The sequence below is a fragment of the Brevibacterium gallinarum genome, assembly GCF_014836885.1.
GTDB classification, from domain to species: Bacteria; Actinomycetota; Actinomycetes; order Actinomycetales; family Brevibacteriaceae; genus Brevibacterium; species Brevibacterium gallinarum.
Map to the genome: position 1 here is coordinate 1 of NZ_JACSPY010000008.1, position 55,860 is coordinate 55,860.

54 protein-coding genes, 1 tRNA gene and 1 pseudogene (1 of these 56 only partly in view) are annotated in these 55,860 nt (G+C 68.1%); 32 read left to right on the forward strand and 24 right to left on the reverse strand.

The window, feature by feature from the left end; genetic code table 11:
* A pseudogene (locus H9634_RS09065) lies at positions 1-129 on the forward strand (acetyl-CoA C-acyltransferase); the annotation flags it as partial.
* Here the strand turns inward: H9634_RS09065 and H9634_RS09070 are convergent.
* Both H9634_RS09070 and H9634_RS09075 read right to left on the reverse strand, forming a co-directional pair.
* Entirely contained in the window at positions 109-930 is an 822-nt protein-coding gene (locus tag H9634_RS09070) for an ABC transporter substrate-binding protein (RefSeq protein ID WP_191726361.1), read from the reverse strand. The pseudogene H9634_RS09065 and the gene H9634_RS09070 overlap by 21 nt on opposite strands.
* A gap of 231 nt (positions 931-1,161) precedes the next feature.
* Positions 1,162-1,806, reverse strand: coding sequence for a TetR/AcrR family transcriptional regulator (locus H9634_RS09075; protein WP_191726362.1), 645 nt, complete (start codon positions 1,804-1,806; stop codon positions 1,162-1,164).
* An 89-nt stretch (positions 1,807-1,895) separates the two neighbouring features.
* Between H9634_RS09075 and H9634_RS09080 the strand changes: the two genes are divergently transcribed.
* From H9634_RS09080 to H9634_RS09090, 3 genes are all read left to right on the forward strand, one after another.
* Positions 1,896-3,215: a DUF418 domain-containing protein gene (locus H9634_RS09080; RefSeq protein WP_191726363.1), complete on the forward strand. Its 1,320-nt coding sequence runs from the start codon at positions 1,896-1,898 to the stop codon at positions 3,213-3,215.
* Positions 3,216-3,369: 154 nt separating this feature from the next.
* Positions 3,370-4,674, forward strand: a complete 1,305-nt coding sequence (locus H9634_RS09085; RefSeq protein ID WP_191726364.1) for an NRAMP family divalent metal transporter — start codon at positions 3,370-3,372, stop codon at positions 4,672-4,674.
* Between the two features lie 2 nt (positions 4,675-4,676).
* The gene (locus H9634_RS09090; RefSeq protein WP_191726365.1) at positions 4,677-5,507 is read left to right on the forward strand and encodes a putative hydro-lyase; all 831 of its coding nucleotides are present in this window, start codon (positions 4,677-4,679) and stop codon (positions 5,505-5,507) included.
* A gap of 79 nt (positions 5,508-5,586) precedes the next feature.
* On the opposite strand, the gene H9634_RS09095 is transcribed toward H9634_RS09090, so the two are convergent.
* From H9634_RS09095 to H9634_RS09125, 7 genes are all read right to left on the reverse strand, one after another.
* Positions 5,587-6,834, reverse strand: coding sequence for a hypothetical protein (locus H9634_RS09095; protein WP_191726366.1), 1,248 nt, complete (start codon positions 6,832-6,834; stop codon positions 5,587-5,589).
* A gap of 125 nt (positions 6,835-6,959) precedes the next feature.
* Positions 6,960-7,601 carry a GntR family transcriptional regulator gene (locus H9634_RS09100; protein WP_191726367.1) on the reverse strand — a complete coding sequence of 214 codons (642 nt, stop codon included), beginning with the start codon at positions 7,599-7,601 and terminating at the stop codon, positions 6,960-6,962.
* A 22-nt stretch (positions 7,602-7,623) separates the two neighbouring features.
* Positions 7,624-9,468, reverse strand: a complete 1,845-nt coding sequence (locus tag H9634_RS09105; RefSeq protein WP_191726368.1) for an ATP-binding protein — start codon at positions 9,466-9,468, stop codon at positions 7,624-7,626.
* Complete coding sequence (locus H9634_RS09110; protein ID WP_225210781.1) at positions 9,465-11,069, reverse strand: 5-oxoprolinase subunit B/C family protein; 1,605 nt, start codon at positions 11,067-11,069, stop codon at positions 9,465-9,467. Before H9634_RS09110 ends, H9634_RS09105 begins: the two co-directional genes overlap by 4 nt.
* Complete coding sequence (locus H9634_RS09115) at positions 11,066-11,824, reverse strand: LamB/YcsF family protein (RefSeq protein WP_191726369.1); 759 nt, start codon at positions 11,822-11,824, stop codon at positions 11,066-11,068. Before H9634_RS09115 ends, H9634_RS09110 begins: the two co-directional genes overlap by 4 nt.
* A gap of 148 nt (positions 11,825-11,972) precedes the next feature.
* A complete protein-coding gene (locus H9634_RS09120; RefSeq protein ID WP_175293804.1) occupies positions 11,973-12,212 on the reverse strand; it encodes a TM2 domain-containing protein in 240 nt (79 codons plus the stop codon).
* 157 nt (positions 12,213-12,369) lie between these two features.
* On the reverse strand, positions 12,370-12,855 hold the full coding sequence (locus H9634_RS09125; protein WP_191726370.1) for a hypothetical protein: 486 nt from the start codon (positions 12,853-12,855) through the stop codon (positions 12,370-12,372).
* 140 nt (positions 12,856-12,995) lie between these two features.
* Between H9634_RS09125 and H9634_RS09130 the strand changes: the two genes are divergently transcribed.
* A complete protein-coding gene (locus tag H9634_RS09130; RefSeq protein WP_191726371.1) occupies positions 12,996-13,586 on the forward strand; it encodes a TetR/AcrR family transcriptional regulator in 591 nt (196 codons plus the stop codon).
* A gap of 146 nt (positions 13,587-13,732) precedes the next feature.
* On the opposite strand, the gene H9634_RS09135 is transcribed toward H9634_RS09130, so the two are convergent.
* A complete protein-coding gene (locus H9634_RS09135; RefSeq protein ID WP_191726372.1) occupies positions 13,733-15,331 on the reverse strand; it encodes an acetolactate synthase large subunit in 1,599 nt (532 codons plus the stop codon).
* Between the two features lie 683 nt (positions 15,332-16,014).
* Here H9634_RS09135 and H9634_RS09140 point away from each other — a divergent pair.
* The 7 genes from H9634_RS09140 (at position 16,015) to H9634_RS09170 (ending at position 21,333) form a co-directional block, all read left to right on the forward strand.
* A complete protein-coding gene (locus tag H9634_RS09140; protein WP_191726373.1) occupies positions 16,015-17,112 on the forward strand; it encodes an aromatic ring-hydroxylating dioxygenase subunit alpha in 1,098 nt (365 codons plus the stop codon).
* 2 nt (positions 17,113-17,114) lie between these two features.
* Entirely contained in the window at positions 17,115-17,594 is a 480-nt protein-coding gene (locus H9634_RS09145) for a hypothetical protein (RefSeq protein ID WP_191726374.1), read from the forward strand.
* 24 nt (positions 17,595-17,618) lie between these two features.
* Positions 17,619-18,572 (forward strand): PDR/VanB family oxidoreductase, encoded by a 954-nt coding sequence (locus H9634_RS09150; RefSeq protein ID WP_191726375.1) that lies wholly within the window; start codon positions 17,619-17,621, stop codon positions 18,570-18,572.
* An 86-nt stretch (positions 18,573-18,658) separates the two neighbouring features.
* Complete coding sequence (locus tag H9634_RS09155; RefSeq protein WP_191726376.1) at positions 18,659-19,261, forward strand: GntR family transcriptional regulator; 603 nt, start codon at positions 18,659-18,661, stop codon at positions 19,259-19,261.
* A gap of 224 nt (positions 19,262-19,485) precedes the next feature.
* Positions 19,486-19,770, forward strand: coding sequence for a hypothetical protein (locus H9634_RS09160; RefSeq protein WP_191726377.1), 285 nt, complete (start codon positions 19,486-19,488; stop codon positions 19,768-19,770).
* A 47-nt stretch (positions 19,771-19,817) separates the two neighbouring features.
* Complete coding sequence (locus H9634_RS09165; protein ID WP_191726378.1) at positions 19,818-20,093, forward strand: DUF7218 family protein; 276 nt, start codon at positions 19,818-19,820, stop codon at positions 20,091-20,093.
* A 64-nt stretch (positions 20,094-20,157) separates the two neighbouring features.
* On the forward strand, positions 20,158-21,333 hold the full coding sequence (locus H9634_RS09170; protein WP_191726379.1) for a DUF418 domain-containing protein: 1,176 nt from the start codon (positions 20,158-20,160) through the stop codon (positions 21,331-21,333).
* A 158-nt stretch (positions 21,334-21,491) separates the two neighbouring features.
* Here H9634_RS09170 and H9634_RS09175 read toward each other — a convergent pair whose 3' ends face one another.
* Positions 21,492-22,730, reverse strand: a complete 1,239-nt coding sequence (locus tag H9634_RS09175; protein ID WP_191726380.1) for a globin domain-containing protein — start codon at positions 22,728-22,730, stop codon at positions 21,492-21,494.
* Between the two features lie 225 nt (positions 22,731-22,955).
* On the opposite strand from H9634_RS09175, the gene H9634_RS09180 reads away from it, so the two are divergent.
* The 3 genes from H9634_RS09180 to H9634_RS09190 all read left to right on the forward strand — a co-directional run bounded on the left by H9634_RS09180 (position 22,956) and on the right by H9634_RS09190 (position 26,829).
* Positions 22,956-24,500: a L,D-transpeptidase family protein gene (locus H9634_RS09180; RefSeq protein WP_225210794.1), complete on the forward strand. Its 1,545-nt coding sequence runs from the start codon at positions 22,956-22,958 to the stop codon at positions 24,498-24,500.
* Between the two features lie 176 nt (positions 24,501-24,676).
* Positions 24,677-26,275 (forward strand): outer membrane protein assembly factor BamB family protein, encoded by a 1,599-nt coding sequence (locus tag H9634_RS09185; protein WP_191726382.1) that lies wholly within the window; start codon positions 24,677-24,679, stop codon positions 26,273-26,275.
* 122 nt (positions 26,276-26,397) lie between these two features.
* Complete coding sequence (locus tag H9634_RS09190; RefSeq protein ID WP_191726383.1) at positions 26,398-26,829, forward strand: hypothetical protein; 432 nt, start codon at positions 26,398-26,400, stop codon at positions 26,827-26,829.
* A 23-nt stretch (positions 26,830-26,852) separates the two neighbouring features.
* Here H9634_RS09190 and H9634_RS09195 read toward each other — a convergent pair whose 3' ends face one another.
* Both H9634_RS09195 and H9634_RS09200 read right to left on the reverse strand, forming a co-directional pair.
* Positions 26,853-27,485, reverse strand: a complete 633-nt coding sequence (locus H9634_RS09195) for a DUF1707 SHOCT-like domain-containing protein (RefSeq protein WP_191726384.1) — start codon at positions 27,483-27,485, stop codon at positions 26,853-26,855.
* A 91-nt stretch (positions 27,486-27,576) separates the two neighbouring features.
* Positions 27,577-28,641 (reverse strand): NAD(P)/FAD-dependent oxidoreductase, encoded by a 1,065-nt coding sequence (locus H9634_RS09200; RefSeq protein ID WP_191726385.1) that lies wholly within the window; start codon positions 28,639-28,641, stop codon positions 27,577-27,579.
* An 88-nt stretch (positions 28,642-28,729) separates the two neighbouring features.
* Between H9634_RS09200 and H9634_RS09205 the strand changes: the two genes are divergently transcribed.
* The 3 genes from H9634_RS09205 (at position 28,730) to H9634_RS09215 (ending at position 30,924) form a co-directional block, all read left to right on the forward strand.
* Positions 28,730-29,320, forward strand: coding sequence for a helix-turn-helix domain-containing protein (locus tag H9634_RS09205; RefSeq protein ID WP_191726386.1), 591 nt, complete (start codon positions 28,730-28,732; stop codon positions 29,318-29,320).
* Positions 29,321-29,396: 76 nt separating this feature from the next.
* Positions 29,397-29,777 (forward strand): DoxX family protein, encoded by a 381-nt coding sequence (locus H9634_RS09210; protein WP_225210783.1) that lies wholly within the window; start codon positions 29,397-29,399, stop codon positions 29,775-29,777.
* Positions 29,778-29,793: 16 nt separating this feature from the next.
* Positions 29,794-30,924, forward strand: coding sequence for an MFS transporter (locus tag H9634_RS09215; RefSeq protein ID WP_191726388.1), 1,131 nt, complete (start codon positions 29,794-29,796; stop codon positions 30,922-30,924).
* 7 nt (positions 30,925-30,931) lie between these two features.
* Here H9634_RS09215 and H9634_RS09220 read toward each other — a convergent pair whose 3' ends face one another.
* The 3 genes from H9634_RS09220 to H9634_RS09230 form a co-directional block, all read right to left on the reverse strand.
* Positions 30,932-32,026, reverse strand: coding sequence for a GmrSD restriction endonuclease domain-containing protein (locus H9634_RS09220; RefSeq protein WP_318245058.1), 1,095 nt, complete (start codon positions 32,024-32,026; stop codon positions 30,932-30,934).
* A gap of 475 nt (positions 32,027-32,501) precedes the next feature.
* Positions 32,502-32,577 (reverse strand) — tRNA-Lys (locus H9634_RS09225).
* Between the two features lie 59 nt (positions 32,578-32,636).
* The gene (locus H9634_RS09230) at positions 32,637-33,677 is read right to left on the reverse strand and encodes a hypothetical protein (RefSeq protein WP_191726389.1); all 1,041 of its coding nucleotides are present in this window, start codon (positions 33,675-33,677) and stop codon (positions 32,637-32,639) included.
* An 83-nt stretch (positions 33,678-33,760) separates the two neighbouring features.
* Between H9634_RS09230 and H9634_RS09235 the strand changes: the two genes are divergently transcribed.
* From H9634_RS09235 to H9634_RS09255, 5 genes are all read left to right on the forward strand, one after another.
* Positions 33,761-34,366 (forward strand): hypothetical protein, encoded by a 606-nt coding sequence (locus H9634_RS09235; RefSeq protein ID WP_318245059.1) that lies wholly within the window; start codon positions 33,761-33,763, stop codon positions 34,364-34,366.
* Positions 34,367-34,877: 511 nt separating this feature from the next.
* Positions 34,878-35,234 carry a hypothetical protein gene (locus H9634_RS09240; protein WP_191726390.1) on the forward strand — a complete coding sequence of 119 codons (357 nt, stop codon included), beginning with the start codon at positions 34,878-34,880 and terminating at the stop codon, positions 35,232-35,234.
* Positions 35,231-35,461, forward strand: a complete 231-nt coding sequence (locus H9634_RS09245) for a hypothetical protein (protein WP_191726391.1) — start codon at positions 35,231-35,233, stop codon at positions 35,459-35,461. The genes H9634_RS09240 and H9634_RS09245 overlap by 4 nt, the downstream gene beginning before the upstream one ends.
* A 634-nt stretch (positions 35,462-36,095) precedes the next feature.
* Positions 36,096-36,716 (forward strand): DUF47 family protein, encoded by a 621-nt coding sequence (locus H9634_RS09250; RefSeq protein WP_175293817.1) that lies wholly within the window; start codon positions 36,096-36,098, stop codon positions 36,714-36,716.
* Between the two features lie 7 nt (positions 36,717-36,723).
* Positions 36,724-37,749 carry an inorganic phosphate transporter gene (locus tag H9634_RS09255; protein ID WP_191726392.1) on the forward strand — a complete coding sequence of 342 codons (1,026 nt, stop codon included), beginning with the start codon at positions 36,724-36,726 and terminating at the stop codon, positions 37,747-37,749.
* A gap of 167 nt (positions 37,750-37,916) precedes the next feature.
* Here H9634_RS09255 and pstB read toward each other — a convergent pair whose 3' ends face one another.
* The 4 genes from pstB to pstS form a co-directional block, all read right to left on the reverse strand.
* Positions 37,917-38,696, reverse strand: coding sequence for a phosphate ABC transporter ATP-binding protein PstB (gene pstB / locus H9634_RS09260; protein ID WP_175293819.1), 780 nt, complete (start codon positions 38,694-38,696; stop codon positions 37,917-37,919).
* A gap of 38 nt (positions 38,697-38,734) precedes the next feature.
* A complete protein-coding gene (gene pstA, locus H9634_RS09265) occupies positions 38,735-39,934 on the reverse strand; it encodes a phosphate ABC transporter permease PstA (RefSeq protein WP_191726393.1) in 1,200 nt (399 codons plus the stop codon).
* A gap of 1 nt (position 39,935) precedes the next feature.
* Positions 39,936-40,895 (reverse strand): phosphate ABC transporter permease subunit PstC, encoded by a 960-nt coding sequence (pstC, locus tag H9634_RS09270; RefSeq protein ID WP_225210784.1) that lies wholly within the window; start codon positions 40,893-40,895, stop codon positions 39,936-39,938.
* 140 nt (positions 40,896-41,035) lie between these two features.
* Positions 41,036-42,145, reverse strand: a complete 1,110-nt coding sequence (gene pstS / locus H9634_RS09275) for a phosphate ABC transporter substrate-binding protein PstS (protein WP_191726394.1) — start codon at positions 42,143-42,145, stop codon at positions 41,036-41,038.
* A 328-nt stretch (positions 42,146-42,473) separates the two neighbouring features.
* Between pstS and H9634_RS09280 the strand changes: the two genes are divergently transcribed.
* Complete coding sequence (locus tag H9634_RS09280; protein WP_191726395.1) at positions 42,474-42,773, forward strand: hypothetical protein; 300 nt, start codon at positions 42,474-42,476, stop codon at positions 42,771-42,773.
* Positions 42,774-42,844: 71 nt separating this feature from the next.
* Here H9634_RS09280 and H9634_RS09285 read toward each other — a convergent pair whose 3' ends face one another.
* From H9634_RS09285 to mshD, 3 genes are read right to left on the reverse strand one after another with little or no spacing between them, the layout of a single operon-like run.
* Positions 42,845-43,819 carry an NUDIX hydrolase gene (locus H9634_RS09285; RefSeq protein ID WP_191726396.1) on the reverse strand — a complete coding sequence of 325 codons (975 nt, stop codon included), beginning with the start codon at positions 43,817-43,819 and terminating at the stop codon, positions 42,845-42,847.
* Between the two features lie 24 nt (positions 43,820-43,843).
* A complete protein-coding gene (locus H9634_RS09290) occupies positions 43,844-45,979 on the reverse strand; it encodes an RNA degradosome polyphosphate kinase (protein WP_191726397.1) in 2,136 nt (711 codons plus the stop codon).
* A 1-nt stretch (position 45,980) separates the two neighbouring features.
* Positions 45,981-46,898, reverse strand: a complete 918-nt coding sequence (mshD, locus tag H9634_RS09295; protein ID WP_191726398.1) for a mycothiol synthase — start codon at positions 46,896-46,898, stop codon at positions 45,981-45,983.
* A 171-nt stretch (positions 46,899-47,069) separates the two neighbouring features.
* On the opposite strand from mshD, the gene H9634_RS09300 reads away from it, so the two are divergent.
* From H9634_RS09300 to H9634_RS09325, 6 genes are all read left to right on the forward strand, one after another.
* Entirely contained in the window at positions 47,070-47,858 is a 789-nt protein-coding gene (locus H9634_RS09300) for an ammonia permease (protein ID WP_225210785.1), read from the forward strand.
* A gap of 169 nt (positions 47,859-48,027) precedes the next feature.
* Positions 48,028-48,630: a nitrobindin family protein gene (locus H9634_RS09305; RefSeq protein ID WP_175293827.1), complete on the forward strand. Its 603-nt coding sequence runs from the start codon at positions 48,028-48,030 to the stop codon at positions 48,628-48,630.
* A gap of 6 nt (positions 48,631-48,636) precedes the next feature.
* Positions 48,637-49,419 carry a hypothetical protein gene (locus H9634_RS09310; protein ID WP_191726400.1) on the forward strand — a complete coding sequence of 261 codons (783 nt, stop codon included), beginning with the start codon at positions 48,637-48,639 and terminating at the stop codon, positions 49,417-49,419.
* Between the two features lie 86 nt (positions 49,420-49,505).
* Positions 49,506-50,693 carry a CAF17-like 4Fe-4S cluster assembly/insertion protein YgfZ gene (gene ygfZ / locus H9634_RS09315; RefSeq protein ID WP_191726401.1) on the forward strand — a complete coding sequence of 396 codons (1,188 nt, stop codon included), beginning with the start codon at positions 49,506-49,508 and terminating at the stop codon, positions 50,691-50,693.
* 117 nt (positions 50,694-50,810) lie between these two features.
* Positions 50,811-52,175 carry a 4-aminobutyrate--2-oxoglutarate transaminase gene (gabT, locus tag H9634_RS09320; RefSeq protein ID WP_191726402.1) on the forward strand — a complete coding sequence of 455 codons (1,365 nt, stop codon included), beginning with the start codon at positions 50,811-50,813 and terminating at the stop codon, positions 52,173-52,175.
* Between the two features lie 186 nt (positions 52,176-52,361).
* Positions 52,362-52,865: a hypothetical protein gene (locus tag H9634_RS09325; protein WP_191726403.1), complete on the forward strand. Its 504-nt coding sequence runs from the start codon at positions 52,362-52,364 to the stop codon at positions 52,863-52,865.
* A gap of 63 nt (positions 52,866-52,928) precedes the next feature.
* Here the strand turns inward: H9634_RS09325 and H9634_RS09330 are convergent, their stop codons facing one another.
* Entirely contained in the window at positions 52,929-53,918 is a 990-nt protein-coding gene (locus H9634_RS09330) for a bile acid:sodium symporter family protein (RefSeq protein WP_191726404.1), read from the reverse strand.
* A gap of 93 nt (positions 53,919-54,011) precedes the next feature.
* Between H9634_RS09330 and H9634_RS09335 the strand changes: the two genes are divergently transcribed.
* Entirely contained in the window at positions 54,012-55,082 is a 1,071-nt protein-coding gene (locus tag H9634_RS09335; protein WP_191726405.1) for an LLM class flavin-dependent oxidoreductase, read from the forward strand.
* 702 nt (positions 55,083-55,784) lie between these two features.
* Positions 55,785-55,860: the 5' end (the start) of a hypothetical protein gene (locus H9634_RS09340; RefSeq protein WP_191726406.1), read on the forward strand. It continues 161 nt past the right edge of the window; the window shows 76 of its 237 coding nt (coding positions 1-76); its start codon is at positions 55,785-55,787; its stop codon lies beyond the right edge, outside the window.

The window sequence follows — 55,860 nt, forward strand, 5'->3', positions numbered from 1 at the left end:
CCGATCGGCGCCTCCGGCGCACGCGTGGCCCTGACGCTCGCACTCGAACTCAAGCGCCGCGGCGGCGGCACCGGGGTGGCCCCCCGGGGGGGGGGGGGGGCAGCAGGATCAGGATCCGCGCTGGTCCTCCGGGACCTTCGCGGCATCGGCGACCTCGCCGAACCACTCTTCGACGAGCTTGTCGTACGAGCCGTCTTCGAACATCTCGCCGAGCATCGTGTTGAACTCATCGGCGAGTTCGGTGTTGCCCTTCTTGAACCCGGCGCCGAGTGCCTCGTCGGTGTCGTAGTCCTCGGCGAGCTCGAGCTTGTCGCTGGCCTGGGTGGCGGCGTAGATCGTCGAGAGGTTCGCGACCGCCGCGTCGATCTGACCCGAGGTGATCGCCTGGGTCAGCAGGCCGGAGTCCTCGAACTGCACGACCTTGGCACCGGCGTCCTTGGCATAGGACTCACCGGTGGTCGCCTGCTGGGCGCCGACCTCCTTGTCCTTGAGCTCGTCGAGGGACTTGATGCCGGAGTCCTTGGTGACCATGAGGCCGAGGTTGTCGAGCAGGTACTTGTGGGAGAAGTCGAACTTCGTCGCCCGCTCCTCGGTGATCGACATGCCCGACAGCGCCAGGTCGCACTGCGCGGTGTCAAGCGCCGAACCGGACTCGATGGCCTCGAAGCCGGTGGTGACGACGTCGAGTTCGAGGTCGAGGCGCTCGGAGAGCTTCTTGGCCAGGTCGATGTCGAAGCCGACGGTCTCGTTGTTCTCGTCGGTGAACTCGAACGGCTCATATGGGATGTCGGAGCACAGGGTCAGCTTGCCGCCGGAGACGGGCTGGAAGCCTTCGGCGCCATTGCCGTCGCCTCCGCCGCTGCCGCCGCAGGCGGACAGGACTAGGACTGATGCCGCCGTCAGGGCAGCAATGCTTAAGGATCGCTTCACGGAATTCCTCCTGGTTGCGGTGCGGTGAGGGTGTCACCGGGTGGTACGAACCCGGCGCCGGTGCTCCGGCGCCCACCGAAAGTGCGGTGTGCGGTTGAGCTTATCGTGAAGCATGTCACAAGTCATAGGCGGTTGTGCGGCACTGGTGATTGTGTCCAAATCGTGTCCGCTCATCCCCGCGCCCGAGGCGGTGGCTCACTCGGTGCCAATCACCGGTCCCAAGGCGGTGGTTCAGTCGGTGCCTGTCTCCGCTCTCGAGGCGGTGGTTCCGGTGGTCTCGGCTGCCTCTGCGGCGATCGCCGCGAGCGTCCGCTCAGCCAGGGCTGCCGCGCGGGTGCCGGTCATGAACTGCGGTTCGGTCACCCGGGCCACGGCGATGCCGTCGAAGGTCGCCAGCGCCCAGCCGGCGGCCGCCTCGGGAGCAGGGTGGCCGGGGTGGGCTCCCGTGATGAGCTGGCTCATGCGCTCACGCAGCTGGGCCCATGTGCGGGCGTGGATCTCAGCAAGCTCGGGGGTGACGCGGGAGAGGGCGACGAAGTCGAGCCAGATGCCGGCAGGAATGAGATCCTCGTCGCGGATCGAGCACAGCATGAACGCGAGGTGGCGCAGCATGCGGGCGGTCTGCCCGGCCTCCTCGGCAGGTGTGCCGGCGGGTTCGAAGGTGCCGATATAGGCCTCGATGTCAGCGGTGACAGCAGCCGAGATCGCCTCCATCGCTGCGGTCAGCATCGCGGCCTTGGTGGGGAAGTGGTGCTGGACGGCGCCGATCGACACCCCGGCCTCGCCTGCGACCGTGCGGACGGTGGCCTTGTCGATGCCGCCTCCGGCGATGGCGGCGACGATCGCGTCGATGATGTGGTCTCTGCTGGTGCTCATAGATCCTTCGCTGCTGGCGGGCGCGGTGCTTCCACGTCGGCAATACAAGTGTATTGCACGCGCGACCATACGACTGTATTGTTTTGGTTATGGAGACCTCCCCGACCCGCAGCGCCGCCGGCCCCGCCGCTTATCACGAGCGCTCAGGTGGCCCCGGCGGTCCAGCAGCTTCCGGTGGCACGGCTGCACGTGACGCCACTGCCGCTGCCCCTGCCCGCCGGCGCATCGCCGGACTCGACATCGCCCGCGGTGCCGCCGTGCTCGGCACGCTCGGCACCAACATCTGGCTCTTCACCCACCCCGCGGGACTGCTGGGCTACATCCTCGACCCAGCCGCAGGACTCGCCGAAGGAGGCCAGACGCTGGCCTTCCAGGTGCTCAGCTCCCTGAGCAACGGCAAGTTCCTCTCCCTGCTCATGATGATGTTCGGCATCGGCGTGTTCCTGCAGTTCACCGCCTGGCACAAACGCAGCGCGCGCCGCGGCTGGCTGCGCACCTACGCCCCGCGCGCCGGGCTCCTGTTCCTCGACGGGCTCATCAACTTCATCCTCATCGCCGAATTCGACGTGCTCATGGGCTATGCCGTCACCGGCTTCATCGTCGCCGGCATCATCGCCACCTCCCAGCGCAGCGCGCGCATCTGGGCCTGGGTGACCGGGGTCGTCCATGTGTTCGGTATCGGTCTGCTCAGCCTCCTGCTGCTCACCCAACCGGAAGGCAGCGGCGATGCCGGGTCTGAGCTCACCGGCCCGGCCGCCGGCTGGCCGCTGTGGCACGGCATCAACCCCTACCGCGAGGCCAGCTTCACCGAACTCGCTCTCTTCCGCCTCGACAACAGCCTCATCTTCCGCGCCGAACCGATCTTCACCCTCGCCATGGGCATCTGCCTCTTCCTCATCGGCGCCCGCCTGTTCGCCGGCGGCATCTTCACCCCAGACGGCGCCCGGCTGCGCCGCCGCTGCCTGCTCATCGGTGCCACCGCCGCACCTGTCGACCTGATGCTGGGCATTATCGGCTCCCCGGCGGCGATCTTCGCCCAGCGCTACCTCACCGCCAGCCTCGTCGCCATCGGCCTGCTCGCCCTCATCGCGCATGCCAGCCTGCACCGCTGGATCCCCCGAGCCATCGAGACCGCGTGCGCGGCCGCCGGGCGGATGTCGCTGAGCGTCTACGTCGGCCAGAACCTGCTCGCCGGCGCCCTGTTCCTCGGCTGGGGCCTCGACCTCACCGGCCGGTTCCCCGAGGCCCGCCTGGCACTGACCATCATCGGCTTCGTCATCGTGCTCGCCGCAGTCATCGCCTTCGCACTGGCCTGGCAGGCGATCGCCGCCCGCCGCGGCGTGCGCGGACCGGCCGCCCGCGGCCCACTCGAATGGCTCACCCACCTCGCACTGCAGAAGCTGACGTAACCAACCCAGCCACCGCCTCGGCGCCGGCGCGAACCGAACCGTCGTCCACACCCCCTCCCCTCGCGGCCTTTGTTGAACAATTGCTAGAGTGTGTCGCGTCACAGGGCAGCCACCGCACCGGTGCCGCCCGCGCCCACCCGAGCGAGGAAGCACGATGAGCAGCCACACCCCGGACCCCACGCCCGATCACACCGGCGCCCACACAGCCCAGCCAGGCGACACCGCCCCGGCAAACGGCACACAGGCCGATGCGAAGAAGGCCGTCACGATCGGGGCGACCGGCCGCACCGCGATCTTCGGGGCCATGTTCCTCATGGCCACCTCCTCGATCGGCCCGGGCTTCATCACCCAGACCTCGGTGTTCACCGTCCAGCTCGGCGTGGCCTTCGCCTTCGCGATCCTGGTCTCCGTGCTCGTCGACATCGCCATCCAGCTCAACGTCTGGCGGGTGCTCGGCGTCACCGGGCTGCGTGCCAACGAACTGGGCAACCGGGTGCTGCCGGGCATCGGCTGGGTGATGGCCGCCTTCGTCTTCGTCGGCGGGCTCATCTTCAACATCGGCAACATCGGCGGTGCCGGCCTGGGCACCAACGCGATGCTCGGCATCGACGCGAAGATCGGCGGCGCGGTCTCAGCGCTCATCGCGATCTTCATCTTCCTGTCCAAGCGCGCCGGCGTCGCACTCGACCGCATCGTCGTGGCGCTCGGCGCGATCATGATCCTGCTCATGCTCTACGTCGCGATCGTCTCCCAGCCGCCGGTCGGCGAGGCGCTGAAGAACACCGTGCTGCCCGAGGAGGTTGACTTCCTCGTCATCACCACCCTCATCGGCGGCACCGTCGGCGGCTACATCACCTTCGCCGGTGCTCACCGCCTCATCGACTCGAAGATCACCGGACGTGAGAACATCGGCCACATCACGCAGGTCTCGGTGCTCTCGATCATCATCACCGGTGTCATGCGCGTGCTGCTCTTCCTCGCCGTCCTCGGCGTCGTCGCAGGCGGTGTGACGCTGTCGCAGGACAACACCGCCGCCGACGCCTTCCTCGCCGCCGCCGGTGAGGTCGGCCTGCGCGTCTTCGGCGTCGTGCTGTGGGCCGCCGGCCTGACCTCGGTCATCGGCGCCTCGTACACCTCGATCAGCTTCGTCACCACCCAGCGCACCAGCCCACGGACCCGCAACCTGCTCACCATCGCGTTCATCGCCGTGTGCGCGACCGCCTTCCTCATCCTCGATCAGGCCCCGCAGACGCTGCTCATCTTCGCCGGCGCCTTCAACGGCCTCATCCTGCCGATCGGCTTCGCCGTCGTGCTGTGGGTCGCCTGGGCCCGCCGCGACCTGCTGCACGGCTACCGCTACCCGACGTGGCTCGCCGCCCTCGGCACGCTCACCTGGCTGCTGACGATCTGGCTGGGCTGGAACTCACTCACCGGCATCGCCGCCCTGTGGCAGGGATGACGATGGATTCCGTGCCCGAGGTCCCGGCTGGCACCGTGCCCGAGGCGCCTGCGGGCGGCGCATTCGCCTCGCCTGCCGCAGCGCGGGCGGCGTTCCGGGCCGGGCTCGTGCGTCCCACCTCGGGCCTGTGCCCGGGATACACGCAGGTCAACCTGCTCGCGGTGCCGCAGGAGTACGCCTTCGACTTCCTGCTCTTCGCCCAGCGCAACCCCAAGCCGATGCCCATCATCGGCGTGCTCGAGGCCGGGCAGACGAGTTCTGAGCTGCTGGCCGGAGGCGACATCCGCACCGATGTGCCCAGCTACCGCGTCTACCGCGACGGCGAACTGGCAGACACCTGCAGCGAGGCCACCGAGCTGTGGCGTGAGGACATGGTCGCCTTCCTCATCGGCTGCTCATTCACCTTCGAGTCTGCGCTGCTGGCAGCCGGGATCGAGATCGCCCACATCAGCCAGGGTGTCAACGTGCCGATGTACCGCACCTCGATTCCCACGGTCCCGGCCGGCATCTTCTCCGGCCCGCTCGTCGTGTCGATGCGCCCGCTGCCGGCCAGTCAGGTCGCTGAGGCGGTGCGGATCACCTCGCGCTATCCTGCTGTGCACGGAGCGCCCGTGCACATCGGCAACCCGGATGAGATCGGCATCTCCGACCTCGCCTCCCCGGACTACGGCGACGCGGTCGAGATCCCGGAGGGCCACATCCCGGTGTTCTGGGCCTGCGGTGTCACCCCGCAGGCGGCGCTGCTGGCAGCCCGGCCGAGCCTGGCGATCGCCCACGCCCCGGGACAGATGCTCATCACCGATGCCGCCGACAGCCGGTTCCAGGTGCCCTGAGGTGCCCTGCCGCCGGAGTCCTCAGCCGCCGGCTGGGCCCTCGACGGTTTCGCCATCGACTCCGGTGGAGGACACATGCTCACCGGTGGGAGTCTCGACGCGGGTGTGGGAGCGTGCCCCCGGAGGCGTAGACGTTGACGCGGATGAGGATCTGCTCGGGGCCGACCACATTTCGCGCAACCTGCGCTGTGCCCTTGTCAGGGTTGATGTCCTCGGCGGTGAAGCCCGCCTCATCGACCGCACGCCCATAGGCAGCGGAGATGACCGCCGCATCGACCTCGGCGAGTGCGATGAGCTCGTGGTCGCAGTCCGCTGATTCGCTCCAGATCCGGTCGCTGTTGAGCTTGACGATGTAGTCATCCTGCCCCGGCGCACCATCGGGCTTCGGCGCCTGCAACGACACATACTCATCAGAGACGAGCAGACGGCAGACGCCGGTGACGCCGGTGCGCTGGCTGAAGCGGGACAGCGCCGCCTCAAGGGCTTCGCCGTCTGTCAGCAGGTCAGCTCCGCCGAACCGGCCGGCTTGCACATCCTCGATCCCCGCGGACAGCCGCTGATAGAAGGGAGCCAACGAGAGCGCCAGGCCGAGGACGAACGCCACAACGGGCAGCAGCGGGCTGCGCCGCGGGCGCGCGCGGAACTCCGCGAGCCGAGGCAGGATCGGCCTGCGCGTCTGGGTGAGGCGCTCATCGTCGTAGCCCGTCGTCCAGAACGGCACCGCATCGAGGTTTCGCCTTGAGCTGTACGCGCCGGCTGAGCTGTAGGCGCCAGTCGAGCTGTAGGCGTCCGGCGCACTCGAGTAGCGCTCTGACCGGTCGGCGCCTGCCCAGCCGGGGTCAACCGTCGAATCGAGGCCGCCAGTACGGTCAGTGTCAGCGAGGCTGCCGTGCCGGTTGAACGCCACCCCGGGACGCCCTGGGGTGATCTGCACGATCGGGATGCGGGCGCCGACGGGGCGTGAGCCCAGCACCGGGTCGATGGCCTCGCTCATGATCGTGCGGTAGGGGCTGCCCTGGCCGGGTTCGACGTAGAGCACCTGCCGGTAGACGGGAAGATCCCCGATGCTCAGATCGGTGCGCTCGATCTCACGCACCTCGGCAGTGCCGGTCACTCCGCGGCGGAGTGCGAAGTCCAGCTGCCCGTCCGTCAGCGGTGCATCCTCACCGTTCCGGGCGAAGGTTGAGAGCACGGACAGCAGGATCGCGCCGATACTGGAGATGATCACCGGTGCGGTCGCCCATTCGCTGTCGAAGACGATGAGGGCGCACAGCCACCCGGCGGCGGCCCCGAAACCCAGCCCGGCCAGGAACCTCATGACGTTCATGCATCCACTCTCGCCCCGTCATCTAACCGCACGTGAACAGCCGGCGAATTCCCGGGGCAGGACGATCGCGCAGAACAGAGCGCGCCCCCATTGCGGTCAGCGACGCTGGCTGACCGGCTGGCGGCTCAGGCTCGGGCGAGCAGCTCGCGCACATCGGCGCGAGCACGCTGAAGATAGGCGCGCATCTCCGCAGCCGCCTCCACCCGCCGGCCCTCTACAGCCAGCTGTGCGATCGCGGCATTGAGTTCGACGTAGGGGAAGTGGAAGTTGTGCCGCTCAGCCGAACCGCGGATGAACACGAGCCGCATGAGCGCAAGCACTCGCACCATGACGGCATCGGCGTACACGGAGTTCGCCGAGGCGATGATCGCGGAGTGGAACCGCTGATTGGCATCACCGGTGCCGTGTGGATCGCCGGCTGCCATCGCCGCCCGGCCCTCCTCAACACAGCGCGTGAGAAGTGCCGCATCGAGGCGCTCCGACCACTGCAGTGCGGCCGGTTCGAGCAGTGAGCGGAACTGGTAGATCTCATCGACATCGCGGGTTTCGGGAAGCGTGACGCACACGCCGCGGTGCGGCCGGCGCGCCACCACCCCGAACTCCTGCAAGGAGATGAACGCCTCGCGCAGGGTGTTGCGGGATACATCGAGTCGGGCGGCGAGTTCCATTTCGTTGAGCTTCTCACCGGGCTGCAGCATGCCGGTCGAGATCTCATCGAGCAGCGTGTGCATCACGCGCTGCGGTGCGGACACATAGTTCTCGGTCACGGCACCATCGTAGAATACTCGTTCAGGATATCCGGGCGAGGGTCTGACCTGCGGACACTTCGTCGCCAGCAGCCAGTGATCGGCAGACGATCGTCCCGCCTGCCGGGGCTGTGATGTTGGATTCCATCTTCATCGCCTCGATCACCGCGACTGTCTGGCCCTCCTCGACCGTGTCGCCGTCTGCCACCTTCCACGTGACGAAGCTGCCGGCATACGGGCTTGTGACCTCCGCTCCCGAGGCGCCGGTCGCCTGGGAGCCGTCAGCCGCCTGGGAGCTGCGGGCCGCGTCGTCCCACCCGCCCGAACCCTGAGCGGACGGGCTCTCACCTGCAGACGCCTCGGTGCTGGCAGCGGAGAGCCGGTTGAGCAGCTCGGCCGGCAAGCCGATCTCGACCCGGCGGCCGTCGAGCTCGATGCCGAAACGGGTGAGGGGCCGCCCTGCCTGGTGATCGGCGAAGGCGGCAGTGCGTTCGAACTGCTCGGCGAAGTCGCTTTCGATCCACGTCGTGTGCACGGCGAAGGACTCGGCGAAATCGGGATGGTCCAGCACCGCCTGATGGAACGGCACAACGGTGGCGACTCCCTCGATGACGAGTTCGCGCAGCGCCTGCCGGGCACGCGTGATCGCCTGGTCGCGGTCGGCGCCGAAGACGATGAGCTTGGCCATCATCGAGTCATAGGCACCCGGGATCGTCGACCCGCTCGTGACCCCGGTGTCGACGCGGATGCCCGGGCCGGTCGGGGCCTCGAATCGGGTGATGGTGCCCGGGCAGGGGACATAGCCGTTGGCGACGTCTTCGGCGTTGAGCCGGTACTCGATCGCATGCCCGAGCTGCGGCACAGTGATCTCGCTGTCCCCACCTGCGGCATTGCCGTCAGAAGCATCGCCGTCGGCGAAGGATAGTGGCAGGCCGGCGGCGATCCGGAACTGCTCGCCGACAAGATCGACGCCGGTCGTCATCTCGGTCACCGGATGCTCGACTTGCAGGCGCGTATTGACCTCCAGGAAGCTGATGGTGCCGTCTTCGGCGATGAGGAACTCGACCGTACCGGCGCCGACGTACCCGGCAGCCTGGCAGATCTTGACCGCGCCCTCACGGATCGTCGCCTCCTGTTCGGAGGTGAGGAACGGTGCCGGTGCCTCCTCGACGAGCTTCTGGTTGCGCCGCTGCAGCGAGCAGTCCCGTAGCCCGATCACGACCGTGTTCCCGTGCGTGTCCGCCAGGATCTGCGCCTCGACGTGCCGGGGGCGGACGAGGAATTTCTCGACAAAGCACTCACCGCGGCCGAACGCGGCCACCGCCTCGCGCCCGGCGGCCGCGAAAGCATCCTCGACGTCATCGAGCTCATGGACGACTTTGAGGCCGCGTCCGCCGCCACCGTAGGCAGCCTTGATCGCAATCGGCAGCCCGTGCTCCTCAGCGAAGGCGTGCGCCTCCTCCCAGTCCTCGACCGGGCCATCGGAACCGGGCGCGAGCGGGGCGTCGACGGAGAGTGCGATCTCGCGGGCGGTGACCTTGTTGCCCAGCTTCTCGATCACCTCAGGTGACGGGCCGATCCACGTCAGTCCCGCCTCGGCGACGGCGGCGGCGAACTCAGCGTTCTCGGCGAGGAACCCGTAGCCGGGGTGGACGGCCTCGACACCGGCGCGCAGCGCGGTTTCGATGAGGGCCGGGATGTTCATGTACGTCTCGGCCGGGGCGGTGCCCGGCAGCCGGTAGGCCTCGTCGGCGATGCGGGTGTGCAGGGCCTCGGCGTCGGCATCGGAGTACACGGCCACTGAGCGCAGCCCGTGGTCGGCTGCCGCGCGGGCGATGCGCACGGCGATCTCCCCGCGGTTGGCGATGAGCACGGAAGCAAGCGTCATGACGGTTCTCCTGGCAGGTCGGCGGCGTGGATGGTGAAGCGCACCTCGGCACCCGGCGGCAGCTGGGCGGCGAGGTCGAGGTCTTCGGCGATGACGGTGGCGATGACCGGATACCCGCCGGTCACCGGATGGTCGACGAGGAACAGCACCGGCTGGCCCTCCGGCGGCACCTGGATCGCGCCGGAGACCATGCCCTCACTCGCAAGCTCCCCGGTGTCCTCGGCCCGGCGCAGCGGCCGGCCGTCCGCGCCGGCATGCAGGCGCATGGCGATGCGGTTGGACTCCTGGCTGACCGTCCACACCTGGCCGGTCAGCGTCTCCATTTCACCAGGAGCGCACCAGTCCTCGCGCGGCCCGGGCACCACCCGCAGCGTCGCGGACATGAGGTGACTGTCCGGTAGAGTCGCAGGCTCCGGTCCGCCGACGGCGCCGACATCGGGGGTGACGGGAACCTTGAGCTGCTGGCCGGCACTGATCGGCTCGGGGCCGAGCCGGGAGAGCGTGTCGGTCGCCGTCGAGCCGAGCACCTCGCTGGTGACGAACCCGCCGCGGACCGCAAGATAGCTGCGGATCCCGTGCGTCGGCGCACCGATCTCGACACTCTCACCGGCCGGGACGACGAGCGGGGTGCGCAGCGGGGCGGGCTGCCCGCCGACGGTGACCGGCGCCTCGGCTCCGGTGACGGCCAGGGTGAGGTCGGTCTCGGCACGCAGCCCGAACCCGCCGAAGAGGCATTCGATGACGGTGGCGTCGCCGCGGTTGCCGACGATCCGGTTGGCCTGCCGGGCTGAGGCGCGGTCGAGCACCCCGGAGGTCGGCACGCCGGTGTCGCCGTGGCCGGTGCGCCCGCGGTCCTGGAACAGCGCCTGCAGGCCCACGGCGGTGACGGTCGCGGCCGGGCGGGCAGGCTGGCTCGCCGGCGCCGAGGCGGTGGCCGGGGAGAGCGTGATCTCCTCGCTGACGGCCCGGTAGCGGATCTCATCACCCGGGCTGATGCGGTTGGGCGGGTCCGCGCCGAGGTCCCACACCGGGGTGGGGGAGGAGCCGAGCAGCTGCCAGCCGCCGGGTGAGTCGATCGGGTAGACGGCGGAGAACGGCCCGGCCAGGGCGACGGAGCCGCGCGGCACCTTGGTGCGCGGGGAGGCCCGGCGCGGGGTGTCCCAGCCGCTGCCGGCGGCGGTGCAGTAGGCGAAGCCGGGGGAGAACCCGCCGAAGGCGGCCAGCCAGTCCTCGCTCGTGTGCCGGTCGATGAGTGCTTCAGTCGAGATGCCGTAGTGCTCGGCGACTGCCTGGAGGTCCTCACCGTTGTAGACGACGTCGATGTCGATGCGTTTGTGCGCACCGGCGGCCGCGTCATCGGGGGTCAGTGCGCGCAGGGCGGTCAGGGCTGTGTCGAGGCCGCGGCGGGTGGCGGCTTTGAACAGCAGCGTGCGGGCGGCGGCGATGACCTCGATCTGCGCGTCGAGCGGGTGGGCGCTCAGATGCGCGTGCCAGGCCATGACGGTGGCGGTGTCGGGCAGTTCGATGAGCACCGAGCGGGTGCCCATGAGCCGGAACTCCGGGGTGCTGGTTACTGCGCCGGGCTGGTCGGCCGGGCTCATGCGAAGCTCGTGACCGACACGCCGGCTTCGTCGAGGGCCTCGCGGATGGCTTTGGCCATCTCGACGGCGCCCGGCGAGTCGCCGTGCACGCAGATCGACTGGGCGTCGACGCGCAGGGTCGAGCCGTCGCGGGCGGTGACCGTGCCCGAGGTGGCCATCTCGATGACCCGGGAGCGGACAGCATCGATATCGGTGACGACCGCATCGTCCTCGGAGCGGGAGACGAGCGTGCCGTCGGGGTTGTAATTGCGGTCGGCGAAGGCCTCGGTGATGACCTGCAGGCCGGCCTTGACGGCCATCTCCGCGGCGATCGAACCGGGCAGCAGGAGGAGCGGGACGCTGCGGGAGAAGGCGCGCAGGCCGTCGATGACCGCCTGAGCGTGCTCGGCATTGCGCACGAGCGCGTTGTACAGCGCGCCGTGGGGTTTGACGTAGCGGACCTCGGAGCCGTGCGAGCGGGCGATCGCGTCGAGGGCGCCGATCTGGTAGAGCACCTCGTCGGCCAGCTGCTTGGGGTCGTAGTCGATGAATCGGCGGCCGAATCCCGACGGGTCGTTGTAGGCCGGGTGCGCCCCGATCGTCACGCCGCGGGCGGCGGCCTGGCTGACGGTGGCCGAGATGCCGTGGGGGCTGCCGGCGTGGAAGCCGCAGGCGACATTGGCCGAGGAGACGACGTCGAGGATCGCCTCGTCATCGCCGACGGGGATGCCGGCGACCGATTCGCCCAGGTCGGAGTTGACGTCGATGCTGCTCATAGCTTCTCCTCCAGTTCGCCTCGGCGGGCCGCACTCCCCTGATCGTTGTTGAACAATTCTACGGGATGCGGGCCGGTGTGGGGCCGGGAGGGGCTGGGGAAAACGGCCGGCACCGCAGGCGGTGGCTCAGCCGATGGGGTGCCGGGTCTCAGTAGCCGGCGGCGCGGCGGGCCCGGCGCGCGTTCACCCGGCGGGTCTCTCCGCGGATGGTGAAGCAGGAGATGACGGTGCCGACGAAGAAGAATCCGCCGGTGAAGAGGAACAGCAGACCCATGACGATCTTGCCGATGTAGAAGTACTGCAGGCCTGCGATGAGGACGAAGCCGAGGAGGGTGAGGACGAGGGCGAGGCCGGGATCCTTGGCCGGTTCGGTGGCGTAGGGCGACATGTGAGCTCCTTTCGCGAACAGGTGCGCGTGGTGGTGCTCTTCCAAGTCTGCCCTATCGTCATCCGAACCGGCTGGAAGCGACGCGTCCTGGACGGAGCTGCTGGCCGGTCGGCAGTGCCGAGGCGGCTGGGTCTGCTGTGCCGGCTGGCCGGGTGCCTCAGCCGAGCAGCCGCACGCCGGCCAGCGCAAGCCCGCCGAAGAGCACGCCCCAGGCGATGATCGACACGATCTGCCAGACCGCCACCGCATTGCGGGAGGCGCCGAAGGAGACCATCGCCATCGAGGTGATCTGGCTGGGCAGCACGGTCTGGCCGAGCAGGCTGACGCCTGGCACGCCCCACCGGTCGAAGGCGCGCCGGAGCCTGGCCCGCTTCGGAGACTCGGCCCGCTTCCGGGCATCAGCCGGCTTCCGCGCCGTCACCCAGGCGCGGAGTGTGTGAGCACCGTAGACGAGGGCGAGCATCGACAGCACATTGCCGACGATCGCGGCCGGAATCGCGACGACGGGATGGACGCCGGCGACGATGCCGATGACCGAGCCGAAGTACGACTCGACGAACGGCAGTGCGGAGATGAGGATGATGCCGGCCCAGCGGGCCCACATCGGCAGCGAGGTGGTGAATTCCTGGAGTGCTTCGAACATGGGTCTCTCTTTCGTGAGGGGCTGCACTCGTCTAGTACAGCGTGCTAGTTCAGTGTACTAGTACGGTGTGCTAAATTGTCAAGTGTCGATCGAAAGTCGTGAACGAAGCGCTGGAAGAGGCGCGTGGCGGGAGGAGTCCGATGGCTGACAGGCGGGAGCAGATCGTCGAGGCTGCCCTTGAGCTCGTCGAGTCCGGTGGGCCGGGAGCTGCGAGCGTGCGCGCTGTCGCCGAGCGCGCCGGCATCGGCGCGAGCACGCTGCGGTACTACTTCCCGACCCAGAGTGCGCTCATGCGCGCAGTGGCTGAGCGGGCCTATTCGCGTGAGGTGCCCGATCTCGACATCGCGAACTCCTCACGGGATCCAGCCGAGCGGCTGACCGAGTGCATGCTGCAGTTCCTGCCGCATGATGATGAATCGACGCGCTCGCTGCTCGGCATCTGGGTCACCCAGATGTCCAATGCCTTCGGCCCGGAGGCTGATGACTCCAGTACGCGGATGCTCTCACGGCTCTACGAGATCGGGCTGGCCAGGATCGAGTCATGGCTGCACGTCCTCGCCGCCGAAGGGCATCTTGCCGAAGTGGACATCCCCGACCGCGCCTCGCTGCTGAGCGCGGCCTGCGATGGACTCATGCCGCAGTTCGGCGCCACCGACCTGGAGCTGACGCTCGATGCCGCCCGCCGGCGACTGCGCTGGCTGTGCGGGGCCGTGCTCGACCGCACGCCCTGAACCCGGCGCGCGTGCCACGCAGCGCCCGGGGGAAGGGCACCCGAGAAGAGAAGAACCCCGGTTCGCGCGATCGCGCGCAAACCGGGGTCTGGAGGCCTCAGCTCAGAGGGCTCAGGGGCCCAGACGGTTCAGCGGCCTCAGCGGGCTCAGACCATCACTTCGATCAGCCGCGGTCCCGGCTCAGCCAGCGCCTCGGAGAACGCGGCGTCGAGCTGCTCGACCGTTTCAACGCGGCGAGCCGGCACACCCATCCCCTCGGACACGGCCGACCAGTTCGGCACCGGAGCGCTGAGGTCGAGCAGTGCGCTTGCCTTCGGGCCGAAGTCCGGCACCCCGACATTGGCCATCTCATTGCGCAGGATCTGGTACTTGGCATTGTTGAAGATGAGCGTGACGACGTTGAGGCCCTCGCGCGCCTGCGTCCACAGCGCCTGCGGCTGGTACAGGCCCGAGCCATCGCTTTCGAGCGTGATGACCGGCCGGTCCGGGCAGGCGATCGCGGCTCCTGCGGCCACCGGCATCGCATAGCCGATCGACCCGCCGGTGCCGGAGAACCAGTCGTGCGGACGCGCCGTGACGGTCTGCGCCCAGAAGCTCGCGCCGGTCGTGATCGACTCATCGACGACGATCGCGCCCTCAGGGATCGCATTGCCGAGGAACGCGCCGATCTTCTCCGGGGTGATCGTCCCGCTCGGCATGCCCGGCAGAGACAGCTCAGCAGTCTGACCGCGGCCCTCAGCGGTGCCGGCGCCGGAGGCGATCCCATCACCGGTGACATCCGCATCGGTGGCGCCGACCGCCTCGGCGAGGGCCTCCAAGGCGGCGAGCGTATCGCCTTCGCGCGGGCAGATCTCGAAGAAGGTCGTGCCGGCGGCAGTGAGCACGCTCGACTTGTCCGGGTAGGCGAAGAACGCCACCGGCGCCTTCGAGTCGATGAGGATGACCGCATCGAAGTTGGCGAGCAGCTCCTGGGACGGCTCGACCGGGTACGGCACCTTCGTCGTCGTCACCCGCCCGGCGCCGCGCTCGGTGCGCGGGGTGAAGGTGTCAGACAGCAGGTGCGCGCCGGTGGCGGCAGCGATCCGCCCGGCCACGGCGAGCTGCTCGGCCCGGACGGCACGCCCGCCCATGAGGATCGCCGTGCGCGCACCGGAGGCGCGCAGGCGCTCGGCGGCGGCATCGATGACGCGCTCGTCGAGGACCGGACGCGGCAGGGCGGCGGCAGTCGGCACGGCCGGGTCACCGGTGACCGGATTCCAGGCCGTATCAGCCGGCAGGATGAGTGAGGCGACGCGACCGGCCTCGGCCTGGCTGATGGCATCGGCGGTGTCGGCTGCGATGGTGTCCGGCGACGGAGAGCTGCGCACCCAGTGGCTGAAGGGGCGCGCGGTGCCTTCGATGTCGGACGTCAGCGGCGCATCGAGATCGCGGTGGTAGGTGGCGTGGTCGCCGATGACATTGACGATCCCTGCCCGGGCGCGCAGCGCGTTGTGCATGTTCGACAGGCCGTTGGCCAGGCCGGGCCCGAGGTGGAGGAGGGTCGCGGCCGGGCGATCGGTCATGCGCGAGTAGCCATCAGCCGCGCCGGTGACCGTGCCCTCGAACAGCCCGAGCACACCGCGGATCTTCGTCGCCTTGTCCAAGGCGGCCACGAAGTGCATCTCCGAGGTGCCGGGATTGGCGAAGCACACCTCGATGTCGTTGTGCTCAAGGGTGGCCAGGAGTCTGTCGGCGCCGTTGGTCATCGGTCCTCTGCTTTCTCTCATCAGCTGGCGCTGCGTGTCTCAGCTGAAGCTGCGTTGTCACTGCTGCGGGTCGGCTGCGCCGGCGGTCGGCGGGGCTTCGGATCGACCGGCCGGGACCCGCATGTCAAGGGCCGGCGGCGCGGCGGTGGGCTGCCGTGCGGCTGACAGCTCTCATCTCATCACTGCGTTGCTGTCCCCGCAAGACGCCAGGCGGAGTGAGCTCTCGACTCGATCCGACGCCCAATGCGCTCATCAGCAATCATGCTTTACCGGCATGGAATCAATCATGCTCTACTGGCATGGAATATACCTAAAAGCGGCGTTTGGTGTGCATCACCGCAGGCCACTGCGGTCGGGAGCCGTGGCATGTGTTGTTTGTTGGCCGAGCTCCGGCTTCACCTGCGAATCCGCCGCCGCATCCGCGACGTCGTCGTCCTCAGCTCCCTGGCTGTCGCGTCATAGGTGACGAACTCCTGCGTGTCCGTGTCGACGGTCCCTGCGGCTGCAACTTCGTGCGAGCGTCTCGCCTGCGGCCCCCCGCTGGAGATCCCTGTCCGGTCAGTCGGATCGTCCCCGTTGGCTCTTGTGCCGAGCCGCTCCCGCCTCTACAGTGAATACACTGTATACAAAATATGGGCTGGGCAGCGCGGCCCGCCGCCTCACTCACGCTCAAAGGAGTAGTCGTGTACGTCTATAACACCTGGTACGTTGCCGCCTGGAGCTACGAAGTCACCGACAAGCCCACCGCTCGCACCATCTGCGAGCTGCCGCTCGTGCTCTTCCGCACCCAGGACGGCGAAGCACACGCGCTCGTCGACCGGTGCGCTCACCGCGGCTTCCCGCTCTCGGAGGGCCGGGTCGTCAACGACTCGGTCGAGTGCGCCTATCACGGCTTCACCTACGGCCGCGACGGCCGCTGCACGCGTGTGCCTGGTCAGACCGCGCTGCCCGACCGGGCTCGCGTCGGCACCTATCCGGTCCACGAGAAGGACGGTTGGATCTGGGTCTACACCGGCGATCCGGAACGTGCTGACATCAGCGACATTCCCGACACCCACTGGAACAACGACCCTGAATGGGCACCGGTGTTCCACTCCCTGGGCATCAACTGCCGGGCCGAACTCGTCCACGACAACCTCCTCGACCTCACCCACGAATCGTGGATCCACCAGACGACCGTCGGCGACGACTACATCTACGAATACGGCGTCACCGTCGAAGTCGAGGGCAACACCGTCAGCGTCGACCGATTCATGCCCAGCGTCGAGGCCCCGCCGCTGTACAAGGACACGATGGGCATCTCCGGGCCCTACGACCGGTTCCACTGCACCGAATTCCATGTGCCCAACCACCACACCCTGCACTCGGGCATCACAGCCGAGGGCCAGCCGCGCGAAGACGGCTACCTCATCAAGGTCACCAACGCGATCACCCCGATCGACGCCGACCACTGCTGGTACTACTACTGCTTCGCCCGCAACTTCGCTGTTGATGACGAGCAGGCGACCAAGGACCTCGAAGTCGGCCTGGCCACCGTCCTCAAGGAGGACGCCTGGGCGCTCGAGCACCAGGAGCGCGGGCTCAAGACCCGCCCGGCTGACGAGTTCGACGTGCTCATCGCCCAGGACGGCGGCGTCGCCAAGGCCCGCCGCATCATGAACGCCCTCATCCGCGCCGAACAGCGCGAGGCCGCTGAGAAGAAGAACGCAGCCACCGCCTCGGGCACGGCGAACACCAGCCCCGCGAACAGCGCCGCCCAGCCGACTGGTCAGGAGGTGTGATCATGTGGATGCTTTCGCGCGGCAGCGCACTCGACGCCTCCGGTGAGGCCGCCACCATCGGCGCCGACTACACCGCCCGGACCGGCAACGGGCGGGTGCTCGCCTCGTGCCCGGACTCCCCAGAGCGCGGAGACCGCTGGAAGTGGACGATCCGGCTGACCGGGGCCGAACCCCACGCCGGCGTGGACATCGACCACGACCCTGCCCAGGTGACCATCACCCGCACCACCGTCGAAGGCCCTGGCGAGAAGGACCTGGACCGGGCCGCCGGCCGCCAGTTCGTCATTGTCCCAGTCGCCGGCGCCTGCCAGATCAGCATCGCCGGCGGCCCCTGGGCCCGCGACATCACCCCCGGCGACGTCTACATCGCCGAAGGGGAGGAGACCGAGACCCTGCGCATCTCCGCCGCTGAGGCCCGCACCCGCGTCGAGGCGATCGAGATCGCCGCCGCCGACGGCAGCCCGCTGCGCTGGGTGCCCTGAGCAGCCAGCTCGGAAGGAGGAATCATGCCCGAACTCATCGACATGAAGGTCATCGGCACCCAGGCGGTGTGCGAGGACGTCATGGCCGTCGAACTCGAACGCGCCGACGGCGGCCCGCTGCCCACCTGGAGCCCCGGCTCCCACATCGACATCGAACTGGCCGCAGGGCTGGTGCGCCAGTACTCGCTGTGCTCGGACCCGCGCGTCCCGCGCACCTGGCAGATCGCGGTGCGCCGCGAACCCCGCTCCCGAGGCGGCTCGGACTTCGTACACGATCAGCTCGCCCCCGGCGCGGTGCTGCGGGCCACCGTGCCGATCAACCGGTTCGCCTTCGAAGACGCTGACGCCTACGTCTTCATCGCCGGCGGCATCGGCATCACCCCGCTGCTGCCGATGCTCAGGCAGGCCTGGTGGCGGAAGAAACCGGCACGTGTGTACTACCTGGGCCGCAGCCGCGGCCGGCTGCCGTTCATCGACATCGTCGAAGAGCTCTGCGACGACGTCACCGTCCACGAATCCGCAACCGCCGGCCGGCGCGACATCGCCGCTGATCTTGCCGGACTGCCCGCCGGCACGCGCGTCTACGCCTGCGGGCCCGATGCGCTGCTCGACGGGCTGGCCATCATCGCCGAACAGCAGGGCTTCGCTGACCGGCTGCACACCGAGCGGTTCGTCAACGAGACCGGCGCGGGCGTCACCGTCATGGCCGATGACCGGGAGTTCCTCGTCGAGACGAACACCGGCACCGAGGTGAGAGTCCCGGTGGGCTGCAGTGTGCTCGAAGCCCTCGAAGGGGCCGGCTACCGGCCGTTCAACTCCTGCCGGGAGGGCATCTGCGGATCATGTGAGACCGATGTGCTCGCAGGAGCAATCGATCACCGCGACTCCCTGCTGTCCGAGGCCGAGCGGCAAGCCGGGGATACCATGATGATCTGCGTCTCCCGCTGCACCGGCGACCGGCTCGTCCTCGACATCTGAGTGCAGGGACAGCTGAGCGCAGGGGCAGCTGACTGCAGCGACATGAGAACGGTGACAGCGCAGACACCGCAGGAGAGGAGGCGCCGATGGCGAACCTGACCGCTGAGGTCAAGGGCAAGATCACTGCCGCGGTGGCCAGTGGCGAGCTGGCCCCGGGCACGGTGCTGCGCCAGGAGCACATCGCTGAGCGCTTCGGCGTCTCGCGCACACCGGCCCGCGAGGCGCTCGTGCAGCTGGCTGCCGCCGGGGTGGTGAGCCAGCGCAGCGGCCGCGGCTTCGAAGTCTGCCCACTCAACGACACCACCGTCGCCGATGTCCAGCAGGTCCGCTTCAGCCTCGAGGCACTCGCCCTGCGCTCGCTGACCGGCCAGCTCACACCTCGGGTGCGGCTGGAGCTGTCCCACCGGCTCGACCAGGCTGAACTCGCCCTTGACGACCTGGCGGAGTTCTTCGAACTCTCCCGCCGCTTCCACATCGAACTCGTCGACGCGTGCGCGAACGCGTATCTGCGCTCAGTGCTCACCAGCGTGTGGGACCATCCGGTCCAGCAGCGCATCGGCGCCCGGGCCGGAGCCGACCGCGCCCAGCGGCAGGCGACCCTGGCCACCCACCGGGAGCTGCTGGTCGCGCTTGCAGACGGCGACGGTGCAGCCGCTGAAGCCGCACTGATGCGCTGCCACACTGACTGATGTCTCAGCTGCTGTGCTGCAATGTCTGGTGCGGGGTGCGATGAGGTGCGGTGCTCTGGTGTGAAGTGCGGTATTCCGGTGTGCGGTCGCCCGGGCGGAGGCGAACGCACACCCTCCGCAGCCGGTTCGCAGCTGAGCATGAGGGCTGTGATCGCCTGGACTCGCATGTCCCTGTTTACGTCAGCGTCACCGACAGGCCATGTCGATCTGTCACTCTCGGGAGCATGGATGCAACGCTTGCGGCTCTTCGCACCTGGATCGAGACCACCGGGCAGCAGTGGCTGGCCGATGACAACATCACAGGCATCGACATCGCCCACAAGGTCGTCGAGGGCATGACGCTGGATGCCGTGTGCCTGCGCTTCACCGTGCACCGCAAGCTGGCAGCCGCCGACCCGGCTGCCACCATCCCGCCGTATGTCAGCATCGGCGAGCGCATCGTTCCCACCGATGTGATCGAAGCCCGCCCGCTTGCCGCCGCTCGCCAGCCGGCTCGCGCTCACGCCTGACCGGCACTGACCCGGCTGCCTGTTGCGCTGCGGCGTAGACTGAGGGCATGGCTGCACAGGATCGCAAGACTCCAGGACCATCGGTCAAAGACGACGAGATGTATGAAGCGCTGCGCCGTGAGGGCAACAGCAAGGAGAAGTCCGCGCGCATCGCCAATGCCGCCGCGCAGGACTCCCGCTCTGATGTGGGCGAACGCGGCGGAGAGTCCGGTTCCTACGAGGACTGGACCGTCGAACAGCTGCGCGAGCGCGCCGCCGAACTCGACATCGCCGGCCGTTCGGAGATGAACAAGGACGACCTCATCGCCGCCTTGCGGGGGTAAACCCCACCCCACCTGACCGGCTGCCCCCATGTGCGGCAGCCGCAGGATCGACCAGGCTGGAAGCATGACCACGTCTGAGCCCAGCAGTCGCCCTGCCGCGCACACCGCCCCAGCACCCCCACCGGCCGCAACCCTGCCAGCTGCAACCCCGCCAGTTGCAGCCCCGCCGCACACCACGGCCGCCCCATCGGCCGCCGCCCCGCAGGCAGCCCCGGCCCAGACCGCACTCCTCGACTCCCCAGCCCCGCCGCCTGCTGGCAGCCGCCGGATCGGTGCTCTCGATGCTGTGCGCGGCTTCGCGCTGGGCGGCATCATCTTCGCCAATGTGCCCGTCCTCCTGCGCCTCAACCCGCAGGACGGAGACGGACTCAACCCGCTCGCCGCAGGCGTCTACCGGTGGGTCGACGGACACTTCTTCCCACTGTTCTCCCTGCTCTTCGGCATCGGCTTCGGCCTCATGTGGCTTTCGGCCACCCGCCACAGCCCGCGCCCGCGGCTGGTGATGCTGCGCCGGCTGGGCTTCCTCACGCTGCTCGGCATCGGCCACACCCTCCTGCATCCGGGTGAGGCGCTCATCTACTACGGCATCCTCGGCATTGTCGTGCTGCTGCCGCTGACCTTCCTGCCCGCCCGCACCGTCGCCCCGATCCTGGGCACCGCCGGAATCGCACTGCTGGCTGCCGGGGCCTGGTTCGGCGGGCCGGCCCTCATCCCCGGTCTCTTCGTCCTCGGCTTCTGGCTCGGCACCTCGGGCCAGGTCGCCCGCGCCTTCTCACCCTTCCCAGCCCTTTTGCTCATGCTGGTCGGCGCGGCACTGTCCGGCTACGTCTACACCGCCAACGGCTTCCCACCGACCGTCAACTCCTCCTTCGACAGCCTCTACGCCACCGGCGGTGCCGCGGTCTACCTCGGTGCGTTCGTGCTGCTCTTGGCCTCCCCGCTGCGCGGATTCCTCCACGCGGTCTTCGCCCCGCTCGGCCGGCTGGCGCTGACGAACTACATCACCGCCACCCTGCTTCTGCTCGCCATGCTCATCCCCACCCAGGTGCTCGGCATCGTGCCGACGGACACGACGGCCGGCTGGCAGCTCGTCATGGCCGGCTGCGTGCTCATCCTCGCCCTGCAGTGGGTGTTCTCGACGCTGTGGCTGCGCGCCTTCACCCAGGGCCCGCTCGAATGGGTGTGGCGGAAGGTCACGTGGCTGCTTGCCCGCCCGCTGCCGTTCCGCCGCGCGAGCTGACCGCGCCCGAGGCACCCGTCACCATACCGTCGTACCGCGCCCGAAGCGCCGGTCACCACAGCAATGGCAGCGGCCGCACCGATGTGCGACCGCTGCCATCTGCTCTCTCAACCGTGCAGCAGCCTCAGCTGGGAGGCTGCTTCAGCTGTGAGGCAGCCTCAGCCGTCGAGCAGCCAGTCGTTGGGTGCGAACAGCTCGAAATGCACCTGCTCATCGGCGAACCCGCGGGCAGTCAGCTGGGTGCGCATGTGCTGGAGGAACCCGTTCGAGCCGCAGACGTAGACATCGGCATCGGCAGGCAGCTCCACCTTGTCGAGGCTGATGAAGCCCAGCCGTGCCCCCTCACCGGGGTCGGTCTCATACCAGGTCAGCGCCTGCCCGTTGGCCAGCGCGCCGGCCAGCTGGGTGCGCTTCGCGGCCAGCGCATCGACGCTCGGATGCAGATCGCCGTGCAGGGAGATGGCTCTGCGCTGCGAGCTGTTGGCGACCAGATACTCCAGCATGCCGATCATCGGTGTCGCGCCGATACCGGCGGAGACGAGCACCACCGGGTTCTCCGCATCCGACAGCACAAGATCACCGAAGGGCAGCGTCACCTCGAGCGTGTCGCCGACAGCCACATGGTCGGCGAGGAAGTTCGAGACCTCGCCTGCCGGGGCCTCGTCGGTGGCCCCGATCCGCTTGACGGCGAAGGTCAGCTGACCGGGGGAGGCATCATCGACGAGGCTGTACTGACGCAGCTGCCGGGCCCCGTCGGGCAGCCGGGCGCCGACGGAGATGTACTGGCCGGGCAGATGCGCCGGCAGCGGATCAGCACCCTCGCCGGCGGTGACGGAGACGAGCATGACATCACCGGGCAGGTCGGTGCGCTCGGTGACGGTGACGGTGCGGAACACATCGCCATCGGCCACGCCGGCCGAACGGTAGAGATCGCGCTCGAACTCGATGAGCACATCGGCCATGATCCAGTACACGGCATCCCAGGCTGCTGCGACCTCGGCGGTGACGGTCTCAGCGCCGAGCACCTCGACGATGGCGGCGAAGAGGTTGTCGTGGACGATCTGGTACTGATCGGCGGTGATCCCGAGGCTGGCGTGCTTGTGGCCGATGCGCTGGAGCAGATCCTCCGGCGCAGGGGCGGTGTCGTCGACGAGCATCGTCGCGAACGTCGCGATCGACGCCGCCAGCGCCCGCTGCTGGGCGCCCTGCTGCTGATTGCCGCGGTTGAAGACATCGGCGATGAGCTCGGGATGGGCGGTGAACATCTTCTGGTAGAACAGCGGGGTGATCTCGTTGATCTTCGATCCCACCAGCGGCAGGGTCGCGCGGATCACCTCGGCATGCTCGGCTGACAGCCGGGTGCGGTCGATGGGCTTGAGCTGGACGAGTGTCGTCATGGAGTGTCCTTTCCGGAGGGTGCACGATCACGCTACGCCTGCGGTGAGGCGCACCCGGGCCGGTCTTGCCAGCAGATGCGCGATGTCTCGCGTTCCGAGGCGGCAGGGGACCGGCGCACCGACTGTGTCAGGCTGGTGACGTCGCGCCCTCACCGCAGGCCGGGCCACCACAGGCTGCCCTGCCGGAATGCAGGTACGCCGCCGGGGTATGATTCGGCTGTGAAGATGATCCTGTTGCGCGCCGCTGCCGCTTCACTTACGGTCTGCGGCCTCCTCATGCCTGCCGCTGTCGTCCACGCCGCCCCCGATCTCAGCGGCGGTGCCGTCGATGGCCAGCACCCTGAACTCGGCGACCCGAGCGAATCCCCGAGCACGGCGCCGGCCGGTGACCCGAGCGAAGCACCGTCTGCAGGCCCGAGCGAAGCATCGCCTGCAGACCCGAGCGGTGAACCGAGCATCGAACCCAGCCCCATGCCCGAGGTGGGCGCTCCGGCTGCGGCGACCGCCGCCTCGGGTGCGGTGCCGGCTGCTGCGAAGAAGGCGATCGATGCGACCGCGAAGAAGTTCGCCTCCCAGCTGGGGCGGGCGAGCACGCCGATCCGCTGCGGGATCAAAGACGGCGGCTGCTACCGGACGTTCGCGAAGGGCTCGATCCACTGGTCGAAGGCGACCGGCGCGCAGCCGACCTGGGGTGCGATCCGCGCAACGTGGAAGAACACGAAATGGGAGCGCGGCAGGCTCGGCTACCCGGTGATGGCGCAGAAGTGCGGCCTGCCCGGCGGCGGCTGCTACCAGACATTCCAGAAGGGCTCGATCCACTGGTCGAAAGCCACCGGAGCCCAGGCGACATGGGGTGCGATCCGCAGCGAATGGAAGCGCACCGGCTGGGAGCGCGGCGTGCTCGGCTACCCGACGACGATGGAGAAGTGCGGGCTGGCCGGCGGAGGGTGCTACCAGCACTTCCAGCGCGGCTCCATCCACTGGTCGAAGACGACCGGTGCGCACGCCACCTGGGGCACGATCCGCTCGACATGGCAGAAGAACTCCTGGGAGCGCGGAAAATACGGCTACCCGACCGGCCGGGCGAGCGTCGGCAACGACGGGAAGGTGCGCCAGAAGTTCCAGGGAGGCACCATCACCACCGGTGTCGTCTCCACCGGCCTGCCGCACGGCATCACCGCTGACGGCGGCCGGCAGCTCGTCATCGCCCACACCGCATCGCGGTCCTCGAAGACCGGCACGGCAGAGCTGTGGGAGCTGCGGGACGATGCCCGCTGGCACCGCAAGCAGACCTTCACCGGCGCCCGGTTCGGCTACCGGGGCCTGGCGACCGCCTCGGCCAAGCGCGAAGGCGACGGCAAGACCCCGATGGGCCAGTACCGGTTCCCGTTCGCCTTCGGCACGGCAGCCAAACCGTCCGGCACGAAGATCGAGTACCGCCGGGTCGACCACAACGACCAGTGGTGCACCCGGTCGGGCTCCCGGCACTACAACCGGTGGATGTCGGCACCGAACTCGAACTGCACCGCCAAGCAGGCTGAGGTGCTCTCGAAGTACGCCCAGTACCGCTACGGCGCCGTCGTCGACTACAACTCCCGCCAGCAGGCGAACCGCGGTTCGGCGATCTTCGTCCACGTCCACGGCCGCGGTTCGACTGCCGGGTGCGTGTCGGTGACGGCCGGGCAGATGCAGACGATGCTGTCGTGGCTGCGGCCCGAGCAGAATCCGCGCATCGTCATCGCCCCGCGCGCTGAGCTGAAGAACCAGTAGCGCCGCCAGCCTGCCGCGTGCAGCTGAACCGCAGGTACCGGGGGCGCGCACCACGCGGGGTGCGAAACCCCTGGTCCGGGATCTGAGGGGATGTCCGCGGCCTGTGATGTGATGGATTCCAGTGGACACCCCGGGCGCGGACGCTCGCGGCCAGCGCGCAGGAGAGGATTGCGACGATGAGCACACACGACCGGACTACGGCAGACACTCGCGAACCTCGCCGCCAGCATGCAGCGCGACGGCGGCTGGCAGGAGCAGCGCTCACCGCCGCGCTGGTGCTCAGCGCCTGCAGCGATGGCGGTGGTGATTCGGATGACGGGCAGAAGACTGAGCCTCCGGCAGCGCAGCCGCAGTGGTCTGACTGGGTGGAGCTGCCGAGCGCGGTGACCCCTCTGCATACGGCCCCGGACAAGGTCCTCGTCCAGCGGCACGACAACCAGCGCCTGCAGGTGCTCGACTCTGCCGGGCAGGAGAAGTGGACCGTGCCCGAGGTGGCGATGGTGGAGACGTATCAGGCGCTGGCCAGTGCCGATGACGAGCGCATCTACGTCCAGCTCGCTGAATTCGGCCGGCCGCTCGTGGCTTTGTCCTGGGAGGATGGATCCGAACTATGGCGCGTCAAGACCGAGGACATCCACAAATGCTCCATCGGCGAGCACTTCCAACTCCGTCCCCCGCCGCCGGGAATGCAGCACAGTGATTCTGCCCCGCTGCTGCTCGCCTACGGCAGCGAAGACGTCTTCTCGGGCGAGCCTGAAACCGATCGGGAAATGCCCGAGTCGTGCTTCGACGGCCCGACTGCGAGCTTCCCAGATATTCCGACACTTATCGGCGTCAATCGCGCCAATGGGCGCGCCGCCTGGACACCGGTCGAGGACGGACTCAACTCGGTCGTCGGATGGTCCAACTACGACGTGACAGGTCGCTGGTTCGATCGGATCGTCAGCAGCCGCGGAGCTCCAGCACTCGTGCGAACCGAGGCGGCAACCGGAAAGACGGCATCCGCAGCTCTGGGCCTGGCACCGCACGGATATGAACTCGGTGACAGCATCTTCTTCTCCGATATGGGCAACGAGCGCTTCTACCTCGAGCCGAGTATGAGCGACCCCGTCATCGTCGATGTGGAGAGATGGCGGGCAGATGACGAGGATCCCGATGCCGCCTCCATTGACGTTGAGCCGATTGCGCATGGTCGCACCTGCGAGCGAAACCTGCACCGCAGCAGCACGGGGTATGGGTTCTGTCTGCAGACACCCGACTCGACAGGAGAGCCAGGGTTCACCGGCAGACTCATGGCGGGACCCGATGGGCAGATGATCACCCAGCAGGATGACTCAGGCAGTATTCCTGCTGGGACGTACTGGTCCGCCCCGACCGCGTACGAACCAAGTGAAGGCTTCGGCTCTGAAGGGGAAGGCTACCTCGGCCTTGACCCAGTCGTCCCGCGTGAAGGCCAGAGTCCGGTCATCGCCCTGCCGGGAGAGAATGACGCGATTCAGGCTCTGGATCTGCTGACCGGCGAGGAGGTGTGGTCGTACTCATCGGATCAGGCCAGCGGGCCCGGCTACTCAGCCGCCTACGTTCCCGGCGTGGACGAAGTCGTCTTCGCCCACGGTTCGTGGATCGTCGGGGTGTCCGCACGGGACGGAACCGAGAAGTGGACTGCAGACCTGAGCGATGTCGATGGCGGCGCGATCTTCCACGCCGGCACAGCGATCGCCGTCAAGCACGGCAACGGAGACGCCGGCCGCCTGCGGATGGTTGTCACCGAATAGTGGGCGGTTGGATCAGCAGGTGTCAACAGAGCCGGCACCACGCGGGGTGCGAAACCCCAGATCGCGGAGTGCCGCCGGGCTACGATGGTTGGGACACGGACGTCACGGACAAGGGAGTTCCCATGACCACCGACAACAGTTCAGCGGCTCAGGGTCAGGCCGGCATCGGCTTCGCCCTGCTCGAAGCTGTCTTCGCCACGACACCTGCCGACCGCGCCCCGGATGCGGATACGGATGTCGTGCACCGGCTGGAGACGTTCCACGAGACCTACCCGAACGTCGGCGATGACCTGCAGGCGCTCATCAACCTCGGCGAGGCGCCCGTGCGCGAGGTGATGGGCGAGGACATGATGGTCGGCCGGCTCAAGAGCGAAGCGCTCATGGGTGTCGCGATGACGTTCGCCAACCTCGACCCGCGTGTATCGACTGCAGCTGATGCGGCCGCCCACTCCCGTGAGGAGCTCGAGGCTGCCTATACCGCAATCCCCGGTCTGGGTGCGGGCACCTTCGAGCAGTTCCTCACCCGGCTCGGGCTTACCGACTCCGAGGACTGATCCGCAGTTCCGGCCGCGCTGGCTCAGCGGTCTGAGCCGGTGCGGTGATCGGCGTCCGCGTCCTCGTCAGGATCGGATTCCCGGAGCTCGGGCTGCGGTGCCCGGCCGGCGCCTTCGAGTTGCCGGCGGGCCTGCTCAGTGAGCTTGACGCGTTTGGCGTCGATGATCTCGTCACGACGGGCGAGGACGCCGAATGAGCCCAGACCGGTGCCGAGGATGACGAACAGCGGCCAGAACCAGATGACCGTTCCGGAGACGATCGAGGTGAAGGCCCAGATCGCCACGCAGATGCCGACCGGGCCTGCGACGATCCCCAGGAGCGCCTTGCGCCGCTGGGACCGGTAGTGCTCGAGCGCTGCCGCGTCGATCTCCTCGCGAGTGAGTGGAATGTCCTTGTTGAGGTCGGTCAGCGCCGACTTCTGCGGGTCGACATCTGGGGCGAGATCGGACAGCAGCGGCGGCAGCTGCCCGAGGGTCTTGGCCGCATTGGCGGCATCGGTGCGCTCCTCGAACTCCTCGCGGTCGAGGCGCCCATCAGCGTAGGCCTCGGCGAGGAAGTCGCAGACCGTCGAGCGGTCGGCAGTCGAGGCCCGCAGATCGGGATTGCGGCGCGGGTCATGCGCGAACTGCTCCCAGGGACTCCTGTGTCCGGTCATGACAGCACCGTAACCCGTGACAACGGCAAGTTCGAGAGGACGCGTGCTTTTCACCGGGAATCCGGCGATACGAGGCGTCGGTCGAAGCGGATCAGCCAGCCGGCTGTGCTGCCAGCGCCGCGTGTGCCTCAGCCGTGGCCAGGGAGGCGTTGATCGCTGCGGCCGCACTGATGCCGGCTCCCGCAGACGAGACGACCATGGCACGCAGATCGGTGATGTTGCCCGCGGCCCACACGTGCCGGATGCCGGTGTCGAACATCGGCCCGACCGGGATGAACCGCCCGGCCGGGTGCTCCGCCAGCGTGCCTCCGAGCTGTTCGAACAGCTCGGCCCGCGGCTCGCTGACCGGAGCCACGACGAGCACATCGAGGGCGTGCACCGACCCGTCTGCCAGCTGCACTCCCGTCACCTGCGCTCGGCCTTCCTGCGAACGGCCCTCCTGCGCCCGATCTTCCTGCGCTCGGTCCTCCTGCACGGGGCGACCGTCGGTGCGGCTGGAGTCGGTGAGCACCGCGCTCACCTGCGCGTCGACCAACCGGACGCCACGTGCATTGAGCAGCTGCGCCTCGGCGCCGAGCACCTCGGGCCCGGCGTGCAGGAACACGGTGACATCCTCACTCAGCTGCCGGAACAGCAGCGCCTGATGCGCACTCATCGGCGAGGTCGCCAGCACCCCGATGCGCTGGCTGCGCACCTCGTAGCCGTGGCAGTACGGGCAATGCAGCACGCTGCCACCCCAAGCATCGGCAAGCCCGGGAATCTCCGGCAGCCGGTCGCGAACACCGGTGGCCAGCAGCAGCGCACGGGCGTGGATCCGCTCGCCATCGGCGAGGTCGAGGGTGACGCCCTCCGCTCCCGAGGCGGCGTGTGTCGCCTCTGCGCTGGCGAACCGGACTCCGTAGCCGGCAGCCTCCTGGCGGCCAGCGGCGAGCAGCGCGGTGGGGTCGATGCCCTCTTGCCCGAGGACGTTGTGCGCATGAGCGCTGCCGGCGTTGCGCGGTGTGCCGGAGTCGATGACGAGCACCGAGCGCAGTGAGCGGGCCAATGCGATCGCAGCCGCCAGCCCGGTCGGCCCGCCGCCGACGATGACGACGTCGACGGCGTCGACAGGCTGGGCGGTGGAGGCGGAGGTCGAGGGGTGCGTGGGTGTGGACATGGTGTCTCCTTCGATGTGCTGGCCGGAGGGACCGGCCGGATGCTGACAGCCTAGGAGCGGTGTGCGCACCGGGCATACACTTTTGCCTATGACGCACGAACTCGATGCCGAGACCATCGCCCGGCTGCGGATCCGCGGGCTGCGGCAGGCGAAAGGCTGGTCGCTCGAATCCCTGGCCGCCCGGTGCGCGATGAGCCCCTCGACGCTGAGCCGGATCGAGACCGGCCGCAGGCGCCTGGCCCTCGATCAGCTCGTCGCGCTGGCTCGGGCCTTCGAAGTCAGCGTCGATCAGCTCGTCGAGTCCGCTGACGATGCCGACATCGTCATCCGTCCCGAACCTCAGACAGCACCGGGGCGGACCCACTCGGTGCTCTCCCGGGAGGGATCGCTGCACGGCTTCACTGTCGTCAAGGTCCGCATCGAGCCCACTGCCTGTGACGGTGCCGATGGGCAGGTCCGGCTGCGCGTGCATCTGGGCTACGAGTGGCTCACAGTGCTCTCCGGCACCCTGCGCCTGCATCTGGGGTCCCGGGTGCTGCTCATCAGCCCTGGTGAGGCAGCCGAGTTCGACACCCGCGAACCCCACGCCCTGTGCGCCGAGGGCGGGCCGGTGGAGATCCTGTCGGTGTTCGACCACGACGGCACACGCGCGCATTTCGGTGACAGTGCGAAGGCGTAGAGTGAAGAGCGCAGTCCGCATCCAAGAAACGACAGCTGAACGAATCGAGGTAGCAATGCTCTCCACTCTCGTCCGCATGAGCGGCCGTCTGGCCCTGGCCCCGATCTTCATCACCGGTGGCATCAACGCCGCGAAGAACCCTGCCGGCCGGCCCGACAAGGCCGCGGCCACCATCAACACGCTGCGTGAGTACGTTCCGGTGATCCCGGAGAACGACGAACTCGTCGTCCGCCTCAACGGCATCGTTCAGGCAGCTGCCGGCACCGCGCTCGGCCTCGGTGTGCTGCCGAAGGCCTCAGCAGCTGTGCTGCTGGCCTCCCTTGTGCCGACCACGATCGCCGGGCATGACTTCTGGAACGAGACCGAACCGGACAAGCGCGCCGCCCAACAGCTGCAGTTCTCCAAGAACGCCGCCATCATCGGCGGGCTGCTGACCATCATCGGCTCCCGCAGGTGACGGCACCGAGCTGTCGTTGACCAACCCCGTCCCGGCCGACTCCACCCGCTGGATCGCGGTGTCCGCCGGGGCGGCCTTCGCTGCCTACTACTCCTTCTACGTCGCGGCCCCGGTCATCTTCGCCGGCGCCACCCCGTCAGCCGGAGTGCGGGTGGCGATCTTCATGCTTGTCGTCGTAGCGGCCCAGCCGGTCGTGCTCATCGCCGGACGCTGGATGCGCAACCGGCGTGCGATCGCGATCACCACGCTGGCTGCGATGGCACTCGGGGCAGCCGGGCTGCCGCTGGCCGGACACTGGCCCGGGCCGCTGCTGCAGGCAGCCGGATTCGGCCTCTTCGTCGTCACGAGCACCGCATGGGTCAAGGAGAACGCGAGCCCCGAACGCCTCGGCCGGGCGCTGGGCAGCTACGGCTTCGGCTCATCCTTCGGCGGGGCCTTCGGAGCACCAGCCGGGCTGCTGGCCGCCGCCCGCTTCGGGATGACCGGGGTCGCTTTCACCGCCGCCGGCCTTGCGCTCGTGGCGATTGCCGCGGCGATCATCGCCCGCAGGCGCACCGAGGCGACCACCGCCTCGGATGCGGCCCCCGCCTCAGATGCGGCAACCACCTCGGGGTCGGCAACCACCTCGGGGCCGGGCGACTCCGAGGTGCTGGCCGTCTGTCTCGACGGCGGCACCGTCCCTGTGCACGGGCGCGGAGCTGTCGCGGCCAGTGCCGGCGGGCACCTCGTCGCGGTGACCCTCTACGCCGCGACCCTGACCGCGCTCGGCGAACTCTCGGCAGGTGCGAGCCTGTGGGTGCTCGTCGGCTCGGCGTTCCTCATCCAGGTGTTCCTGTCCTTCGGGCGGCTGGCCGGCGGATTCGGCTGCGACCGCTGGTCGGCCATGGGCACCGGGGCGGTCTCACTGCTCGTGCTCATCGGCGTGACCGCGGGATTCTTCCTGTCACCGTCACCGGTGCTGCTGCTCGGCTTCGCTGCGCTCATCGGGCTCTCCGCCGGTGCTGCGCAGGCGGCGGCCCTGACGATCATGATGAGCCGCGCGGACACCCCGCAGGAGACCGAGCGCGCCAGTGCGCTGTGGAACATCTGCTTCGACATCGGCCTGGGCCTCGGCGCGCTCGCCGGGGGAGCGGCCGTGCGCCGGTGAAATCGGGTCACTCGCAGCCGATGCCGTCACCGTCGCGGTCGAGGTGCGAGCCGTAGCCCGGCTCCCCGACGTGCACCGGCGCCCCGCCGCGATCACGCGCTTCGGTGCAGTTCTTATAGGCACCGCCGGGGCCTGAGCCCGGGCCGGACCCGCCGCCGGACGACCCGCTGCCGGACCCGCTGCCAGACGACCTGCCGCTGCCGGACCCTGAGCCCTTCGACTTTCCGCTGCCGGCACCTGACCCGCCGGATCCACCGGAACCGCTCGAACCCTGCTGGGAACGCGCCTTCGTCCCCGGCGCCTCTGCGTATCCGTCGACGTCGCCGCCGTGCGCGCTCGGCCACTCGGCTGCCGAGGCGAAGGCCGGCTCATCGTTGCATGCGGACAGCACGCGGATCATCGCCTCCTTCTCCGGCGGCACGACCCACAGCTCGTACTTGTGCTTGACCGCGATCTGCCGGGCGACGTACTCGCAGCGATACGGTTTGTGCGGTGGCAGCCAGGTGGCCGCATCCGAGTCGCCCTTCTGCGCATTGAGCCGAGACTCGACGGCGAGCAGATTCAGCGGATCATTACCGAACTCCACCGCAGTCGAAGCATCGAATGACTGCGCGCCGGTCTGCCAGGCGTTCGACAGCGACACGATGTGATCGATGTCGATGTTGTTGCCGTCACCGCGGATGAAGTCGAATGTCTCCCCGGAGAACTTCGAGCTCAGCGTCCCGCCGAGCACAACACACCCGGAACGGCGCAGCGTGATGCCGCGAAGGTCGCGGCGCAGCACATCATTGCGGGTGTCGCAGCCGTTGCGGTCGGTGTCGTTTCGCCAGCCGAAGAATTCACGGTCATAACCGGTCTTCGGTGCCCGGCCCTTGACCTCCAGCTCGGCCAGCATCGCCAGAGCGGTGCCGGCCTTCGCCTCCGGCAGCGGAGTCTCTGACGGGGTCGGCGATGCCGAGGTGCCGGCCGGGGTAGGAGTCTGGGCTGCCGGAACCGAGGCGGTGGTCGCCTCGGCAGTGGCCTCCGTCGCGACAGTGGCGTTCGGTTCGTCGGCTCCGGAGTCGGTGAAGGCGCCGATGACAGCAATCGCGCATGCGCTCACCACAGCGATCCAGAATCGGCGGCTTCGCCGTTTGGTTCCCGTGGACGACTTCGGTGTCGAACGGAAGGATCCTGATGACATGGGACGGCGTGCAGACATGGGCATCGGTCTTCTGTGCAGGGCAGCGGCTGAGCTGCGCGAGGGCGGGAGACACGAGCGTCGTGCATTGTCGGTGGCACGTGACCGACAGACCGACGCTCATCCATTCGAGAATACGGGATGGGGTACACGCGGAGGCGCCCGGGTGCAACCGTGAGACCAACTGTCCCGGCACCTCGGGCCCGGCCAATCGATGCGGCGGGAGTCCTGCGCCTCGACCTGCCAAGACCGAGATGAGGACTCCAAGACGAGCTTCTTCGGGTCCGCGGCGAGTCCCCACGCAGGGTCCCGATCCCGACCCCGTGAGAGCTGATCCAGACCGCGTTCGATCGCGTCTACGAAACCGAAAAGGTCGCCGGTTGGAACGGCGACCTTCTGGTGGGCCCCGTGGGGATCGAACCCACGACCCACGGATTAAAAGTCCGTTGCTCTACCAACTGAGCTAGAGGCCCGCAGAATGATTGTAGTCTGCTGCCAGGCCGGTGCCCAACTCAGGGCAGGTCGTTGACGGTCAGAGTCGCGGGTCAGCGTCCCAGAGCTTGAAGCCGCGCTTCCTGCCGGCCTTCCTGTCCTTCTTCTTACCCCACCGGCTGCCGGAACCGGTGCCGCCGGTCTCGTAGGTCCGCGGTGCCTCACCGTCGCCGTTGTCCGAACCGTCGTGGACGACGATCTCGTTGTCGGCACTCACCGGGTCGATGACCTCACCGGGGATGACCTCGCCCTTCGACTTGCGCAGCTGCAGCAGCCGGATGAGGTGCTTGAGCCCGCCCATGAGGTCGGCATCTGCCTTCGGCGTGCTGACCTTCGGGTCGAGATCCGGGCTGAAGCCGCCGGGGAACGGATCGAAGGCCGACTGCGAATGCCGGATGACGGTGCGCGCCATCTGGTGGTTGACGACACCCCCGATGACGGCGCCGACGCCGAAAGGCATGAGCCGGCCGACGAACGAACCGCCGGTGCGCGCCGCGTACTTGCGCATCATCGTCTTGCGCATCCGCTTCGTCAGCGTGTCCATCATCTGCGCCGGGATCTGCTTGGCGACCATCGGCCCCCAATGCGAGGTCAGGGCCGGGCCCTCACCTGCGGCCTGGGCGGAGAACTTCTTCACCAGGTCCTTGCCGGCGTTGCCGAGCATGAGTCCCATCACGAGGGCGTTCGCACGCTGCGGATCGCGCACCGGCAGCCCGTGCAGCTCGGTGATCGCCTGCGCATACAGTGCCGAGGCTTCGAGGAACCCGGCCGTCTCCACAGCCGCGACACCAGCGGCAGCCAGCGTCCCGAGCCCGGGCACCACGGCAGTCGCACCGACTGCAGCACCTCCGCCGGTGGCTGCCCACAGGTAGTGCTTGCGGACGATGTCGGCGATCTCCGCCGGGGAGGCGTCCGGGTGCTTGCGCCGCAGCATCCGCAGATAGGCGAGTACGGCAGGACGCTGCACGGCAAGCAGTCGGCGCACGGTGCCCTCGGCGTGCGGCTTGAGCTCGCCGTCCTTGGTGAACGCGAACTTGGTGGCAGTCTTGAGACCGGTCTGGACTTTCGCACTGTTGGCCATGGCCGCATTCTATGCCCGCTGGCTGGGAGGCCGGTGAGGGTGAAGACGCAGGGCGCCTTGCCTGCCGGCGTAGACTGGGCGGCGTGCCACAGCCTCGTTTTCACAAGCCCGTGCCGATGCCGGATATGGATCCGCTCGACACCGCCCCTGACCCTGCCGCGCGCACCGAGCTCGCGCACTCGACGGCTGCCCTGCTCATCTCCCCGCACCGCGACTCCAGCACTGCTCCCGACCGCGACGACGCCGCCACCGCCCGCTTCGTCCACCTGGCCGAGGAGTTCGGCTTGGAATCCATCGCCGAGGTGTGGGCCAGCGCCCCGGCTGTCAGCCTGCCCGGTTCGCTGTGGAGGCTCTACGCGGTCCGCGAGTGGATCCGCCGCTCCCCGCGGCAGGCCGCCGATTGGTTCTCGTCCGGCCGGGACGGTCGCACCGCGCCCGAGGTGATCGCCGGCATCGCCTCCCCGCCGGGTCCCGACGAGGTGGCCCGGGCCGCCGATGAGATCCTCGCCGGTGCCTTCCGCGGCGACTACGCCATCGCCCTGGCCCGAGCCGCAGCCTTCGTCACCGTCACCGCCCGGGGACGTCGGGTCGAGAGCCCAGCCGACACCTCGGGCGCGGAGGACTTCGAGCGTCTTGCAGACGACCTCGCCGCCGCTGCACGGGCCTACACCCAGGGCCGCCTCGACTGATCGACGCCAGTAAGTAGCACATCTGGGGTGCTGAATGCGGTACCCAACGCATACGGCCTGCTCATCACGGGCACTGCCGGCTGAGGCCTTCGCAGAAGCAGAACACGGCGTGTTTGTCACTTGCCTTCTCGCGGCCATCGGAATCTCACCTTTTGGGAAGAGAGCTCCACGCTCAAAGTACACGAGGAACCGGCACCCCCACGTGCTCAAAGAATGTATGGAGCATCGCCCAATTGCGTGTGTCGCGGCATTTTGCTAACGTGATCCACACCACATCCCCTATATGGTCAGGAGTAGCGATGACATTCCCCTCGTTTGCAACTCGAGTGATAGCAGTTACCGTCGCTCTATCTCTACCAATTGGAATTGGGGGCGTTGCACGTGCGAATAGTGCACCACCGCCAAGTAGTTCCGAGACCGATGAAAATGCTGAGGTAACCCATGGAGAAGTCTACGACACATTAAAAATGCCGGATTCGAAAGCACCGATGCTAGAATCGATGGCCTTGACGTGACGATCTTCTATCTGGAAGAGGGTCTCAGTCTGACAGTGCCGAAACCGACCTCGGGAGCTGCGCCTGGAGTGCAGCCGGCGCTGAGTGGCAAGATGAACAGGAACGGTGAGCCTGTGATCTACCTGAACCAGCGCGACCAAGCCGCCGTTCAGACTGCTGGCAAAGCAGCCCTTGCGGGTCTTTTGGCCACCCTCGGCCCGATGGGCAAAGTTGGAAAGTTCCTTGCCGGCGCGTTAGGCGTTTCAGTTGCAGAATTCATAGGTAGCAACGGCATCTGCAGCGGAAAGAAGAAGACGCTCCGCATCACCGGCACCAGTGGTGGAGATGCCATTAAGGAGATTAAGTGCGTATGAATGACCTTGATCTTCCGATCCACACATCGGCAGCGCTGAAAGGTAGATTCCTCAAGCGATTCGCCTTCATGCTGATTCCGTGCGCGCTTATTGCTATTGCGGCATGGGTTCTTGGCCGCAACGGCCCGCTCGGTTCATTTCTGCCGATCTATGTATTCGCAGTGGCCGCGATTCTATCTGCATGGAACTGCATCGAGGCTTACAGGAAAGAACGAAAGTCAACGTAGTTCGGGATAACGGCTGCAAGTGAGGTCGACATCGTAAACACTATGCGAGCTGTAGGCATGAGTGCGGAGCCCGGAGCCGTGATCGGTTCCGGGCTCCGCGCCGGTCCCGCCGCGATGCCGGCGCAGCTCGAACGTCATGATGCGCACCCCGAGCCTCATAATGGGCAAGTACCAGCGACAGAGGCTGCAGAGTCCAGACCAGATGCAGAACGCCCGTTCGCGACGAGACCCGTCACATCGGGCGACAGGAGCAAGAACCTCGCAAGTGATGCTCCAAGCGCAATCTGCGCCTACCAGCGCGAGTCCAGGCACGGTATGAAGCCTCGGGACTGCGTTCGTCCGGAGTCCTGAGCTCCTTCTTCGCTCAAGGTTCATAAGGCACCGACAGCCCCCACGCGATCATAGAACGTGAGGCCCGCCACCTCGGTTGGGCAATTCAGGTCGAGCTTGTATCCTGGGCGCACGGTGCCGGATCGCTGAAGCCCCGGGCTCCAACATCTGCCGCTTCGAGCGGCCACTCGCCGAGAGGCGCTCTCGGTCCGGCACCGCCACACTTCGGCACCAACCGGTCCTCCCGTGTCCTGCTGCCGGCCCTCACCCTACGATCCCGCTGAGACAGACACCGGAGGACGGCGTGCGCCTGAGACGGACACCGCAGGATACCCAGCTCTTCGCCCGCTGCACCGAGCTCGCCGAGCTCATCCAGGGCTGCAACCTCGTCCTCGCCGAACTCTCCGGCATCCCGGCTGACGCCCGCCAGCAGGCCGGTGCCCGCATGGAGGAGCTGACCGACCAGGCCGACGCCGCACTCGGGTCGATCACCCGGCAGCTGCGCGAGAACTACATCACCCCGCTCGACCGCGGCGACATCTTCGCCCTCGCCGACCGCCTGCGCGAGGTCTGCTACCAACTGGAGTCCATCAGCTTCGCGATGACCTCCCAGGTCTTCGACGAGCTGCCGGCCGGTGTGCTGGAGATGCTCGCCGTGCTGTCGAACCAGTCCGACCAGACGCTGCGCATGACCCGCCGGCTGCAGGGCCACTACGACCAGTGGGACTACGTCGAGACGATGGACCGCCTGCACCTGCGCGCCATCTCCTTGAGCCAGTCGATCGCCGACGCCGTGCCGCTGTCGCGCCGCGGCCTGACCTACACCGCGGCCTCGATGCAGCTGGCCTTCGCCTTCACGCAGGCATCGGCGTCCTTCAAGGACATCGGCCGCATCGCCGCCGCCATCGCGCTCAAGGAATCCTAGGCCTCACGTGGATCTCGTCTCCTCCGAAGTGCTGTTCACCGTCGTCATCGTCCTCACCATCGGCTACGCCTTCGTCAACGGCTTCCATGACGCCGGCCTGTCCGTCGGCAATGCCGTGGCCTCCAGTTCCGTCCACCCGCGCCTGGCACTCATCGTCGCGGCGGTGTTCAACTTCATCGGGGCTCTGCTCGGCCAGGGGGTGGCCGAAAGCGTCGCCGTGGCCCTCGTCGAGTTCCCGCCGGTTGAGAACACCGTCCTGCTCGTGCTCGCGGCCGGGGTGTTCGCCGCCCTGGTCTGGAACATCACCACCTACCTGGTCGCTGTGCCGGTGTCCTCGACTCACTGCCTGTTCGGCGGCATCATCGGCGCAGCGCTGGTCTTCGGGGTCGTCACCGATGCCGGCCTGGTGTTCTGGACGCTCATCGCCCCGGTCTTCCTGCTCCCGGTCGTCGCGCTCGTCATCGCCTACGCCGCCAGCCGCATCACCACCCGCGTCCTGGCCAGCCACGCGCCCAAGCCGCTGTTCCGCCACAGCCGGTTCGCCAACAACGTGCTCTCCGCCTCCCTCGGCCTGGCCCACGGCGTGCAGGACGCGCAGAAGGTCGGCGTCGTCATGATGATCGCGATCCTCGCCCACACCGACCCGGCCGGCATCAGTCACGACGAGCTCGGCATCGACTGGCCGGTCCGCATCCTCATCGCCGTCGCCCTGGGCCTGGGCACCTTCTTCAGCGGCTGGCGGATGGTGCGCACCGTCAGCGTCCGCATGGTCACCATGGGTGAGCCGGTCAAGGCCACCGTCGCCGATGCCGTCTCCGCCGGCTTCCTCTTCGTCGCCGCCTTCCTGCTGCGCCTGCCGGTCTCGATGAGCTACCTCGTCATCGCCTCCAACATCGGCACCGAGCTCGGCACCCCCCGGCCCCATGTGCGCGGCCGCTTCCTCATCCCGGTCGTCGCCGTCGCCGCCACCGCCCTGTTCATCACCGGCCTGCTCGGCGCGGCAGCCGCCGTGCCGCTGTACCTGCTGCACTGATCCGCGCGCACTGACCTCCCGCAGCCGCCGGGACCACACGGAGCTGGGACCGCACGCGGCCGGGACCACGCGCACCCGCCGGGACCGTACGCCAAGACGACCGTTCCCGAGGCGGTGGGCACCACCTCGGGAACGGTCGTCTGTGTGCGGGGGAGGAGAGCGGCGGCTCAGCCGAAGCGGCCGGAGACGTAGTTCTGCGTCTCCTCCTTGTCCGGGTTGGAGAAGATCTGGTTGGTGTCGTTGAACTCGATGAGCTTGCCGGGCTTGCCGGTGCCGGCGATGTTGAAGAACGCCGTGCGGTTGGACACGCGGGCGGCCTGCTGCATGTTGTGGGTGACGATGACGACGGTGTACTCATCCTTGAGCTCGTTGATGAGGTCCTCGATCGCCAGCGTCGAGATCGGGTCGAGCGCCGAGCACGGCTCGTCCATCAGCAGCACCTCGGGCTGGACGGCGATCGCACGGGCGATGCACAGACGCTGCTGCTGACCACCGGACAGGCCCGAGCCGGGCAGGTTGAGACGGTCCTTGACCTCGTTCCACAGGTTCGCTCCGCGCAGGGCGCGCTCGGCGAGATCGTCGGCATCGGACTTCGACAGGCGTCGGTTGTTCAGCCGCACGCCGGCCAGCACGTTCTCCTTGATGCTCATCGTCGGGAACGGGTTGGCGCGCTGGAAGACCATGCCGACCTCGCGGCGGACGTTGACCGGGTCGACGCCGGGGGCGTAGATGTCCTGGCCGTCCATGAGCACCTTGCCCTGCGTGTAGGCGCCGGGGATGACCTCGTGCATCCGGTTGAGGGTGCGCAGCACAGTCGACTTGCCGCAGCCGGACGGGCCGATGAAGGCCGTCACCGAGCGCGGCTCGATGTGCATGCTGATGCCCTCGACGGCGAGGAAGTCGCCGTAGTAGATGTTGAGATCTTCGATGTCGATCTGCTTGGACATGAGTGAGTTTTTCCCTTTCTTCAGCTGCCAGGCAGCCGTCAGCGTCCGGCCTTGGGGGCGAGGGCCTTGGCGATGAGCCGTGCGATGAGGTTGAGCAGCATGACGATGATGATGAGCACGAGGGCTGCCGCCCAGGCGCGCTCACTGGAGGCCGCTGCTGCCACCCCGGGTGAGACCGGGCGCATCTGCGAGTCGTAGATGTAGGTGGGCAGCGTCGACATCCAGCCGGAGAGCAGGTCCCAGTTGAGGTTCTTGGCAAAGCCTGCGGTCACCATGATCGGTGCGGTCTCGCCGATGACACGTGCGATGGCGATGGTGATGCCGGACAGGATGCCCGAGATCGCCGTCGGCAGGACGATGCGCACGATCGTCTTCCACTTCGGCACACCGAGCGCGTAGGTCGCCTCGCGCAGATCCATCGGCACGAGCCGGAGGATCTCCTCGGTGTTGCGCACCACGACCGGGATCATGAGCACCGAGAGTGCGACCGCTGCGGCGATACCGGTCTTGGCAGAGCCGACCGCACCGGGATTGACGATCGCGGCGATCGTGCCGAACAGCGAGAACGCGAACAGGCCGGCGACGATCGACGGGATGCCGGTCATGACGTCGACGAGGAAGGTGATGCCGCGGGCCAGGGGATTCCGGCCGCCGTACTCGACGAGGTAGATCGCGGTGAGCACACCGATCGGGATCGAGATGACACATGAGGCCAGCGTGATGAGGATGGTGCCGGCGATCGCGTGGTAGAAACCGCCGGCCAGGCTCGCCTCACCGGCGACGTACTCCTGGTCGAGCACACCCTTCATACCCTGCATCGTGCGGTTGAGCACCGAGGGGTGCTCGAGCAGCACCGGACCGCCGCGCTCAAGAGCCGTCCACAGCAGCGAGATGAGCGGGATGCAGGCGATCGCGAAGGCGGAGGTCACCAGGGTTGTGGCCACCCGGTCGGTGGCCTTGCGCTGACCTTCGACGGCGAACGACCAGGCGAAGATGACGGCGAGGTTGATGACGCCGGCGAGCAGGGCTGCCAGGGGGACATTGAAGCCTCCGGTGAAGATGAACGACAGCGCGATGGCGGCGATGATCGCGGCGGCGGCGACGCCCCACGGCGCCCACTTGGGCAGCTGCTTGGACTTCAGCTCGATGGCGGTCTGCTTCTTCTGCCGGGGTGCCGGGGTGCCGGGGTCTGCCGGCTGCTGCGTCTGAGGCTGCAGCGAGGTGTTCGACTTCTGCATGTCAGCTTCCCTTCACCGAGGTCTTGGCCACGATGGCGCGGGCGGCCATGTTGACGATGAGCGTGATGATGAACAGCACGAGGCCGATCGAGATGAGTTCGGACAGGCGCAGGCCTGCGGCCTCCGGGAAGTTCTGCGCGATCTCCGAGGCGATCGTCTGGTTGCCGGCCTGCACGAGCGAGGCGGTCAGCAGTCCAGACGACAGGATCATGGCCACAGCCATGGTCTCGCCGAGCGCGCGGCCGAGGCCGAGCATGATGGCCGAGGCGATGCCGGAGGTGCCGAAGGGCAGCACGGCCATCCGGATCATCTCCCAGCGGGTCGCGCCCAGAGCCAGGGCGGCTTCCTCCTGCAGGCGCGGGGTCTGCAGGAACACTTCGCGGATGAGGGAGGTGATGATCGGCAGGATCATGATGGCCAGGACCAGTGACGCGGTGAGCATGGTGCGCCCGGTCTGTGAGATGCCGCCGTCCTCAGTCGGGGCGAAGATCGGGATCCAGCCGAAGTACGTGGCCAGCCAGGCGTAGATCGGCACGAGGTGGCTGGCGAGCATGAGACCCCACAGGCCGTAGACGACCGAGGGGATCGCGGCGAGCAGGTCGATGGTGTAGCCGAGGACCGGGGCGAGCTTGCGCGGGGCCATGTGCGTGGTGAACAGGGCGATGCCCAGTGAGAACGGCGTGGCTACGAGGAGTGCGATGAACGCGGAGACCAGGGTGCCGATGATGAGCGGCCAGACGTAGGCGAAGAATCCGCCGCCGGTGATCGACTCCGGGTCGGTTGCCTGCGCCTTGAGGACCGGCCAGGACTGGAACAGAAGGAACAGTGCGACGCCGGCGAGGATCAGCAGGATCAGGATGCCGGCGGCCAGGGTTGCCGTTGAGAACACGGCATCGCCGACGCGGACAACGGCCTTCGGCTGTGACGCCGGGGGTGTCTTCTCCGGGGCGGTGGTGGCCAAGAAGGTCTCCTCGGTCAGAATCTGTGAGGTGGGCGATAGTGTGGGTCTCAATAACCCGCCGAAGCGGTGTGCTGCCGAAAGCGTCAGCAGCACACCGCCTCAGGATACGTCAGCTGCGCAGGCGCAGCTTCCCGACCAGGTCAGGACTTGACCTCGATGGTGTCGAGGATTTCGGTGATCTGCGAGCGCAGATCCTCGGAGATCGGGGCCGAACCGGCCGACTCGGCAGCCGACTGCTGGCCCTCCTCGGAGACGACGAAGTTCTCCCAGGCCTTGACGAGGTCGACGGTCTCCTGGTCCTGGTAGGTCGAGCACACGAGGTGGTACGACACGAGGACGATCGGGTAGGCGCCGGACTCGGTGGTGTCGCGCTTGAGGTCGATGGCGAGGTCGCCGTCGCCGCGTCCCTCAACCGGCTCCGAGGCGTCAACGACCTTGGCAGCGGCTTCCGGGGTGTACTCGACGTACTCTTCGCCGACCTTGACGTGGACGGTGCCGAGGTCGCCGACAGCCGAGGCGTCGGCGTAGCCGATGGCGCCCGGGGTGTCGTTGACGGTCTGGACGACGCCGTCAGTGCCCTGGGCGGCTTCGCCGCCGAAGGCCGACGGGAAGGCGTCAGCAGGCTCTTCGTCCCAGGTGTCGCCGGCGGCGTCGGCAAGGTACTCGGTGAAGTTCTCGGTGGTGCCCGAATCGTCGGAGCGGTGCACCGGGGTGATCTGCTCGTCCGGCAGCTCGACACCCTCGTTCTCCGAGGCGATCGCCTCGTCGTTCCACTTGGTGATCTCGCCCTTGAAGATCTTGGCGATGGTCTCAGCCGAGAGCTTCACCTCGTCGACACCTTCGAGGTTGTAGGCGACAGCGATCGGGGAGATGTAGACGGGGAACTCGTAGGCACCGTCAGGTCCGCAGACATCCTTGGCCGCCTCGACCTCATCCTCATCGAGGTAGGAGTCCGAGCCGGCGAACTGGGCATTGCCGCCGAGGAACTGCTCGCGGCCGGCACCGGAGCCGTCCGGCGAGTACTGCACCTGAGCGTCGGAGTTCTCGCTGGTGAAGTCAGCGATCCAGGCGTCCATGGCGGCCTTCTGGGAGGAAGCGCCGATTCCGGTGAGGGTGCCTGAGAGATTGCTGCCCTCGCCGCCACCGCCGCCGTTGCCTTCTTCGCCGGTTGCCGAGGAGCCGCCACAGGCCGAGAGAGTGAGCGCACCGGCTGCGAGGATGGCCGCAGGGGCAAAGCGGTTGAGTTTCACAGGGTTGCCTTTCGTTGAAAGTGGAGGGCGTTCGACATCATCTCGCCCCACGTGCACTTCAAAGCTAAGAGCGATCTGTGACGGCAAGGCAGTCCGAAGGTGAACAAACGGTTAACGCGCCCAGAAGTCGATGCTTATTTGCTCACAGTTTGATAAAGGCAGTGACGTGCTTCACACGGCGCCGCCGCTCGCTGCGCCGTCATGCTCCTCCGCGCCGCGCTCTCCAGCGTCTCCGCCCAGCGGGGCAGACGGCACGCTCGCGACTGCCGGGCGGCTCACAGACCGGTGGCCTAGAGTGGAGAGTCCACCCTTGCGAGAGGAGAGGGCTATGACTGGGAAGGTGTTTCTCACCAGCGATCTTGCCCGTGCTGCACGCGCGTTCACAAAGGTGTCTGCGGCGACGATCGCTGAGAAGGCGGGGCTGACCCGGGAGCAGGTGAAGGAGTTCGAGAGCGGACGGGGTCACCTCTCCGATGACGAGAAGAGCCGGGTGCGCGCCTCACTCGAATTCTACGGTGCGCTGTTCATCCCCGAAGACGATGTCGCAGGCTACGGGGTGCGGCGGCGCTACGCACGCGAGAAGCTCATGCGGCTGAACAACTGGGAGGACGAAGGCGGGTACTCCTGATGCGACCGCCTGACGCGACCGCCTGACCCATCAGCCGCTGCCGGCGGCTGGTGGTCTGCTCATGTGCCGTGTCATGTGTCGATCGGGCGGTAGCGTTCGACCTCGACGATGCGCGGCACCTCACCGGGACGCACATAGGCGACGAGGATCTCACCGGGATTCATGTACGGATCCCTGTCCGGCAGGTGCGCTGCCAGGCCCTTCGGGGCGTGATCGGCGATGAAGTCCAGCACCGTCGGCAGCACCGGCCGGTGCGTGCACACCGCCACCGGCCTGCCCTTGTGCAGCAGCTTCGTCAGCGCCTTGACGGTCTTCTTCGGCGAGTCCGCGTTGCCCTTCTCCGACAGTGCGGCAACCCGCTTGATCCGAAAGCCCGTCGCCGCTGCGACCGGCTTGAGCGTGGCGACACACCGCTTCCACGGACTGGAGACGAGCTTCTGCAGGTCCCAGGCTCCAAGCAGGTTCGTCAGCGCCATCGCCTGCCGGGTTCCGACAGCCAGCAGCGGGCGCACATGCTCGGTCTCATGCCATTTGGCGCGCGGGAAGGCCTTGCCGTGGCGGACGATGATGAGCGGCCAGGCGCGCAGCGACCCGGTCTGGCGGGCGTGCTCGACCTTGTCGAGCTGCTCCCGGTCGGCGAACAGCGTCAGCAGCTGCCGGGCCCGCTCGACGGAGAACCAGCCGATGTCGTCGATCTCCTTCGGATCAGCCGGCTTGAGCTTCGCCTCTCCGCTCACCTCGGCGGCCCAGTAGGCGACGTGCTTCTGCAGGTTCCTGCCGACCGTGTAGCGGGCGGCCGGCAGCGGCAGCCCGAGGTGGATCTTGAGCCCGGTCTCCTCTTCGACCTCGCGCACGGCGCATTCGGGCAGCGTCTCGCCCTTCTCGACCTTGCCCTTGGGCCACGACCAGTCGTTGTACTTCGGGCGGTGGACGAGCAGCACTTCCAGCCCGGCGCTCGTCTCCCGCCAGCACACCGCGCCCCCGGCCAGCACGTCGGCCTTGAGCCGGGCGGATTCGCCGGCGGTGGAGACAGGTGTCGGACTCACGGCACTCCTCTCATGACGGTGCGCTCACGCCTGCGCGGTCGCGCGCTTGCGGTGGTGCCGGCGGATGAGCTCGGCCTGGTAGTCGATCGGATCCTCGCCGTTGGCCTCGCGCGTCCAGATTCCACCGGAGCCGAGGTGGAAGGAACCGGTGCGGTCGTCGAAGGCGAGGTCGAACAGGCCGTCGACCTCGGCGATGTGCTCGGGGTCGCGCAGCCGGACGAGCGCTTCGACGCGGCGGTCGAGGTTGCGGTGCATGAGGTCGGAGGAGCCGATGTAGGCCACCGTGTCCCCGCCGCCGGAGAACACGAACACCCGGGAGTGTTCCAGGTAGCGGCCGAGGATCGAACGGACCTCGATGTTCTCGCTCAGGCCCGGGATGCCGGGACGGATCGCGCAGATGCCGCGCACGAACAGCTGGATGCGCACGCCGGCCCGGCTGGCGAGGTAGAGCGCGTCGATGATGCGCTCATCGACGATCGAGTTGACCTTCAGCCGGATCGAGGCCTCCCGGCCGGCCTCGGCATGGGCGGTCTCGGCGCGGATGAGCTCGAGCAGTCCCTCGCGCACCCGGGTCGGGGCGACGAGCAGGCGGGTGTATGCGGACTGCGGGGCGTAGCCGGAGAGCTGGTTGAACAGCTTCGTCAGGTCCTGGCCGACCTCCGGGTCGCAGGTGAGCAGCCCGAAGTCCTCATACAGGCGGGCGGTCTTCGGATGGTAGTTGCCGGTGCCCACATGGCAGTAGCGGGCCAGACCGGTGGCCTCCTGCCGGACGACGAGGCAGATCTTGGCATGCGTTTTGAGCCCGACGATGCCGTAGACGACGTGCACGCCGGCGCGTTCGAGTTTGCGCGCCCACGTGATGTTGGCCTCCTCATCGAAGCGGGCCTTGATCTCGACGACGGCGAGCACCTGCTTGCCGGCCTGGGCGGCGTCGACGAGCGCATCGACGATGGGGGAGTCACCGGAGGTGCGGTACAGCGTCTGCTTGATCGCGAGCACGTTCGGGTCGTTGGCCGCCTGCTCGATGAAGGCCTGCACGCTCGTGGAGAACGAATCGTAGGGGTGGTGCAGGAGGATGTCGCGTTCCTTGACTGCTTCGAAGATGTCGACCTGGTCAGACGTCTCCGCTTGGGACAGGTAGCGGTTCATCGCCGGAACCGCCTGCGGGAAGTGCAGGTCCTCCCGGGAGATCTTCGCCAGTTCGCTCAGGCCGCGCATGTCGAGCGGACGCGGCAGCTCGTAGATCTCCGATTCGTCGATCTCGAGCTCCTGGACGAGGATGCGGCGCACCCGCGGGTGCAGCTCCTCGGTGACCTCGAGCCTGACAGCCGGGCCGAAGCGGCGGCGGGTCAGCTCCTTCTCCAGGGCCTTGAGGAGGTTCTCGGCATCGTCCTCTTCGACTTCGAGGTCCTCGTTGCGGGTGACGCGGAACAGCGAGTGGCCGATGACGTCCATGCCTTCAAACAGCCGGTCGAGGTTGGCGGCGATGATGTCCTCCATCGCCACGAACCGGGCCGGCGCCTCGGGCGAGACCCCCTGGGTGCGGCTGGAGGCGGCGACGTCGACGAAGCGCGGCAGCGACTGCGGGACCTTGACGCGGGCGAAGACCTCATTGCCGGTCTGCGGGTGGCGCAGCAGCACCCCGAGGTTGAGCGAGAGCCCGGAGATGTAGGGGAACGGGTGGGCCGGGTCGACCGCCAGCGGGGTGAGCACCGGGAACACCTGGGTGTCGAAGAGCTCGTCGACGATCGCATGCTCCTCACCGGTGAGCTCATCTATGCGCACGAGCCGGATGCCCTCGCGGCTGAGCGCCGGTTCGATGTCCTCGGTGAAGAGGGCGGCGTGGCGTTCCATCAGGGCATGGGTGTGCTTGCCCAGCGAGCGCATCACCGCCCGCGGCTGAGCACCTGTGACGGAGGGGACGGCGAGCCCGGTGGCGATGCGGCGTTTGAGCCCGGCGACGCGGACCATGAAGAACTCGTCGAGATTCGAGGCGAAGATCGACAGGAAGTTCACCCGCTCCAGCAGCGGGATCGACTCATCGGCAGCCAGGGCGAGGACGCGTTCGTTGAACGCCAGCCACGACAGCTCACGGTCGAGGAAGCGGTCGGCAGGTGCCGGCAGGTCGTGGGTCTCGCCGAAGGCGGAGACGTCGTACATCTCAGGACTCCTGCGGTGGGGCGTAGCTGACGTGCATGATCTCCCGGTCGAAGCCCAGCCGGGCGTAGAGCCGGCGGGCCGGGTCGTTGTCGGATTCGACGTAGAGCTCGATGAATGCGGCACCGGCGTCGATGAGGCGGCGCATCCCGGCCACAGTCAGCGCCTGACCGACACCGCGGGCGTGGACGGCCGGGTCGGTGGCGATGACGTAGACCTCCCCGACCCGCTGGCCGGAGGGGTGGTCATCGGAGAGCTTCGTCTGATGGAACCCGATGATCTGCTCGCTGCCCTCGGCATCAGCGGCGGTGGCGATGATGACCGAGTCCGGGGCGAAGCCGGGGGCCGTGACGATCGCCTCGATGTCGGCGAGGTCCTGGTGGCCCTGTTCGGGATGCCAGTCGAAGGCGGCGTTGTTGACCGCCAGCCAGCCGGGCTCATCACCGGGGGCGAAGGAGCGCAGCGTCACCCCGTCAGGGGCCGGGCGAGCGGGCAGGTCGAGTTCGCTCACCGGCCCGGTCTGCAGCTGCAGCAGCTCACGGGCGCGGGAGAAGCCGTGGGCGGCCGCGATCGCCGCGGCCGCCGGATGGTCGCCGTGCGACCACATCCACACCGGGTGCCCGGCGCGCGCGATGAGCGCATCGATGAGGGCGCGCCCGTATCCCCTGCCGCGGGCGGCAGGGGCGATGACGGCTTCGAGTGCACCGCGCTCGCCCTGGGCTGCGGCGATGCCGAAGCCGATGAGCTCATCATCGGCACGGGCTTCGAGCATGATCCACGGATCATCACCGGCGGCTTCCAGGAGCCCATCGGAGATCGGTGCGATGCCGTCAGCGGCAGCGGTCTGCGACAGCAGCGCACGCACCTCATCGGTGAGCTCCGCGGCTTCGGTGAGAACCGCCTCGGGAGCGGATGGAACCATGGGCAATCTCCTCCACGCGACGCATTCCCTGCCGTCCCCTCGACACGGCGGGCCGGCCGTGGCCGGGCCCGGCGGCGGGGGACGCTCTGGCGTCAGTATAACGAGGTGGGCGCACCGGTGAGCCCGGTGTCTGAGTGTCGGATCTAAGCGGTGTACGGCACAATGAAGCTGATGAGATGGATACGTGTCGCCGTGGCGCTGGGCCTGGCCGTCGGGCTGGGTGTCACCAGCTTCTTCGGCTATGGGCCGCTGGCTGCTGCCGCTGCCGTGCTCGTCGCCGCGCTCGCCTACGGCTGGCCGCGGCTGACCGACTCACCGCAGCCGCGGGCCACCGGCATCATGCTGCTGCTCTTCGGCCTGGCCGGGATGGCCGCTGTGTGGGCGCAGAGCTCCGATCCCTATGTGGAATGGCTGCCGACGATCACCGGCATCGGCCTGCTGTGGGCGTTCGTGCAGAACCTCGCCCGCGGCGTCGGCGCCTCACACGCCGTCGCCAACGTCTCCGCCCAGGTCGCAGGGCTTGTCATCGTGCTCTCCGCCGCCAGCTGGATCGCAGCGCTCAGCGTCCCCGGCGACCGGGAGGGCGTGGTCGTCGCACTCGTGGCGATCATCCTCGCCCAGGCCGCGACCGCACTGCCGTTCCCAGCCCGCTACACCTCCCCGCTGGCCCTCGCAGTCGCGGTGCTCGGCGCCGGTGTCGTCGCAGCGCTCATGCACTCAGGTTCGGTCACCCTCTTCGTCTCCCTCGTCCTCGGCGCGGCGATGGGCTTGCTCGTGGCAGCCGTCGACCGGATGCTGTCGATCATGGCGGTGGCGAAGTTCCAGGCCGTGCGGATCCAGCGCGAGCGCCGCCGTGACAAGGCCCGCCGGTTCGCTGTGCAGCTGGCCGTCGGCGCCACCCCGGTCGCCCTCGGCGGCACTGTCGTGTACCTGCTCGAGCGGATCCTGCTCTACCGCTGAGCCGCGAGTGCAGCGCCGCTGACCGGTGGGTACAATCGAGCGCATGGACAACATTGCTGCTTTGGAAATCGTCTTCACCGGACTCGTCGGACTCGCCGCCCTCGGCACCCTCGGCGTGGCCGTCAAGGTCATCACCAACCTGTTCAAGACCAACCGCTGATCTGCGCCCATGCCGCTTGAGATCGATGCGAACCTCAACCGCGAGCTCGTCCCGCTGTCCTGGCTGATCGGCGCGTGGGAAGGCGTGGGCGTCGTCGGCTACCCCGGCACCCCGGAGAAGCAGTTCGGCCAGCGCGTCGACTTCACCGTGCCCGGCGATGTGCCCTATCTGGCGTACTCGGCGCATGCGTGGACGCTCGATGAGGACGGCACACCTGCCGACACGCTCTCGATCGAGACCGGGATCTGGCAGCTCGTGCGCGACCGGCAGGACTTCGACGCCGGTCCCGGCCTCATGGTCCCCACCGGCGAGTCCCCTTACACCACCGCCGAGGCGGTCGAAGGGCTGCGCAACGACAACGGCGACTTCGACCTCGACGTCTCCATCGTGCACCCCAACGGGATCATGGAGCTCTACGCCGGCCGGGTCAACGGCCCGCGCATCGACCTGAGCACCGACGTCGTCGCCCGCACCCGCAGCGCCAAGGAGTACACCGCCTCGACCCGCATGTACGGGCTTGTCAACGGCGAGCTCATGTGGGCCTGGGACATGGCCGCCCTCGGCACCGAACTCACCAGCCACGCCTCCGCCCGGCTGAAGAAGGTGAGCTGAGCGGACGTGCGCCGCCGCACGCTGGGTATCAGCCTCACCCTCATCGTCGTCCTGCTCGCCATCGCGGCGCTGGCAGCATTCGCCTACGTGCGCATCAGCGCGGTCGCCCAGGATCTGCAGGACGCCTCGGAGGCCTCCGACAGGTACGTCGCCGCGCTCTACGACGAGCCCGAGGCGGCACCACGGCACCTGCAGAGCGCGATCGACGAACTCGAATCCGCCCAGCACGGACTCGACACGTGGACGCTGACGGCGCTGTCGCAGACGCCGCAGCTCGGCGACAACGTCGCTGCGGTGCGCACCGTCACCGACGAGATGCACACGCTGCTCAGCGATGCCGGCCTGGTGCTCTCCACCGCCGCCGAGGTGGTCGACTTCCGGGCCCAGAAGCTGCGGCCGCTGCCGGAGTCCGGCACCTGGTTCGAGTCCATCGACGACGCCGGGCAGGCCATCGACAAGGCCACCGACGTCATCCGCGACGCCCCAGCCGCGATCGAGGCCTTCGACGCAGCCCAGCAGAAGATCCACGACATCGACACCGCCGGCCTGCTGCCCCCGGTCCGCGACGCCATCGACGAGCTCGACACCACACTGACCGAGGCTGCCGAGGAACTGCGCCCGCTGCTGGAGGTCATGCGCACGCTCGCCGACAGCGACCTCTACCGGCTGCTGTCCGGGGCGATCGAGGGAATCGGCGATGCGATCGGCAGGATCGACCTCGACAGCATGTTCCGCGAGCTCGAAGAGCAGCTCAAGAAGGTCCGCACGCCCATCGTCCGCGGCGGCTGAACGGCACCCCGCCGCTGGGTGCCGCGCCCGCTGCAGTGGCGTACGGTGGAGCCGGGAGGACTGATGCCAGTGAAGAGGAGAACGCCGTGAACGCCCTGCGCTTCAATCGCTCAGCCGCCGTGTTCGGAACCGGACACCGGGAGAGCGAGGTCGCCCACCTCGGCAGCCCGCTGCGCGAACAGCGCCGCCTGGCCGACGGCAGAGCCGTGGCCGACCTGTCATCTGTCAGCGTCCTCTCACTCACCGGCCCCGACCGGCTCACCTGGCTCAACACGCTCACCACCCAGAAGATCGACACACTGACCGCCGGGCAGTCGAGTGAGACGCTCGTGCTCTCACCGACCGGGCACATCGAGCACTGGCTCAAGCTCTACGAAGACGGCGAGACCCTGTGGCTGCTGAGTGAGACCGACCCGGCTGAGGTGATCGCATTCCTCGAATCGATGAAGTTCATGATGCGCATCGAACTCACCGACCGCAGCAGCGACTTCCAGTGCCTCGGAACGATCGGCGCCCCGCCTGCCTCACTGCCGGCCGCATTCGTCTTCGACGACCCATGGCCGACCATCGGAGCCGGCTCGGCCTCCTATGCCGCGCTCGACGCCGAACTCGCGCTCACCCCGCAGCAGGCCACCCCCAGCCCCGAACATCCCGGCCACCTGATCGACATGCGCATCGCCGTCGTGCCGGTCACAGACCTCCTCGACTGGGACCCGGCAGCAGCCGGCGTCGAGGTCGTCGGCCGCGACGCGTTCGAAGCGCTGCGCATCGAAGCGTGGCGACCCGGGCCGGCCGATGCCGACCACAAGGCACTCGTCGGCGAACTCGACGTGCTGCGCTCAGCCGTCCACCTGGCCAAGGGCTGCTACCGCGGCCAGGAGGCCGTCGCCCGCGTCCACAATCTCGGCCAGCCCCCGCGCCGGCTCGTGTTCCTTCACCTCGACGGCTCCGCCCACACGCTGCCCGAACCCGCCTCACCGATCTACGCCGAGGTCCGCGGCGCCGAGCGTGCTGTCGGCGCCGTCACCTCGGTGGCGGTGCACTGGGAGCTCGGCCCGATCGCACTGGCGCTGATCAAACGCAGCCTGCCCGTCGACGCCGCGCTGAGCGTGGCCACCAGCGTCACCGAAGCAGACGAGACAGGGGAGGAGACCGAGGAGCGGATCGCCGCCAACGCCGAGGTCATCGTCACCCCCACCCGCACCCGCCAGGCCCCGCCGCGGATCCCCCGCAACCCCGCTGTCGACCCGCGCCACCTGCCCGGCGCCCGCTGACACCTCGGGCACGGAGATGTGACCCGCACCTCGGGCGTGACAACCGGGCGAGCCGCGGCGTTTCGCGTGTTGGTACCTGAGGTGCCCCGACCGGCATACGGGGTCTACGATGCGGATATGACCACTTTGGAAAAGGGCGGCGCAGCACTGCCGCAGGAACGCAAACTTGTCACTGAGATCCCCGGGCCGAAGTCCCAGGAGCTCGAGTCGCGTCGCAAGGCCTCCGTGGCAGGCGGCGTCGGCGTCAGCCTCCCGGCCTACATCGTCGCGGCCGGCGGCGGCATCCTCAAGGACATCGACGGCAACCAGATCATCGACCTCGGCTCCGGCATCGCCGTGACCACCGTCGGCAACTCCAATGAGCGCGTCGTCGAGCGCGCCGCCGAGCAGCTCGGCGCCTTCACCCACACCTGCTTCATGGTCAACCCCTACGAGGGCTACGTCGAGGTCGCCGAGGCGCTCAACCGTCTGACCCCGGGTGACTTTGAGAAGCGCACGGCGCTGTTCAACTCCGGTGCCGAGGCGGTCGAGAACGCGATCAAGATCGCCCGCGCCCACACGAAGCGCAACGCCGTCGTCGCCTTCGACCACGCCTACCACGGCCGCACCAACCTCACGATGGCACTGACCGCCAAGGCCCACCCGTACAAGGCCGGCTTCGGCCCGCTGGCCGGCGAGGTCTACCGCGCGCCGATGTCGTATCCGTACCGCGACAACCTCACCTACGGCACCAAGGTCTCCGGTGAGGACGCCGCCAAGCGCGTCATGACGATGATCGACAAGCAGATCGGCGCTGAGAACGTCGCCGCGATCCTCATCGAGCCGATCCAGGGTGAGGGCGGCTTCATCGTCCCGGCCGAAGGCTTCCTACCGGCACTGGTCGAGTACGCGCAGAAGAACGGCATCGTCTTCATCTCCGATGAGGTGCAGGCCGGATTCGGCCGCACCGGTAAGATGTTCGCTAGCGAATGGGAGGGCATCGAGCCCGACCTCGTCACCACCGCCAAGGGCATCGCCGGCGGTCTGCCGCTGTCGGCTGTCACCGGCCGCGCGGAGATCATGGACGCTGTGGGTGCCGGCGGACTCGGTGGCACCTACGGTGGCAACCCGACCGCAGTGGCCGCAGCCCTCGGTGCGATCGAAGCCTATGAACAGGACGGCCTCGTCGAGCGCGCCACCGCGATCGGTGAGACCATCGTCGACCGGATGACGAAGATCCAGTCGGCCCACCCCGAGATCGGCGATATCCGCGGCCGCGGAGCCATGCAGGCCGTCGAACTCGTCGACGCCGAGACCTCCGAGCCGAAGCCGGAACTGGCCAAGGCCGTGGCCGACTACGCCGCGAAGAACGGCGTGCTCGTCCTCGTCACCGGAACCTTCGGCAACGTGCTGCGCTTCCTGCCGCCGCTGTCGATCTCCGATGAGCTGCTCGCCGACGCCTTCGACGTGCTCGAAGCCGCCTTCGACGAGGCAGCCAAGTGAGCTGAGCTCAGCTGAGCTGACATGCTGCCAAGGCGGCCGCCGGGAAGGATCCCGGTGGCCGCCTTCGCGTTGTGTCCAGCCCGCGCACAGGTGCTCACCAGGGCAGATTGTTGTGACGCAGGTTACACTGAGGGTTCACTGTCTCCCCAGCAGAATCACTGTCTCCCCAGCAGAATGAGGATTCCCATGACAGTCCACCCCGTCTCCCCGACCCCTCATGCCGCGTCGACTGAGGCTGAGCGCATCGCCCAGGTGCCTACGCACGACGAGATCCGCACGGCATCGCTGCGCACCGCCTCGGGCCCGGCGACCCTGTTCTGGACGGCGCTGCTGGTCGGCAACATCACGACGCTCAGCGCGTTCGGTGACCACGCGCAGACCCAGCACATCCTCTTCTCCGCCACCGCCGTCATGGCGCTGCCCGGACTGATCCTCGTGCTGCGCGCCCGCTCGGGATTCCCGGTCCTGGGGCTTCGCGACGGATCCCGGAAGTCGGTGCTGCGAGCTCGCCTGCTCGGGCTCATCGGCCCTGGTCTGATGGCAGTGTGGGGCTTCCCGTTCCCCGGATCCGGGCTGCCAGCAGCGGTCGCCGCCGTCGAGGCGATCGCCTCAGTGCTCATCCTCGTCTCGATGCTGTGGCTGCAGCTGCGCATCACCGACATAGTGAATCAGCCAGCCGAACCCAGCTGAGAGGACCGCAGAGAACCGCCCGCGCACTGAGGCCAGTGCGCGGGCGGCTTCGCGTCTGAGTCCTCAGTCGGCGCGGCGGGCGAAGAACGCCGCCATGACGGCACCGGAGACGTTGTGCCACACCGAGAACACCGCGCCCGGCAGGGCGGCCAGCGGTGAGAAGTAGGTCGCGGCCAGGGTGGCGGCCAGGCCGGAGTTCTGCAGGCCGACCTCGAAGGTCAGCGCCCGGCGCTCCGGTGCGCTCAGGCCGGTGAGCCGGCCGACGGCATAGCCCATGCCGAGGCCGAAGCAGTTGTGCAGGATGACCGCGGCGATGACGAGCAGCCCGGCCGAGACGAGGGCGCCGGCGGAGCCTGCGACGACGATCGCCACAATGAGCGTGATCGCCAGCGTCGACAGCCACGGCAGCACCGGCATGATCGCATCGACCAGCCGTCCGGCCAGCGCGCGGATGAGGACACCGGCGACGACCGGGACGAAGACGGTCTTGACGATCGACATCATCATCGCCGCAGCGCTGACCTCCATGAACTGCCCGGCCAGCCACAGTGTCAGGATCGGGGTCAGCAGCGGGGCGAGCAGCGTCGAGCAGGTGGTGATCGTCACCGACAGGGCGACATCGCCGCGTCCCAGGTAGGTCACGACATTCGAGGCAGTGCCGCCGGGAGCGCAGCCGACGAGGATGACGCCGACGGCCAGCTCGGGCGGCAGACCGAGTGCGGTGGCCACCAGCCAGCCGGCCAGCGGCATGATGATGTACTGGGCGCCCAGGCCGATCGCCACGACCCACGGCCGTTTGGCGATGCGGGTGAAGTCCGGCAGTGTCAGCGTCAGGCCCATGAAGAACATGACACCGCCGAGCAGCCACGGCACCGCGGCAGCCATCGGGGTGAAGGCGCCGGGGGCGACGAAGCCGATGATGCCGCCGGCGAGGACGAGCAGCGGGAAGACCGTCACCGCGATGCGGGCATTGCGCTCCTGGCGCGGGTCGCGGGCGATCGGCGGCTGCGCGGTCGCAGCATCTGCGGCGGTGGATTCGTGCGGCTTCGTCATAGTCCCCGAGGGTGTCATGCGTCTCACCATCAGGCCAGTGCAGTCCGGACTGTGAGCGGGAATGATCGGCGAGCGTGCGCTGTTCGCTCCGGTATGAAGCTCTCAGTTCTCGATCTCATCTCTGTGCGCGAAGGCCAGACGACCGGTCAAGCCCTGCGCGCCTCCAAGCAGCTCGTCGACACCGCCGACCGCCTCGGCTTCACCCGCTACTGGGTGGCCGAGCACCACAACATGCCCTCGGTCGCCTCGACGGCACCTGCCACCGAGCTCATGTACCTCGGCCAGGATACCGAGCAGATCCGGCTGGGATCCGGCGGCGTCATGCTGCCCAACCACGCCCCGCTGGCTGTCGCCGAGCAGTTCGCACTGCTGACCGCCGCCTACGGCGACCGCATTGACCTGGGCATCGGCCGGGCACCGGGCACCGACCCGATCACCTCAGCGGCGATGCGCGGACACCTCGGCGAAGGCCGCATGGTCGACCGTGCCGGCAACACCCTCGATCCGGTCGAGCAGTTCCCGCAGCACATCGTCGACATCCTCAGCCTCTTCAGCCCCGGTGGTGCGGCGATCCCGATGTTCGGCGACAGGGTCCACCGGCTCTCACCGACTCCGAACCTCGATGCCGCTCCCGAGGTGTGGCTGCTGGGTTCGAGCGGGTACTCCGCCCAGCTCGCTGCCGCCCTCGGCCTCCCGTATGTCTTCGCCCACCACTTCGCCGGTCGCGGCACCGAGACCGCACTCAGCCTCTACCGCAGCGAGTTCACCGCCACTGAATACGGCAATTCGCCGAAGACCTTCGTCACCGTCAACACGATCGCCGCTGAGACCGAAGAGGAGGCCTGGAAGCTCGCCGGGCCGTACCAGTACACGATGGCCAACCTGCGCGTCGGCGACCCGATGCGTCCGCTGCCGACTGTCGGCGCAGCTGTCGATGCGCTCATGAGCGACGGCCACCGCGCGCTGGCGGAGAAGATGACCGCCCCGTGGGCGATCGGCACCCCGGATCAGGTGGCAGCCAAGCTGCGGGCCGATGCCGAGCGGTTCGGGGTTGATGAGATCATGCTCCAGCCGGTCGCCGGTTCCTACGAGTCCGATCCGCTCGACGCGACACCGGCACGGGTGCGCACCCTCGAACTGCTCGCACCTGAGTTGCTCGGCTGACCCGGCCCGCCCGGGTTCCGGTGCGGCAGCTCCTGGGGTGGGCCAGCCGGTGGCGGCGCCCGGCCTGCGCTCGATGAGCAGTGAGCTCAGCGACTGGGTGTCTGCCGCCAGTCGGGCCGAGCCGGGTTCGCCGTAGGCAGAGACCATGAGCGCGATGCCCCGGTCGAGTCCCCGGCAGCAGCTAGACCCGGGTGAACGATCCGGGAACTGCGCCGGAGTGGTGGATGCGTGCCTGCCTGCCGGCTGCCGAGGGCACCGTGTCGTAGTGCCAGCCGAAGCCTCATCGGCTGTCCGGTGAGCCGGTGTCCACGGCCGCGGCCACTCGAGAGGCCATTGAGACGTCCTTATCAACCATCACCCCATCGTCGTCGCACCCACCCGACCAGGGAAGCACTTCCCGGGGAAAACTAACTGAGGCACGACCCCTAGCTACGCGGGGACTATCTATGAGTCTCGTCGCACCCTTGACTGCTCGGTGTCTGCGGTGTAACGTCGGTCACGCTAATCGAAAGCGATCGCCGCAAGGAGGAAAGCTGATGATTGCGAAATCGCGTATCGCGGCCGCGCTCGTCGCGTGTGTCGTGGCTACTGGTGCTGGGGTGGCGACGGGGTGTTCAGTCCGTTGAAGCCTCAGCCTGTAAAGGGAGCAACTCTAGGAAGAATATCTTTGCGGATCCTCACACGGGGTCTGAGGCGTGGGAAGTGAAGATCGATTCATGCAAGGCATCGAAGCTGGTCGATGCCTACGGGAACGCGAAAGATGCTTCTGGTCTGGCCG

What these genes read in the sequence shown, in the direction of transcription:
- H9634_RS09075 (WP_191726362.1), bottom strand. Translation starts at nt 1,806, where the DNA reads ATGAGCACCAGCAGAGACCACATCATCGACGCGATCGTCGCCGCCATC.
- H9634_RS09080 (WP_191726363.1), top strand. Translation starts at nt 1,896, where the DNA reads ATGGAGACCTCCCCGACCCGCAGCGCCGCCGGCCCCGCCGCTTATCAC.
- H9634_RS09085 (WP_191726364.1), top strand. Translation starts at nt 3,370, where the DNA reads ATGAGCAGCCACACCCCGGACCCCACGCCCGATCACACCGGCGCCCAC.
- H9634_RS09090 (WP_191726365.1), top strand. Translation starts at nt 4,677, where the DNA reads ATGGATTCCGTGCCCGAGGTCCCGGCTGGCACCGTGCCCGAGGCGCCT.
- H9634_RS09095 (WP_191726366.1), bottom strand. Translation starts at nt 6,834, where the DNA reads ATGAACGTCATGAGGTTCCTGGCCGGGCTGGGTTTCGGGGCCGCCGCC.
- H9634_RS09105 (WP_191726368.1), bottom strand. Translation starts at nt 9,468, where the DNA reads ATGACGCTTGCTTCCGTGCTCATCGCCAACCGCGGGGAGATCGCCGTG.
- H9634_RS09110 (WP_225210781.1), bottom strand. Translation starts at nt 11,069, where the DNA reads ATGAGCCCGGCCGACCAGCCCGGCGCAGTAACCAGCACCCCGGAGTTC.
- H9634_RS09115 (WP_191726369.1), bottom strand. Translation starts at nt 11,824, where the DNA reads ATGAGCAGCATCGACGTCAACTCCGACCTGGGCGAATCGGTCGCCGGC.
- H9634_RS09120 (WP_175293804.1), bottom strand. Translation starts at nt 12,212, where the DNA reads ATGTCGCCCTACGCCACCGAACCGGCCAAGGATCCCGGCCTCGCCCTC.
- H9634_RS09125 (WP_191726370.1), bottom strand. Translation starts at nt 12,855, where the DNA reads ATGTTCGAAGCACTCCAGGAATTCACCACCTCGCTGCCGATGTGGGCC.
- H9634_RS09130 (WP_191726371.1), top strand. Translation starts at nt 12,996, where the DNA reads ATGGCTGACAGGCGGGAGCAGATCGTCGAGGCTGCCCTTGAGCTCGTC.
- H9634_RS09135 (WP_191726372.1), bottom strand. Translation starts at nt 15,331, where the DNA reads ATGACCAACGGCGCCGACAGACTCCTGGCCACCCTTGAGCACAACGAC.
- H9634_RS09145 (WP_191726374.1), top strand. Translation starts at nt 17,115, where the DNA reads ATGTGGATGCTTTCGCGCGGCAGCGCACTCGACGCCTCCGGTGAGGCC.
- H9634_RS09150 (WP_191726375.1), top strand. Translation starts at nt 17,619, where the DNA reads ATGCCCGAACTCATCGACATGAAGGTCATCGGCACCCAGGCGGTGTGC.
- H9634_RS09155 (WP_191726376.1), top strand. Translation starts at nt 18,659, where the DNA reads ATGGCGAACCTGACCGCTGAGGTCAAGGGCAAGATCACTGCCGCGGTG.
- H9634_RS09160 (WP_191726377.1), top strand. Translation starts at nt 19,486, where the DNA reads ATGGATGCAACGCTTGCGGCTCTTCGCACCTGGATCGAGACCACCGGG.
- H9634_RS09165 (WP_191726378.1), top strand. Translation starts at nt 19,818, where the DNA reads ATGGCTGCACAGGATCGCAAGACTCCAGGACCATCGGTCAAAGACGAC.
- H9634_RS09170 (WP_191726379.1), top strand. Translation starts at nt 20,158, where the DNA reads ATGACCACGTCTGAGCCCAGCAGTCGCCCTGCCGCGCACACCGCCCCA.
- H9634_RS09175 (WP_191726380.1), bottom strand. Translation starts at nt 22,730, where the DNA reads ATGACGACACTCGTCCAGCTCAAGCCCATCGACCGCACCCGGCTGTCA.
- H9634_RS09180 (WP_225210794.1), top strand. Translation starts at nt 22,956, where the DNA reads ATGATCCTGTTGCGCGCCGCTGCCGCTTCACTTACGGTCTGCGGCCTC.
- H9634_RS09185 (WP_191726382.1), top strand. Translation starts at nt 24,677, where the DNA reads ATGAGCACACACGACCGGACTACGGCAGACACTCGCGAACCTCGCCGC.
- H9634_RS09190 (WP_191726383.1), top strand. Translation starts at nt 26,398, where the DNA reads ATGACCACCGACAACAGTTCAGCGGCTCAGGGTCAGGCCGGCATCGGC.
- H9634_RS09195 (WP_191726384.1), bottom strand. Translation starts at nt 27,485, where the DNA reads ATGACCGGACACAGGAGTCCCTGGGAGCAGTTCGCGCATGACCCGCGC.
- H9634_RS09200 (WP_191726385.1), bottom strand. Translation starts at nt 28,641, where the DNA reads ATGTCCACACCCACGCACCCCTCGACCTCCGCCTCCACCGCCCAGCCT.
- H9634_RS09205 (WP_191726386.1), top strand. Translation starts at nt 28,730, where the DNA reads ATGACGCACGAACTCGATGCCGAGACCATCGCCCGGCTGCGGATCCGC.
- H9634_RS09210 (WP_225210783.1), top strand. Translation starts at nt 29,397, where the DNA reads ATGAGCGGCCGTCTGGCCCTGGCCCCGATCTTCATCACCGGTGGCATC.
- H9634_RS09230 (WP_191726389.1), bottom strand. Translation starts at nt 33,677, where the DNA reads ATGGCCAACAGTGCGAAAGTCCAGACCGGTCTCAAGACTGCCACCAAG.
- H9634_RS09245 (WP_191726391.1), top strand. Translation starts at nt 35,231, where the DNA reads ATGAATGACCTTGATCTTCCGATCCACACATCGGCAGCGCTGAAAGGT.
- pstB (WP_175293819.1), bottom strand. Translation starts at nt 38,696, where the DNA reads ATGTCCAAGCAGATCGACATCGAAGATCTCAACATCTACTACGGCGAC.
- pstA (WP_191726393.1), bottom strand. Translation starts at nt 39,934, where the DNA reads ATGCAGAAGTCGAACACCTCGCTGCAGCCTCAGACGCAGCAGCCGGCA.
- H9634_RS09280 (WP_191726395.1), top strand. Translation starts at nt 42,474, where the DNA reads ATGACTGGGAAGGTGTTTCTCACCAGCGATCTTGCCCGTGCTGCACGC.
- H9634_RS09290 (WP_191726397.1), bottom strand. Translation starts at nt 45,979, where the DNA reads ATGTACGACGTCTCCGCCTTCGGCGAGACCCACGACCTGCCGGCACCT.
- mshD (WP_191726398.1), bottom strand. Translation starts at nt 46,898, where the DNA reads ATGGTTCCATCCGCTCCCGAGGCGGTTCTCACCGAAGCCGCGGAGCTC.
- H9634_RS09300 (WP_225210785.1), top strand. Translation starts at nt 47,070, where the DNA reads ATGAGATGGATACGTGTCGCCGTGGCGCTGGGCCTGGCCGTCGGGCTG.
- H9634_RS09305 (WP_175293827.1), top strand. Translation starts at nt 48,028, where the DNA reads ATGCCGCTTGAGATCGATGCGAACCTCAACCGCGAGCTCGTCCCGCTG.
- gabT (WP_191726402.1), top strand. Translation starts at nt 50,811, where the DNA reads ATGACCACTTTGGAAAAGGGCGGCGCAGCACTGCCGCAGGAACGCAAA.
- H9634_RS09325 (WP_191726403.1), top strand. Translation starts at nt 52,362, where the DNA reads ATGACAGTCCACCCCGTCTCCCCGACCCCTCATGCCGCGTCGACTGAG.
- H9634_RS09330 (WP_191726404.1), bottom strand. Translation starts at nt 53,918, where the DNA reads ATGACGAAGCCGCACGAATCCACCGCCGCAGATGCTGCGACCGCGCAG.
- H9634_RS09335 (WP_191726405.1), top strand. Translation starts at nt 54,012, where the DNA reads ATGAAGCTCTCAGTTCTCGATCTCATCTCTGTGCGCGAAGGCCAGACG.